This window comes from Pseudomonas sp., assembly GCF_041601375.1.
Classification (GTDB): Bacteria; Pseudomonadota; Gammaproteobacteria; order Pseudomonadales; family Pseudomonadaceae; genus Aquipseudomonas.
In genome coordinates, this window is the sequence record NZ_JBFIIG010000012.1 from 1 (window position 1) to 44,518 (window position 44,518).

Genomic DNA, 44,518 nt, shown 5'->3' on the forward strand with positions numbered 1-44,518 from the left:
AAGCGTGGCAACCCGCTGGACACCGAGACCATGGTCGGTGCCCAGGCCTCCGAGCAGCAGTACGACAAGATCCTCAGCTACCTGCAGATCGCCCAGGAGGAAGGGGCCGAGCTGCTCACCGGCGGCGCCGCCGAGCGTCTGCAAGGCGATCTGGCCAGCGGTTACTACATCCAGCCGACCCTGCTCAAGGGCAACAACCAGATGCGCGTGTTCCAGGAAGAGATCTTCGGCCCGGTGGTGGGGATCACCACCTTCAAGGACGAAGCCGAAGCCCTGGCGATCGCCAACGACACCGAGTTCGGCCTGGGTGCCGGCCTGTGGACCCGCGACATCAACCGCGCCTACCGCATGGGCCGGGCGATCAAGGCCGGTCGCGTGTGGACCAACTGCTACCACCTGTACCCGGCGCACGCCGCCTTCGGTGGCTACAAGAAGTCCGGCGTCGGCCGCGAAACCCACAAGATGATGCTCGACCACTACCAGCAGACCAAGAACCTCTTGATCAGCTACGACATCAACCCTCTTGGATTTTTCTAGCTCAAGCAGGCGCTGCTAAGCCCCTGCGCAACCGCAGCCGACGCCGCAAAGCAATATCGGCCTGCCATCCCGCTCCACAGGTCTAGACCAGTGGCGCAAATGGCATAGCGGTTGCTGATCCACTGGGTAACTCTCTTCCCACCGATACCTACAAGCTTGGCCGGGCCTACGCTGCGGCCAGTTTGTTGAAAAGGAAACCCCCATGGCAGCAGAACAAATAAGTGCGACAGGTCTAGGGCAAGGCACCGATTTAGAGCAGGTCGATGCCGATTATTTCCAAAGCAGGCAGTTGAAGAAGGGCGCGGCAGGCTGGGTATTGCTGGTCGGTCTGGGCGTTGCCTACGTGATTTCCGGCGACTACGCCGGCTGGAACTTCGGCCTGGCCCAGGGCGGCTGGGGCGGCATGTTTCTCGCCACCCTGTTGATGGCGCTGATGTATCTGTGCATGTGCTTCTCCCTGGCTGAACTGTCCTCGATGATCCCCACCGCAGGTGGCGGCTACGGCTTTGCCCGCAGCGCCTTCGGGCCACTGGGCGGCTTTCTCACCGGCACGGCGATCCTGATCGAGTACGCCATTGCGCCCGCCGCGATTGCGGTGTTTATCGGCGCTTACTGTGAATCGCTGTTCGGCATTGGCGGCTGGGCGATCTACCTGGCCTTCTATGTGCTGTTTATCGGCATCCACATCTTCGGCGTCGGTGAAGCGCTGAAGCTGATGTTTATCATCACCGCCGTGGCGGCAATTGCCCTGGGCGTGTTTATCGTCGCCATGGTGCCGCACTTCTCGGTCGCCAACTTGCTCGACATCCCCGTCACCGAGGCCGCAGGTGCCAGCAGTTTCCTGCCATTCGGCTATGTAGGCGTGTGGGCCGCAATTCCTTATGCGATCTGGTTCTTCCTTGCCGTCGAAGGGGTACCACTGGCCGCTGAAGAAACCCGCAATCCACAGCGCGACATGCCCCGCGGGCTGATCGGCGCCATGCTGGTATTGCTGGTCTTCGCCCTGTCGATCCTCCTGATCGGCCCAGGTGGAGCGGGTGCCAACGCGCTGATGGCCTCGGGCAACCCACTGGTGGAAGCGCTGACCATTGCCTACGGCGAATCGACCTGGATGAGCAGCTTCGTCAACCTGATCGGCCTGGCCGGTCTGATCGCCAGTTTCTTCTCGATCATCTACGCCTACTCCCGGCAGATCTTCGCCCTGTCGCGTGCTGGTTATCTGCCGCGTTCACTGTCGCTGACCAACAAGAACAAGGCGCCGGTATTGGCCTTGATCGTGCCCGGGCTGATCGGTTTCGCCCTATCGTTGAGCGGCCAGGGTGACCTGCTGATTCTGGTCGCGGTGTTCGGCGCCACCATCTCCTACGTGCTGATGATGGCCGCGCACATCACCCTGCGCGTACGTCGCCCCGAGATGCATCGCCCATACCGCACCCCTGGTGGCATCGTCACCTCAGGCATCGCTCTGGTGCTGGCCTGCGTTGCCGTGGTCGCCGGTTTCCTCGTCGACCCCCGGGTGGTGATTGGCGCTGCGGTTATCTACGCCGTGCTGATAGCCTACTTCGCCCTGTACAGCCGCCATCACCTGGTGGCCGGTACGCCGGAAGAAGAATTCGTCGCCATCGGCAAAGCCGAGGCCGCGCTCAAGTAACACCCGCCACGCTGGCGCAGCTTGTTCAGGCTGCGCCAGCGTGGCGTTTTGGAGGCACGCGATGTCCAGTTTTCAGCATTCCGCAGGCGGCGAAACCTACCGTTTCGACAGCCTCAAAGAGGTCATGGCCAAAGCCAGCCCGGCGCGTTCCGGCGACGTTCTCGCCGGCGTGTCGGCCAGCAATGCCGGCGAGCGGATCGCGGCGCAGATGGCCCTGGCCGATATTCCGCTCAAGCACTTTCTCGATGAAGCGCTGATCCCCTATGAAGACGATGAAGTCACTCGACTGATCATCGACAGCCACGACCAGGCCGCCTTCGCCCCAGTTAGCCATCTGACCGTCGGCGGCTTTCGCGACTGGCTGCTCGGCGACAGTGCCGACGAAACCAGCCTGCGTGCCCTCGCTCCGGGCCTGACCCCGGAAATGGCTGCCGCCGTATCGAAGATCATGCGCGTGCAGGATCTGGTACTGGTCGCGCAGAAAATCCGCGTGGTCAGCCGTTTTCGCAACACCGTCGGCCTGCGCGGCCGCATGTCCACCCGTCTGCAGCCTAATCATCCGACCGACGAGCCATCGGGCATCGCCGCGAGCATCCTCGACGGCCTGCTGTACGGCAACGGCGACGCCATGATCGGCATCAACCCGGCCACCGACAGCATCGCGAGCATCTGCGAGATGCTGCGCATGCTCGACGGAATCATCGGGCGCTATGAAATCCCCACTCAGGCCTGCGTGCTGACCCACGTCACCAGCTCGATCGAGGCGATCAACCGCGGCGTGCCGCTGGATCTGGTGTTCCAGTCGATCGCCGGCAGCGAAGCGGCCAACGCCAGCTTCGGCATCAACCTGAAGATTCTCCAGGAAGGCTACGAGGCCGGGTTGTCGATCAAGCGCGGCACCCTCGGCAATAACCTGATGTATTTCGAAACCGGCCAGGGCAGCGCCCTGTCGGCCAACGCCCATCACGGCCTCGACCAGCAGACCTGCGAGACCCGCGCCTATGCGGTGGCCCGCCACTTCAAGCCATTCCTGGTCAACACCGTGGTCGGTTTTATCGGCCCGGAATACCTCTATAACGGCAAGCAGATCATCCGCGCCGGCCTGGAGGATCACTTCTGCGGCAAGCTGCTGGGCCTGCCGATGGGCTGTGACATCTGCTACACCAATCACGCCGAAGCCGACCAGGACGACATGGACGTGCTCCTGACCCTGCTCGGCGTGGCCGGCATCAACTTCATCATGGGCATCCCCGGCTCAGACGACGTGATGCTCAACTACCAGACCACCTCCTTCCACGACGCGCTGTATGCACGCCAAAGTCTGGGGCTGAAACCGGCGCCCGAGTTCGAAGCCTGGCTGCAACGCATGGGCATCTTCACCCAGGCCGATGGTCGACCGCGCATGGGCAATAGCCTGCCGCCGGCGTTCCGCCAGGCGCTGGCGCAGTTGGGTTAATCAAGGAATAGTCGCTTATGTACGATGACAGCCCGCTCAGCACGGCCAGTGAAAACCCCTGGCAGCAACTGCGTAACCTGACCCCAGCCCGTATCGCCTTAGGCCGCGCCGGGACCAGCATGCCGACCCGCGCGCAGCTGGATTTCCAGTTCGCTCACGCCCAGGCCCGCGATGCCGTGCACTTGCCGTTCGACCACGCCGCACTGGCCACCGGCCTGGCCAGCCGGCAGCGCCAGAGCCTGCTGCTGCACAGCGCCGCCAAAGATCGCGACACCTACCTGCAACGCCCGGATCTGGGCCGCCGCCTAAGTAACGAGTCCGCCGACCTGCTGCGCCAGCACCGCGCCTCCAACCCCTCGGGTTACGACCTGGCCATCGTGGTGGCGGACGGCCTCTCCGCCCTGGCGGTACATCGCAATGCCTTGCCCATGCTGGAGCGCATCGAAGAACAGGCCCTGGCCGAAGGCTGGAGCCTGTCGCCCGTCGCCCTGGTCAGCCAAGGCCGGGTAGCGGTCGCCGATGAGGTGGCCCAACTGCTCGGTGCGCGCATGGTGGTGATCCTGATCGGTGAGCGCCCCGGCCTCAGCTCACCGGATAGCCTGGGTCTGTACTTCACCTGGGCGCCGCGTGTCGGTCTCAACGACTCCTACCGCAACTGCATCTCCAACGTGCGCTTGGAAGGACTGAGCTACGGCATGGCCGCCTTCCGCCTGATGTACCTGATGCGCGAAGCCTGCAAGCGCCAGTTGTCGGGGGTCGAGCTCAAGGACGAAGCCCAGGTGCCCAACCTGGCAGGCGCCGGGCCGGGCAACTTCCTGCTCGGCGACGGTCTCTGAGCGGGGCGCGCCTATAAATGCGCCTCGATGCGAAAGCCCATACGCGAGAAATGCACATGCACAACCCCGGCACACGGGTCTTCGCGGCGCAGGACCGGCAGGACGCGGACCAGAGCCACCTCGCGCCCATCAAAAAATTATATAACTTGTTGTTTTATATTTAGAAATCAAATAAGAACCGAGCCTTTCAGGCACCGGTTTCAGCCGCGAAGAATTCGCGGCTGAAACGGTTCGCGGGCATGGCCCGCTCCTACAGGTGCCCGCGGAGCAGCAAGCGCAATCAGCCCCAGTTTGATGCGCGACAGGGCGGCGTCGAAGACGGGGTGGACCCTCCCACACGCTCAACCCCAAGCCCATCAGGCTGCTAGAGTCAGAGGTAAAGGTTCTAGCGTCTGCCGCGAGGAGCCGGGGATGAAACCGCCCTGCAGCCAACCCAGCCTGGCGACTCTGGGTCGCCGCCTGGTTGTGCGCGCCACGCTCTGCCTGGCACTGCTCCTGACCGGCGCGGCGAGCAGGGCCTCTGAAGAACCGCCACCGGAAGCACTGCGCAGCGACAGCGCACGCTTCGTCGCGGTGAATGCCGAGTTCACCCTGGCGCACGAAATCGGTCACCTGCTGATCGCCGAGCTGAATCTTCCGGTGCTCGGTCGTGAGGAGGATGCCGCCGATCAACTCGGTTTCATCAGCCTGTTCCTCGCCTCCGGGCGTCAGCGCGACGCCGACTTCTACGCCAAACTGCTGGACATCGCCGATTACTGGCGGCTGGAATGGCAACGGGCGAAGCCGGAGCATGAGCAAGTGTATGCCTGGGCCAGCCATGGACTCGACGCCCAGCGCTTCTACAATCTGGCCTGCCTGATCTACGGCAGCGATCCGGATCGGCTGGAATGGGTGCCCAAGATCACCGGCTTGCCGGTGGAACGCGCCCTCTACTGCGACCAGGAATACGCCCAGGTGCGCAAGGCTCTGGCCTGGGTCGAGCAACAGCACGGCCGCCGTCCGGGCGAGCCGATTGACCATCGTATCCAGGTGATCTACGAGCCGCCGAGCCTGCGCCTGGAAGAGAGCCAGCGCCTGCTCGAACAGATCCGCCGCTCGGGCGAAGTGGAGGCCATCGCCGCCCGCGCCAGCCAGACGTACCGCCTGCCCCGCGATCTGGTGCTGCGCCTGGCCAACTGCGGCGCGCCAGACGCCTGGTACAGCCGCACCGGCGGCGAACTGATGCTGTGCTACGAACGCCTGGCGCATTTTCAGCTGCTTGCCGTGCAGTTACCGCGCCTGCGCCAGGCGGCCTTGCAAGCCTGCGACAGCTGTCGCAGACCCTAAGCTAGCGCGCCTCAGCGCGCCTCGATGCGGAAACCCATGCGCGGGAAGTGCACATGCACAACCCCGGCCCGCGGGTCTTCACGGCGCAGGATCAGCTCTTCGCTGCCACTGAACAGCAACTCGCCCTCGACCGGATCGACACCGTAATCGATGGCCGCAATGGCCACCCGCTGGCCGAGCGTGAAACCATTGGGGTCAGTCAAGGCCTCAGCGGGCAGCTCTGCCGGGGTAGCCTCGCGCGCGATCGCCACGGCCTCTTCACCGCTCATCTCGCTGTGCGAACCATGGCCGAACCCCAGCACCCGGCCGAGCCAGGCCGCCACTGCCGGATACTCGTCGACCAGCGGCGCGGTCACCGGGGTGCCGCGCAGGAACCACAGCGGGTGGGCCATCGCGAAGTCGGCCAGCGACGGCTCGCCGAACAGGAAGTCGCCCTGCTCGCGCTCGAGTTGCTGCTGCAAACGGCTCATCAGCACCGGCCATTGGTGCTTGGCCTGCTCCAGCGGCAGGCGGCTGGCATTGCCGCCACTGAACAGCCCGGCGCGGTCGGCCAGGAAGCCCTTGATCGCGTCAGGCGGCAGCTTGCCGAAGCGCACGGCCACCGACTCCGGCTGGAATACCAGGCTCACTGCATGCTGGAACACCAGCGCGTCGGCCCACTGGGCGAAGCTGGCGACATTGAACTCCTGGCCTTCGGGGAACAGCGCCGGCGTGGCTTTTTCCGCCTCCAGACGCCGAGCGATCAACGCGGTATCGCAATAGATGTCGGCTCCGACCTGCAGCACCGGGGTCTTGCGGTAGCCGCCGGTCAGGGCGGTCAGATCCGGCTTGGGCATCACCGCGGGGATCAGCACCGAGCGCCAGGACAATTGCTTGAAGCCCAGCATCAGACGCGCCTTCTCGGCAAACGGCGAAGTGGGGTAATGGTGCAGGATCAACTCGTGCATGACAGGCTCCGCAACTATTCAGAAAGCAGCCAGCTTACCTGTGCCCACCCCCGTGGCATACCTGCTCAGCCTGATAGCGCGTCATCAGCCACAGCGATAAGACTTCCAGCGGCCACCAGCACTTCCTTGGCGGGCTTGCCCAGGCGCTTGATCGCCCGTTCCCGGCGCAACGCATCGCCCTTGCCCGCGCAGGGTTCGATGTAGACCAACGCCGTCGCCGGGCTGGAATGGAAGAAGCGGGCGCCTTTGCCGCTCTGATGCTGGGCGAAACGCCGCTGCGGATTATCGCTGATACCGCAATACAGCGCGCCGTTCTGCGCCCGCACCAGATACACGAACCAGGCTTTGTCCATAGCTTCAGTCATCGCCGACAGCGCCCACCCACCGAGTCAGGCGAACCATTCGCGGGCCGTGCGCCACAGACAGACAGCGACGAAATAGACAGTAGTCAGCCCCCAGACCAGCAGCAGCCAGGTCTGGTTGAGCGGGTACTGCACGATCAGCAAGACACAGGCCGCCATCCACAGCAGGGTCACGCCGATATTCAGCGGCATGAATTGCTTGACCCGAAACGGGTGGAGAAATTTCATCTTGGTCAGGGTCAGGCCCGCCAGCACCAGGATGGTGACGAGGCTCAGCCAGGGCGCGAAGTCCAGCAGGTAGAGGTAGACAATCACCACGTTCCAGGCCGCCGGAAAGCCGATGAAGTAGTTGTCCTTGCTCTTCATGTTGAGGTTGCAGAAGCAGAACAACGACGACAACAGGATCATCCCGACCGACAGCAGCAGGGTGTATTCGGGCAAAGGAATGAAGCGATAGACGAAGATCGCCGGGATGAACACATAGGTGAGGTAGTCGATCACCAGGTCCAGGGTCGAGCCATCGAAGTGCGGCAACACCACCTTGACCTCGAACTTGCGGGCCAGGGTGCCATCCAGGCCGTCCACCAACAGCGCCGCCCCCAACCAGAGCAGGCAAACCTGCGGTCGACCGTCGAGCACGGCCAGCAAGGCCAGCAACCCCAGAATCACCCCACTGGCGGTGACGGCATGCACGCTCCAGGCCTTGGCTTTGCTGGCGGACAGCGGCAGTACAGTCATGATCGGGCTTCCTGGCGCATGGGCTCTCGTCTGGCAGCTAAAGGGCAACTGCACTCGGTTCGGCCGCGTTCAGCAACGGTCGGTTATTCAACGAACAGTCCAGGCTTACCACCTGCGCCTGAAGTCGCTGAGGGTTCAGACCCAAAGCCTACCATTGCGTTCGCTGTTGCGGCGAAAAGCCCTGCACCCAGGATTATCGAGACGCCCGGAACTGCGCCAAGCCCTTGACCGCCTGACGACGAATGGCGTTCTGCACCGGCGCTGCCCAGCCCAGCAACAGCCCCTTGCCGCCCAAGGCCTGACGCGCCCAGCGCCACAGATCGAAATGGTCGCGATGCTCGGCGATCTTGCCGTCGCGAAAGACGAAGCGGGCCTCGACCCGGTTGACCACCGTCCTGCCGGTCTGGCTGAACAGGTAGGTCGCCACCCACTGGGCGCTGCCCTGCCGCTCGTCGGCCTGGACATTGCCGAAGGTCAGCGAGAAATGCTGCGCCCGCGCCGTCAGCATCCGCCACATGTCCGCCGCTTCGCTGCCCCGCAAATCCTCGAAAACCGGATCGCTGAAGTGCACATCCTCGGCATAACAGGTCGCCATGGCCTCGGCGTCACGCTGCTGGAAGGCCTGGTAGAAACGCTTGATGAGTTCGGCATTGGGGTGATTCATGGGCATGGCTCCGGAGGTGAGAGGGCCCTTAGTATTGTCGGCAAAGGGGATGATGGCGATTGGCGCACACGCCAACTTTGTGTCAATAATCGCCACAACCTCGCAACCGACTCACTCGCCATGCTCACCATTGCACTCTACGTCTGCCGGCAAACCGTCTGCTCCAGCCTGAGCATGGCCTGCGATGCCTTTGCCCTGGCCAACCACCTGGCCGCCGAGCCGCTGTTCGAGCTGCAGCGCTTCAGCCTGGATGCCCAGCCGGTCGACCTCGACTTCGCGCGCATCCAGGTCGACGGCGGCCTGGCGCTGGCCGAGCAGGCCGATCTGCTGATGCTGCCCGCCACCGGCAGCGCCATCGAGCTGAGCCTTGCCGCCAATGCCGCCCTGTTGCCCTGGCTGGCGCAGCGCCCGGCCAGTCAAGCAATCGCCAGCCTGTGCAGCAGCGCGTTTCTGCTCGGCGCCGCCGGCCTGCTCGATGGCCGGCGGGCCACCACCCACTGGGCATTGGCCAGCCAGTTCCGCCAGCGCTTCGCGCAGGTAAACCTGGAAATCGACGAACTGCTCTGCCATGACGGCAACCTGCTCAGCTCCGGCGGTGCCCACGCCGGACTGGACCTGTGCCTGTACCTGATCGCGCAGTATGCCGGCGAGCGGCTGGCACAGCGAGTCGCGGACACGCTGGTGTTCGACACCCAGCGCGGCCAGCAGTCGAGGTTTGCCCCGCTGCTGCCGGCAAGCAGCGCCGTTGACAGTCCGCTCGCCCCGTTACTGCGGTGGATGCAGCGCCACCACGCCGAGCCGATCGACCTCAAGTGCCTGGCCGAACGGGCCAATTGCTCGCCTCGGACCCTGTTGCGCCGCTTCAAGAGCAGTACCGGGCTGACGCCCAGCGACTACCTGCAGCGCCTGCGCATCGGCGCCGCGCAAAACGCCCTGCGCCAGCCCGCGCGTTCGCTGGAGCAGGTGGCCGAACAGGTCGGTTATGCCGATCGGGCAACCTTCGCCAAACGCTTCAAGCAACTCTGCGGCGAAACCCCGGGGGCGTTCCGCCGGCGCATGCGCCAGACGCCCTGAGCGCCAGAACCGACAGGCCAGACGCCTTGCGCGTTAGCCCGCGCGATGGCCGGTAACGCCCCAAGCACACGGCCCTGACCCGCACGGATCAGCGCGCGTCAATTTGTTGCTGCAGGTTCTGGATCTGGCCTTGCAGGGTGCTGATGCTGCGGGTCATCTGCGCGCGGAAGGCATCGAACTCGGCGGTGTTGCTGCTGCTCGGTGCCGGGCGGCTGTCCAGCTGGCTGCGCAGCACCAGCAGGTCCTGCTCCAGACGGCCGATGGCCTGATTCGGATTGCCGAGCCGTTTCAGCGCCTCGACCTCGGCGCTCAGGCTTTCCAGCTGGCCTTCGAGTTTGGTCGACCCGGCTTGCGCGGTTTTCAGGGAAGTCAGCTCGGCTTGCAACGAAGCCTGCGCTTTCTTCAGCGTCGCCTGTTCGCTGCCCAGGCTCTTCAGGCTGCCGTCGACTGTGCTGGTCGCGCCCTGCTGAGCTTTCAGCTCGGCCGTCAACTGCTCGATGCGCTTGTCCTGGCCGCTCTGCTGACCGGCCACGCTCTGCTGCTGCTTGCTCAGCTCGGCCAGCTTGCTTTCCAGCTGTTTGACTTGCAGCTTGAGCGCTTCACTGTCGCTGGTGACCGTGGACTCGGTCGCCACCACCTTGCCGCTGATGTCCTGGATACGCCCGGCAGCATCCTCGCTGATCCGCGCGAAGCTTTCCTGGGTGGCCACCAATTGCTGTTCCATCAGGCCGATCTGCTGAAAACTCCACCAGCCCAGCCCGCCGAGGGCGATCGTCAGGGCGCCGACCAGCGCCCACAGCGCGCCGGTGCTGGCCACCTTGGGTGCCGCCGCAGCGGCGCGCGATGGCGTCCCCCTGGCGGGTTCATGGTGATCCGTCTCGAAATCATCACGATCGAGCATATCGGTGGTCAGGCTGGGCATATGATCGAGTTCATCGTGGGCATCGTTACGCATGGGTAAACCTTTAAAAAACGCTGAAGAAGCGAAATGCCGGCCAGTATAACGGTTAGCGCGCGACGCTTCAGTGTCGCGCCAAGCCGGTGCAAGTTGCACCGAGGCGGAGCAGGGCACTGACACAGTGACCGGCTGCAGGGCGCACAGTTCCGCACCCGGCGAACTGGTACGCGCCTTGCACTCATCCATACGCCACCGACTCACGGCGCCAGGCTCAGATAGCGGCGGCGACCTCGCCGTTTTTCTACCGACAGAACGGGCGTGGTGTCCTGCAGGATGAGCGACACCCAGCCCACTGCAAGAACAGGGGAAGGCATATGGAACTGAACAGAGAAGTGCTGGATTGCATGAAGCGTTTGCGCCGCAGGCTGCGCGAGGAACTGGCGGTGGATATCCGCATGAGCCAGCCGGATGCGATCAACTCGATGCTCAGCGCCTGCCTGACGTCGACCAGCGAAGAGACCCGCCAGCTCGGCCAGCTCCTCGCCCAGTACAGCGAGCGACCGTTCAACCCCGCCGGCGACCGCGCGGCCCCGCGCCTGCAGGCCGGCCATCCAGTGCTGGTCGAGGACACGCAAGCCAGGCCGGCTAGCGGCTCGCTGCGCATCTATCGCGGCCAGCGGGTCTACGCCTGAGAGCCCTCAGAGGGTGTGAAAATATCGAGCGCCGTAGCGAGAGCGTCGCTCGGTGTTCGCCGCAAGACGCGTTACGCCAGCGGCGGGCGCCAGAGGGGCGGTCGCAGTAGGCGAGCGTTTTTCACAAACTCTCAGCCTGGGTGAGCGCCTTCAGCCGGGATGATGGGCCTTCCACCACAGGCAGAACTCATCCAGCGCCGTCCACAGGCTGACCTGCGGCTCATAGTCGAGGAACTCGCGCGCGCGGCTGATATCCAGTGAAAAATCCTTGGCCATCAGCGCCACCCCCAGACGAAACAGGGTTGGCTCGGGGCGACCGGGCAGCAGCTTGCACAGCCCTTCGTTGAGCGCAGCGGTGCCATAAGCCAGGGCGTAGGGCAGGTGCCGGGTCACCGGCGGCAGCTCGAGCCGGCGCAATACATAGTTGACCGCATCCCACAGCGGCACCGGGGCGCCGTTGCTGATGTTGTAGGCCTTGCCCAGCGCCGGCCCGGCAGCCAGCAAGCAGCTGAACAAGGCATCGTTGAGGTTGTGCATGCTGGTAAAGTCGACCCGGTTCAGGCCGTTGCCGATGATCGCCAGGCGCCCCTTGCGCTGCATATTGATCAGGCGCGGAAAGAGGCTGGTATCGCCGGCGCCGGTGACCGAGCGCGGGCGCAGGGCCAACACCTCCAGACCGAACTCCTGGGCGCCGAACACCTGCTGTTCGGCCAGGTACTTGGTCTTGCCGTAATGATCGAAGAAGCGCTTGGGCACCTGCTCTTCCTTGATCGCCACATGCGACTGGCCATCGAAATAGATCGACGGCGAGGACAGGTGCACCAGCCGCCGCACCTGCTGCTTCAAACAGCCTTCGATCACGTTCTCGGTCACCAGCACATTGGCCCGATGGAAGTGCTGATAGCTGCCCCACACGCCCACGGCGCCGGCGCAGTGCACCACCGCCTCGACGTCATGACAGAGCCGCTGCACCAGCTCGGGGTCGGACAGGTCGCCCTGGATGAACTCGGCGCCGCGCTTGACCAGGTGCTCCACCCCTTCCGCCCGGCGGCCATTGACCCGCACAGCCAAGCCCTGCTCCAAGGCAAAGCGGGCGAAGCGTCCGCCGATAAAACCACTTGCACCGGTAACCAGAATCTTCATCGCCACTCCCCGCCGTTCCTGACCCTCTGCGCACTCTAGCAGTGCCGGTGTCGGCGCGCCGTGTCGCAACTCGCCAGAACAGCGACCGGGCGAACCAGGCGGCCGCCGGGATAAACGACAGCCGGCATATAGCGACTACGCTGTTATCCAACGCTTCCTTACAAGAGTCAGGCATGAACAGGAGTCAGGCATGACCACGAACAACTGGATGATCTACGGCGCCAACGGTTACACCGGCCACCTGCTGGCCGCCGAGGCGCAACGCCAGGGACTGACACCGATTCTGGCCGGACGCAATCCGGCGGCGGTGCATGCCCTCGGCAGCCTGCTCGGCCTGGAATGCCGGATATTCGATATTCACCAGCCCGAGCGCGCTCGCGCAGCACTGGCCGACGTGGCGCTGGTCGCCCACTGCGCCGGGCCCTTTTCCGCCACCAGCGCGCCGATGCTCGATGCCTGCCTGGCCAGCGCCACCCATTATGTCGATATCAGCGGCGAGATCGGCGTGTTCGAGGCGGCCCACGCGCGTGACCGGCAAACCCGGGAGGCCGGGCTGGTGGTCTGTCCCGGCGTTGGCTTCGACGTCATCCCCAGCGATTGCCTGGCCGTCTGCCTGCACCAGGCGCTGCCCGATGCCAGCCAGCTGGCCCTGGGTTTCGACAGCGCCAGCGGGCTATCGCCGGGCACCGCAAAAACCGCGCTGGAAGGCCTCAAGCTCGGCGGCAAGGTGCGCCGCGCAGGCATCATCAGCGAGGTGCCGCTGGGCCATAAGCGCCGCCGGATCGACTTCGGCCGTGGCGAAAAATCCGCGGTCAGCATCGCCTGGGGCGACGTGGCCACCGCCTACTATTCCACCGGCATCGGCAACATCGAAGTCTACCTGCCGGCGCCGATGGCCCTGGCCATCGGCATGCGCCTGCTCGACCCGCTACGCCCACTGCTCGGCCTGGATGCGGTCCAGCGCGGGCTCAAGCACCTGGTCGAAAAAGGTCTACGGGGTCCCGACCCGGCCAGCCGCGAGCACCAGCGCAGCTGGCTGTGGGGCGAAGTCCGCAACGCCGCCGGCGAAATCAAGACCGCCCACCTGGAAACGGCCAACGCCTACGAGGTGACCGTGCATGGTGCGCTGCTGGCGGTCCGTCATCTACTCGCCTACAGCGGCCCCGGCGGCTACTTCACGCCCGCGCAACTGCTCGGCCCGCGCTGCGTGGAGCAACTGCCAGGCTCGGGCAAGATCATCATTGCCTGAGTACCCGGCTGGGTGGATTGCGCCCAGCCGGAGAGCAATCCGCCGTCCAACAGCGCCTAGCACCCCATCGGTGCGAAGCGCGCTCACCCCGCCCTGAGCCATCGAGCCCCCACCCCTCTGTTCCGCCGACGCTGCGCAGCCAGGCAGGACGGCGACTGCACGAGCGCACGCTGATTATTTTTTACATTCGTCAAGTAATTCGCACAAATCTTGCAGAATATTCAACAGCCCCCTCTCTGTGTAACCCTTCTACCCGCGGAGCCCCGAACATGCCATTACGCCTCAGACTCGCCCTCAGCTACCTGGCAATTGGCCTGATTCCGGTGCTAGCCATGGCTTTCACAGCCTATCACCAGGCCAGCCAGGCGCTCGAGGAGCAGACCCTCAACGCCCTGGAGGCTGTCGCGAATATCAAACAGCGGCAATTGCTGGACAACTGGCAGTCACGGCACAACCAGCTCAGCACCCTGGCCAGCAATCTGGCCACCAGCTACCAAGGACTGAACGATGCGGCGCTGGTCAGCGCGGCCAACTACGACCGGCCGATCTTCGAGAACTTCATCAAGACCTTCGGTTTCAGCGAGCTGAAACTGATCGACAGCGACGCCCGCGTGATCTTCAGCGTGCAGCGCGGCACCGACTACCAGCAGAACCTCAACGATGGTGCATGGCGCGACCTGCCCATGGCCCGGCTGGCCAAGGCCGCCCTGAGCAGCCAGCAGATCCAGATCGGCGACCTGGTGGTCAACCCGCAGAGCGGCGAACCCAGCCAGTTCCTGGCCGCGCCAATCGTCGCCGACGGCGAGCTACTGGCCCTGCTGATGCTGGAACTGCCGATCACCCCGCTCAATCAGGTGATGCAGACCCGCCAGGGTCTCGGTGAAGCCGGTGAGACCTATCTGGTTGGGGCCGACGGCCTGCTGCGCTCCGACTCGGCACGTTTCGCCGAGCAACGGGTCAGCCGCGGCGAGCAGCCGGGCACTGCACTCGCCGGCGCTGCAATCGCCCAGGCCCTGCAGGGCCAGCAGGGGCGCCTGGCCGAACCGGGCCTTGACGGCCAGGCGGCCCTCAAGGCGTTCGTACCGCTCGAGTTTGGCGGCCAGCACTGGGCGTTGATCGCCGAGATGGACCAGGCCCAGGCTTTTGCCGCGGTGCGCCAGCTGATGTGGCAGATGCTGGCGCTCGGTCTGCTGACCATTGGCGCGGTGGCCCTGGCGACCTGGCTGGTCAGCCGGAGCGTGATGCGCCCCCTGGGCGGCGAACCGAGCAGCATGGCGGCCCTGGCCCGCAGTCTGGCCGCGGGCGAACTGCGCCTGCCTGCACAGGCGGCCGGTCACAGTGGTCTGATGCAAGCCCTGCATGAAATGGCCGAGGCCTGGCGCACGGTGATCGAACAGCTGCGCCACGCCAGCCAAGCGGTCGGCGATGCCAGTGGCGATATCCTCGGCGCTGCTGGCCAGACCAGCAGCCGCCTCGACCAGCAGCAGGAAGCGCTGGAGATGGTGGTCAGCGCGGTCGACCAGATGGCCGCCACCGTGCAGGAGATCGCCGCCAATGCCAGCCAGAGCGCCGATGGCAGCGCCGCGGCGCGCGAGGCCTTCACCACCATGCAGGACACCCTGCAGTGCATGATCGGCCGCCAGGACCAGTTGCTCGCCGGCCTGCGCCAGGCCGACGGCGTGGTGCACACCCTGGCCGCCAGCAGCCAGCAGGTCGGTTCGGTGCTGGCGGTGATTCGCGGCATCGCCGAGCAGACCAATCTGCTCGCCCTCAATGCTGCCATCGAAGCGGCCCGCGCTGGCGAACAGGGTCGCGGCTTTGCCGTGGTCGCCGACGAGGTGCGCAGCCTGGCCCTGCGCACCCGTACCGCCACCGAAGAAATCGAGCAGACCATCGCCAGCATCGGTGCCTCCTCCAACGAGGCGCAGAGCTGCATGCAGGGCTCGACCGCACAGGCCCACGCCCTCGAGCAGGAGACCCAGGCCGTGCTCGGCTCGCTCGCCCACCTCGACGACTCGCTGCAGGGCGTGCATGCCCTGGCCTTCCAGATCGCCGCGGCCGCGGAGCAGCAGGCGGCGACCACCCAGGAGGTCAATCAGCACATGCATCGCCTGCACCAGATGACCGGGGAAAACCGCCAGACGGCGGCCCATACCCGCGAATGCGGCGAGCACCTGGAGAAAGTCGCCGGCAGCCAGCAGCAGCTGGTGGCGCACTTCCAGCTCTAAATCGCGGGCGTCACCAGCCAGGCCTTCGCCGCCTGCTGCAGGTGGCGGGTCAGCGTCGCCATCAGTTCGCCGCCGTTGCGCCAGTGGTGCCAGTACAGCGGCACGTCCAGCGGCCGTCCCGGGAGAATTTCCTGCAGGGCACCGCTGACCAGCGCCGGCTCGACCTGCAGTTCGGGCACCAGCCCCCAACCCAGGCCGGCACTGATCAAGCGCACGAAACCCTCGGAGGACGGGCACAGGTGATGGGCGAAGCCACCCGCCACGCCCACCCCGGCCAGGTAGCGATGCTGCAGCTGGTCGTCCGGGCCGAACACGATCGCCGGCACCCTCCCCAACTGCTGGGCCATCACGCCGTCCGGGAAGTGCCGGGCGATGAAGACCGGACTGGCCAGCGCCCGATAGCGCATGGCGCCCAACGCCAACGAACGGGCGCCGGCCAACGGACGTTCGGCGGCGCAGACGCAGCCGGCCACCTCGCCGGCGCGCATGCGTTTGAGACCGACCTCCTGATCCTCCACCACCAGGTCCAGCAGGACCCGCTGCTCGGCGCAGAACTCGCCCAGCGCCGGCGCCCACCAGGTCGCCAGGCTGTCGGCATTGAGGGCGAGGCGCAGGCGCTCGGGCAGGCCGCCCTCGTCCAGCGCCGGCACCTGGTCCTGCAGGTCGCGCTCGAGCAGGCGCACCTGCTGCACGTGGTTGAGCAGGCGGCGACCGATCTCGGTCGCCGTTGGCGGGGTCGCGCGCACCAGCACCGGCTGGCCGACCCGTGCCTCGAGCAGCTTGATCCGCTGCGACACCGCCGACTGCGACAGGCCGAGCACCTGGGCGGCGCGCTCGAAACCGGCCTGTTCCACCACGGCAGCCAGGGCCGCCAGCAGCTTGTAGTCGAACAAATCAATTCTCCTAATGTGCGATTAGCAATATTGCTTTTTCTTATACAGGCGAACCCCGCAGACTGGCCACACCCAAACCACTGACCAGGGACCTCACCATGACCGGGGAAACCTCGTTACCCACCCTGCTACGCAGCATGCAACCGGTGCTGAACTCCGGCGACTACGTGTTCTGCTGCCTGAAGGATCACTCCCAGTTACTGGGTCTTCAGCCGCTCGGCAGCTTCCATGAACGCGAGGGGCTGACCGTCATCCTGCCGCGCCAGCAGGCCGAGCAACTGGGCCTGAACTTCGACTACGTGGCCGCCTGGCTGACCCTAGAGGTGCATTCGGCGCTCAGCGCGGTGGGCCTCACCGCTACGGTAGCCAGCGCCCTGGCCGAGGCCGGAATCAGCTGCAATGTGATCGCCGGCTATTACCACGACCACCTGTTCGTGGCCGCCGTCGATGGCCCCCGTGCACAAGCACTGCTACGCCAGTTGACCGAACAAGGGGAGTGAGCACCATGTGGCAGAGCTACAGCAATGGCTTGTTGGTCGCCGCCGGGCTGATCATCGCCCTCGGCGCACAGAACGCCTTCGTCCTGGCGCAAAGCCTGCGCCGCGAACATCACCTGCCGGTGGCCCTGCTCTGCGTGGCCTGCGATGCCCTGCTGGTGACTGCCGGGGTATTCGGGCTGGCCGCGCTGCTGGCGCAGAGCCCACTGCTACTGGGCGTCGCCCGCTGGGGCGGCGCGGCCTTCCTGCTCTGGTACGGCGCCCAGGCCCTGCTGCGCGCCTGCCGGCCGCATGGGCTCGAACAAACCGCAGAAGCCACCCCGCGTTCGTTGCGTGCCGTGCTGCTCGCGGCACTGGCGGTGACCCTGCTCAACCCCCACGTGTACCTCGATACCGTGCTGTTGATTGGCGCGCTCGGTGCCCAGCAAGCGGTGCCCGGGGCCTATGCCATGGGCGCTGCCAGTGCCTCGCTGATCTGGTTCCTCAGCCTCGCGCTTGGCGCCGCCTGGCTGGCCCCGCAACTGGCACGACCGCTAACCTGGCGGCTGATCGACCTGGCCGTGGCCTTGATGATGTTCGCCATCGCCTGGCAGTTGCTCAGCGATTCGGTCCCGCGTTGAGAGGCTGAGAAAAATCGCTTGCCTGCTGAGCCCGTTGCCACACCTCTCGACCGCCTGGGCAGACGCCCTGGCACCGGCTTTTCCACACAGTTGCTGCGTGGTTATGTCGCAGACCCGGTGCTATGCTTGCGGGCTTGCGGCGCAAAGAAATAACGCCCGCCGCTGAATATGGCCGCCCGTGATCGGCTTCGCGAATACCGCACCAGACCTGATGAGGAGATCAACCATGGCTTTCGAATTGCCGCCACTGCCGTACGCTTATGATGCCCTGCAACCGCATATTTCCCAGGAAACCCTGGAATACCACCACGACAAGCACCACAACACCTATGTCGTGAACCTGAACAACCTGGTGCCTGGCACCGAGTTCGAAGGCAAGACCCTGGAAGAGATCGTCAAGACCTCTTCGGGCGGCATCTTCAACAACGCCGCTCAAGTCTGGAACCACACCTTCTACTGGAACTGCATGAAGCCCAACGGCGGCGGTCAACCGACTGGCGCCCTGGCCGACGCGATCAACGCGGCCTTCGGTTCCTTCGACAAGTTCAAGGAAGAGTTCAGCAAGGTTTCCATCGGCACCTTCGGTTCCGGCTGGGGCTGGCTGGTGAAGAAGGCCGACGGCTCCCTGGCCCTGGCCAGCACCATCGGCGCCGGCAACCCGCTGACCAGTGGCGACACCCCGCTGCTGACCTGCGACGTCTGGGAACACGCCTACTACATCGACTACCGCAACCTGCGTCCGAAGTACGTCGAAGCGTTTTGGAACCTGGTCAACTGGGACTTCGTAGCGAACAACTACGCGGCCTGAGACCCGCTACTGCGCAAGCCCCAGGGCCTGCGCAGTAGCGAGAAGCCCGGCTGATCAGCCGGGCTTTTTGTTTTTCCGTCGCGCCGCACAGCCGCGTCACGGCTTCGCCCCAGCGTCGAGACCTAGAGTGCCTTCCGCACCTGGCCGTGATACCTGGCAACAGAGTAGGATCAATGCCCGACTCGACAGGCCGAGCATGCCGGGCGAGGATTCGCGAAACAGACCGCGCCCATGTGGTCAGTGAAATAAATCAGCAGATACGCTCAAGTACCCAGCCCTTCACACCGACATAGGGGAAAGGCTGCAAACGCCTTGCCGCAGCAGCGCAAGAGCGGCTCACCCGCTAGACTACTGCGCACTGATGTAATGGCCCTTTGACGACAACCGCGAGTTTGCTAATACTCACAGCGGTCTGACGCCTCTGGCATCGAACAAGGAACCGCCATTTGAAGCTGGAACTCAAGAACAGCCTGTCTCTGAAGCTGCTACGTGTAGTGTTGCTTTCGGCGCTTGCCGTTGGGGTGGTATTGAGCTGTGCGCAAATTGTCTTCGATGCCTACAAGACCCGCCAGGCCGTGACCAGCGACGCCCAGCGCATTCTCGGCATGTTCCGCGACCCCTCGACCCAGGCGGTCTACAGCCTGGATCGCGAAATGGGCATGCAGGTCATCGAAGGCCTGTTCCAGCACGAATCGGTGCGGGTGGCCGCCATCGGCCACCCCAACGAGCCGATGCTCGCGGAAAAATCCCGTGACGCGGCCAAGCTGCCCACCCGCTGGCTGACCGACCCGATTCTCGGCCAGGAACAGAGCTTCACCACCCAATTGGTGGGCCGCGGCCCCTACAGCGAGTACTACGGCGACCTCAGCATCACCCTCGACACCGCGCGCTACGGCGAGAGCTTCGTCACCAGCTCGGTGGTCATCTTCATCGCCGGCGTGCTCCGTGCCCTGGCCATGGGGCTGGTGCTGTACCTGGTCTACCACTGGCTATTGACCAAACCCCTGTCGAAAATCATCGAGCACCTCAGCCAGATCAACCCGGACCGGCCCAGCGCCCACAAGTTGCCGATGCTCAAAGGCAACGAGAAAAACGAGCTGGGCCTGTGGATCAACACCGCCAACCAGTTGCTCTCCTCCATCGAACGCAACACTCACCTGCGCCGCGAGGCGGAAAACAGCCTGCTGCGCATGGCCCAGTACGACTTCCTCACCGGCCTGCCGAACCGCCAGCAACTGCAACAGCAGCTCGACCAGATCCTCGATGATGCCGGGCGCCTGCAGCGCCGGGTTGCCGTGCTCTGCGTCGGCCTGGACGATTTCAAGGGCATCAACGAGCAGTTCAGCTACCAGACCGGCGACCAGTTACTCCTGGCCCTGTCCGACCGCTTGCGCAGCCACAGCGGTCGCCTCGGCGCCCTGGCCCGCCTGGGTGGTGACCAGTTCGCCCTGGTTCAAGCCGACATCGAGCAGCCCTACGAGGCCGCCGAACTGGCGCAAAACGTGCTGGACGACCTCGAACTGCCCTTTATGCTCGACCAGCAGGAAGTGCGCCTGCGCGCCACCATCGGCATCACCCTGTTCCCGGAAGACGGCGACAGCACCGAGAAGCTGCTGCAGAAAGCCGAACAGACCATGACCCTGGCCAAGAGCCGCTCGCGCAATCGCTACCAGTTCTATATCGCCAGCGTCGACAGCGAGATGCGCCGCCGCCGCGAGCTGGAGAAGGATCTGCGCGAAGCCCTGGCCCTCAACCAGCTGTTCCTGGTGTATCAACCACAAGTGGACTACCGCGACCACCGGATAGTCGGGGTCGAGGCGCTGCTGCGCTGGCAACATCCGGAACACGGCCTGGTACCGCCGGACCTGTTCATCCCGCTGGCCGAACAGAATGGCACCATCATCGCGATCGGCGAGTGGGTCCTCGACCAGGCCTGCAGGCAGCTGCGCGAATGGCACGATCAGGGCTTCGGCGAGCTGCGCATGGCGATCAACCTGTCCACCGTGCAGCTGCACCACGCCGAACTGCCGCGGGTGGTCAACAACCTGATGCAGGTCTATCGCCTGCCGCCGCGCAGCCTGGAACTGGAGGTCACCGAAACCGGCCTGATGGAAGACATCACCACCGCCGCCCAGCACCTGCTCAGCCTGCGCCGCTCCGGCGCGCTGATCGCCATCGACGACTTCGGCACCGGCTACTCTTCGCTGAGCTACCTGAAGAGCCTGCCGCTGGACAAGATCAAGATCGACAAGAGCTTCGTCCAGGACCTGCTCGACGACGAAGATGACGCCACCATCGTGCGGGCCATCATTCAGCTCGGCAAGAGCCTGGGCATGCAGGTGATCGCCGAGGGTGTGGAAACGCTCGAGCAAGAGACCTACATCATTGCCCAGGGCTGCAACGAAGGTCAGGGCTACTTCTACAGCAAGCCGCTGCCGGCCCGCGAGCTGACGCTCTTTCTCAAGCAGGCCCGACGCCTCAATCAGGCCGTCATCAACCCCGCCACCCTGTAATAGTCGGGTTAGCCGCGCATGCGGCGGCCCGTTCAAGCAGCCGGAGCGGGCGCACAACCCGGCCCGACCAGGAGCAACCTGCGCTCCGCCCTATAACACCCTCACCCCGAGCAACCAGGCCGTCGCCATGGCCCCGGCCAGACACAGCAGGGCGCTGGCGGCCGCCTGCCAATGGAAATGCCGCGCCAGTTCGTCTTCGCCGGCATTGGCCAGAATGAACGGCCGCGACTCGCCAGGTTTGCCCAGGTGGTGCTGCGCCGGCTGCGCACTCTGCTGGCGGTGACGATCTTCGGCCTCCAGTTGCGCGGCCAGGCGCACACGCGCCCACTCCTGCTCATCCAGCTGACCGTTGCGATCGCTGTCGAAACGCTGCAGCAGACCGCTGAAATCGCCCTTCCACTCACGGATCACGGTGCTCTGCGCCGCTTCCGCGTCGCGGGCCTGGCGACCGCCGCCACTGCTGCGAAAATCGCCGATGGCATACAGCGGCTGACCGACCTGCAAGCGTTCCTCGCGGTAGCGATAGCGCTTGCCGCCGCCCAACCAGCCGAGCACTCCGCTCTTCGCCGACCCCAGGGGGTGGCGCTGGTGGCCTTGCCAGACTTCGCGGATCGCCGGACGCACCTCGGCGCCACGCGGATCGATCAAGCACTCGCCGGTACCATCGCTCAAGCGCAGCCAGGCTTCGCTGCTGCCGCTCTCGACCACTCGCCAGCTGCGTTTCTTGCCGTTGGACTGGTACTCCTCGATCCTGAAGCGCCACCACAGGCACGGCTTGCCGGTCAGAGGCGCACGCAGCTGCCCATCGGCCAGCGCGGCCAGCACGCCATAGAACTCGGCATAGCCCTGGGCCGCCGAGCGGATCTTCGAAGTCGGCGTATCCAGCAGATGGCGCGCCTGGGACCAGCGTTTCAGGCTCCACCAGGCGCCACCGAGAGTCGCGCCGCAGCTGAACAGCAGGCTGAACAACTGCCCGTCGAGCGCCACGACTTAACTGAACAGCGACTTGAGATCGACGTCGGCCTTCTCCCCGTCGCTGAACTCGAGCAATTCGCCGGCCTTGAAGGCGCAGGCCCGGGCGATCAACACATCGGGGAACTGCTCGATGCGCACGTTGTTCAGGTTGACCGCCTCGTTGTACAGCTCGCGCCGGTCGGCAATGCCGTTCTCCAGGCCGCTGATGCGCAGCTGCAGGTGCTGAAAACTGTCGTTGGCCTTCAGCTCCGGGTAGTTCTCGGCCAGGGCGAACAACTGCCCCAGGCCGACCCGCAGGCCGCTCTCGGCCTTGCCCAGGGCACCGAGATCATGCTGCTCGCGGGCACTTGCGACGGCATTGCGCGCGGCAATCACCCGCTCCAGGGTGCGCCCCTCGTACTGCATGTACTGCTTGCAGGTCTCCACCAGCTTGGGCAGCTCTTCGTGACGCTGCTTGAGCAGCACATCGATATTCGCCCAGGCCTTGCTCAGCCCGTGCTTCAAACGCACCAGGGCGTTGTAGAGGATCACCGCGTAGGCGGCGAGCAGAAGCACGATCACGAGGACGGCGACACTGGTAAGACTCATGCGGTTAGCTCCGTAACGGTGGGCCATGGCTGCTGGCAGCCGGTCGGACTTGGCGGAAAGCCGGATGCTGGCATTCTAGCGGCATCGACCTGCCAGGATGGAGACCGGGCGCACGGCTTTATGCGATTTATTCCTAATGACCCTTTGCGCAAAATGCAAATCTTTCGCATTATGTTCCAGCTTAGCGTACGCAGCCGCGTGCACCTCTCACCTTCATGTAAAGGATTTCGTCATGATTCGTATGCCCCTGGCTTCCGCCAGCCTGCTGGCCATCGCTATCTCCCTCGCCGGCTGCGGCGAAGACAAGGCAGCTGTCAGCCCAACTCCGGCACCTGCCGCCAGCAGCGCCAGCGCCCCGGCAGCCGCGACCAGTCAGATCGACGAAGCCGCCGCAACTGCCGTGGTCGGCCACTATGCCGACCTGGCTCTGGCCGTCTTCAGCGACGCCGCCAGCACCGGCAAGGCGCTGCAGGGCGCCATCGACGCACTGCTCGCCAACCCGAACGACGCCACCCTGCATGCCGCCCGCGAAGCCTGGCTGGCGGCGCGCGCGCCCTACATGCAGTCCGAGGTGTTCCGCTTCGGCAACGCCGTGGTCGACGACTGGGAAGGCCAGCTCAATGCCTGGCCACTGGATGAAGGCCTGATCGATTACGTCGCCACCGACTACCAGCACGCCCTGGGCAACCCGGGTGCCACGGCCAACATCATCGCCAACACGCAGATCCAGGTCGGCGAAGACCAGCTCGACGTGACCACAATCACCCCGCAACTGCTCGCCAGCCTGAACGAGCTGGGCGGTTCCGAAGCCAACGTCGCCACCGGCTACCACGCCATCGAATTCATGCTCTGGGGCCAGGATCTCAATGGCACAAGCCCCGGTGCCGGCGAACGCCCGGTCAGCGACTTCGTGGTCGGCGAAGGCGCCACTGGCGGTAACAACGAGCGCCGCCGCGCCTTCCTCAAGGCCGCCAGCGATCTGCTGGTCAGCGACCTCGATGCGATGGTCGGCCAATGGCAGGCCGGCGTAGCGGACAACTACCGCGCCAGCCTGCAAGCCGAATCGGCCGAGAACGGCCTGCGCAAGATGCTCTTCGGCATGGGCAGCCTGTCCCTCGGCGAACTGGCGGGCGAGCGCATGAAGGTCGCGCTGGAAGCCAACTCCACCGAAGACGAGCACGACTGCTTCAGCGACAACACCCACAACTCGCACTTCTATAACGGCAAAGGCATTCGCAACGTCTACCTGGGCGAGTACAAGAAGGTCGACGGCACCACCCTGACCGGCCCGAGCCTGTCGTCCCTGGTGGCCAAGGTCGACGCCGCAGCCGATAGCACCCTGCAAGCCGACCTCGCAGCGACAGAGGCCAAGTTGCAGGCCCTGGTCGACAGCGCCGATAACGACCAGCACTTCGACCAGCTGATCGCCGCCGACAACGCCGCCGGCCAGCAGATCGTGCGCGACGCCATCGCCGCCCTGGTCAAGCAGACCGGTGCCATCGAACAGGCCGCCGGCAAGCTGAACATAGGCGACCTCAACCCGGACACTGCCGACCACACGTTCTAGATCGACGCGCAACAGCAGCCGGTGCGATCGCCCGATCGCATCGGCTTTTTTCTGCCTGCGACTTTTCGCCACCAACGCTAACGCAAATCGGTCTTATTTAAATTAAGCCGGCCTGCTAAGCTTGCCCGCCTGACTTTCTGCTGTGGACTCCTGTCGATGCTCGCCCCGCTTCCTCGCCTGCTGCTGTGTCTGCTCCTGGGCCTGGCCGGCTGCGATCCGTCACCCCGCTTTCGCCAGGCCGAACCGGGCGAAGCGCTGTCCGCCGGCAGCGCCACCGTGTTCAAGTTCGACCACAACGCCTTCTCCCTGCCCTCGGCCAATCTGGCGCCCTCGCGCCGCCTGGATTTCAGCGTCGGCAACAGCTTCTTCCGCAATCCCTGGGTGATCGCCCCGGCCACCACCACCGCGCGTGACGGCCTGGGCCCGCTGTTCAACACCAACGCCTGCCAGAACTGCCATATCAAGGACGGCCGCGGCCATCCGCCCGCTCCGGATGCGCTCAGCGCCGCCTCGATGCTGGTGCGCCTGTCGCTGCCGGCGGCCAGCGAGCACGCGGCAATCATCGAGCGCCTGGGCGTGCTTGCCGAACCGACCTACGGCGGCCAGCTGCAAGACATGGCCAACCCCGGCACAGCCCCCGAAGGCAAGGTGCGGGTCAGCTACAGCCTGCACAGCGTGCGCTTCGCCGATGGCAGTGCGCTCGAGTTGCGCCGACCGACACTGGAGATCAGCCAACTCGGCTATGGCCCGCTGCATGCCGACACCCAATTCTCCGCCCGCATCGCCCCGCCGATGATCGGCCTGGGCCTGCTCGAAGCCATCCCCGAAGCGGCGATCCTGGCCAATGCCGACCCGGACGACAGCGATGGCGACGGCATTTCCGGGCGCGCCAACCGGGTCTGGGACGATGCCCTGGAGCAAACCGTGCTCGGCCGCTTCGGCTGGAAGGCCGGACAACCGACGCTCAACCAGCAGAATGCCCACGCCTTCGCCGGCGACATGGGCCTGACCAGTTCCTTGATGGCCGCGGACGACTGCACGCCAGGGCAAAGCGACTGCCGTAGCGCCAACAACGGCGGCGAACCGGAAGTCAGCGACAGCATTCTCGCCAGCGTGCTGTTCTACAGCCGCAACCTGGGCGTGCCGGCGCGTCGCGATGTCGATGCGCCCGAGGTGCTCGAGGGCAAGGGACTGTTCCATCAGGCCGGTTGTCAGCGCTGCCATACCCCGCAATTCACCACCGCCGGCGATGCCGCCGAGCCGGAGCTGGCCAACCAGGCGATTCGCCCCTATAGCGACCTGCTGTTGCACGACATGGGCGACGGTTTGGCGGATCACCGCGCCGAATTTCTCGCCTCTGGCCGCGAGTGGCGCACCCCGCCACTATGGGGCATCGGCCTCACCGAGGCGGTCAACGGCCACACCCAGTTTCTCCACGACGGCCGAGCGCGCAACCTGCTGGAGGCGATTGCCTGGCACGGCGGCGAAGCCGAGACGTCCAAGCAGAAGGTACTGACATTCACAGCCAAGCAGCGCAGCGCGCTGCTGGCCTTTCTGAATTCGCTGTAAGGAGCTGCCCATGATCCGCTCGCCCTTCACCCTCGCCCTGCTGAGCCTGGCACTGAGCGCCTGCTCCCCTGCCGACCCGCAACAGGCAGTCAGCAGCGCCCTGGTCGACGGCGTGCTGCTGCCGGCCTATAGCAGCTGGGTCGAGGCCAACAGCCAGTTGGCCAACAGCGCCCAGGCCTTCTGCGCCGACGAGCAGACACTGAGCGACGCCCGCCAGGCCTTTCTCACCGCGCAAAGCGCCTGGGCCAGCCTGCAGCCGCTGCAGATCGGCCCGCTGGCCGAAGGCAATCGCGCCTGGCAGGTACAATTCTGGCCGGACAAGAAGAACCTGGTGGCGCGTCAGGTCGCCGCCTTGCTCAAGAACAAACCCGAGCTGACCCCCGCCGATCTGGATAAGTCCAGCGTGGTAGTGCAAGGCCTGACCGCTTACGAATACCTGGTGTATGACCCGGCCATCGACCTCGACAATGCCGAGCAGAAGGCCCGCTATTGCTCGCTGATGGTCGCCATCGGTCAGCACCAGCAGGCCCTGGCAACCGACGTCCTCGAGCGCTGGCAGGCCAAGGACGGCATGGCCGCCCAACTGCAAGACTTCCCCAACCAACGCTACGCCGAAGCCGGCGAAGCCGTGGCCGAACTGCTGCGTACCCAGGTCAGTGCCCTCGATGGCCTGAAGAAAAAGCTCGGCACCCCACTCGGCCGGCAGAGCAAAGGCCAGCCGCAGCCCTATCAGGCCGAGGCCTGGCGCAGCAAGGCCAGCCTGGCCAACCTGGCGGCCGGGCTGGCCAGCGCCGAACGCCTCTGGCGCGGCGCCGAGCAGGATGGAATCCAGGCACTGCTTGGCAGTGAGCGGAACGAACTGAAAGAGCGCATCGACGCCGCCTACAGCGCCACCCGCCAGCGCCTCGCGGCCCTGCAACGCCCGCTCGGCGAGCTGCTCGGCGACGACACCGGGCGCGGCGAACTGAACGCGCTGTACGACAGCCTCAATGCCTTGCACCGCCTGCACGAAACCGAGCTGGCGAACAGCCTGGGCATCCAGATGGGCTTCAATGCCCACGATGGGGACTAGCTTGATCAAACGCAGAGATTTTCTCGGCCTGACCGGCGCCACCCTGGCCGCCGGCGCAGTGGCTGCCGGCGCTTTCGCCGGCTGGACCCTGAGCGACGACGGCGTGCGCCCCCTGCTGCTGTCCGCGCGCGACGATGCGGCCGGCAAGCACTATGCGGTGGGTTATCGCCTGGATGGCAGCCGGGTGTTCGCCACCCCGGTCGGCGAGCGCTGCCACGACGTGGTGGCGCACCCCAGCCTGCCGCTGGCGCTGTTCGTCGGCCGCCGGCCGAGCACCCGCAGTTATCTGCTCGATAGCCGCAACGGCCGTCTGCTGCAAACCCTGCACACCCCAATACAACGGCACTTCTACGGCCACGCGGTATTCCACAAAGATGGCGAATGGCTGTACACCACCGAGAACGACACCAGTGATTCCGGCCGCGGTGTAGTCGGCGTCTATCGCCTGCAAGGCGGGCAGCTGCAACGCAGCGGCGAACTGTCGAGCCACGGCCTGGGCCCGCACCAACTGCTCTGGCTGCCCGACGGCGAGACCCTGGTGGTGGCCAACGGCGGCATCCGCACCGAAGCCGACAGCCGGGTGGAGATGAACCTCGACAGCATGGATTCCAGCCTGGTGCTGCTCGACCGCGACGGCGGCCTGCTGAGCCAGGAACGCCTGCCCGAGCGGATGAACAGCGTGCGCCACCTTGCGGTCGCCAGCGACGGCACTATCGTCAGCGCCCAGCAATACATGGGCGAGCCCAGCGATCGAGTACCGTTGCTGGCGATCAAACGGCCGGGCCAGGCGTTCCAGCACTTTGCCCTGGGCGAAGCGCAGCGCCAGGCGATGAACCAGTACAGCGCCAGCGTGGCCATCCACAGCGAGCTGCGCCTGCTGGCGCTGACCGCGCCGCGCGGCAACCGGGTGTTCATCTGGGACCTGGACAGCGCCGCCCTGCGCCTGGATGCGCCGCTGGCCGATTGCGCCGGGGTCGGCGCGGTGGCCGAGGGCTTCGTGGTCAGCACCGGCGTGGGCCGTTGCCGGCTGTACGATTGCCGCCGCAAGGCAATCACCAACCAGCCGCTGCAACTGCCGGCGGGACTGTGGGACAACCACCTGCGCCTGGCCTAGCCGGCTATCGGGCTGTCCCTCGCGCCGGACATTCAACGCCTGATGCAGGCGTTGTTCGCGCCGGAGCCGGGCCAGACAGCCGGCAAAAAACCCGCACGCAGGCACCCAAAAAGTGTAAGAGCTGATCACTCAGTCAGGCCATGAGCGCCCCGCCTCCGGGCGCACTGCTAATCTTTGACAGGCCCAGGTGCTCGGTCTAAGGTGCCTTCTTTGCCTATTCCCAGGCCCAGTTTGCCTCGCCAAGGAACCGGAATATGTTGCTCCGCCGCATGCTGATCATGCTGGGCGTGGTTGCCCTCGTGGTACTCGCCCTCGCCGCCTATAAAGGCCTAACCATCTACCGGGAAATCCAGCAGTTCTCTGCGCCGCAGCCACCGATCAGCGTCAACGCCGCAGAAGCCGTCGAACGGCCCTGGCAGAGCCGACTGCCGGCCATAGGCACGCTGAAGGCCTTCCAGGGCATCGACCTGACCGTCGAGGTCGCCGGCACCGCACGCGATGTGCTGTTCCAGTCCGGCGAGAAGGTCAACCTCGACCAGCCGCTGATCCAGATGGACAGCCAGGTGGAACAGGCCAGCCTGGGCACCGCCCAGGCCGAGCTGGGCCTGGCCCGAGTCGAGTACCAGCGCGGGCGCAACCTGGTCGACCGCCAGGCCATCTCCAGGAGCGAGTTCGACCGGCTCTCCGCCGAACTGCAGAAAGCCAGCGCCAGCGTCGCTCAACTGCAAGCCACCCTGGCGAAGAAGCGCATCCTCGCGCCCTTCGCCGGCACCATCGGCATCCGCCAGGTCGACGTCGGCGACTACCTGGCCTCCGGCACCACCATCGCCACCCTGCAGGACCTGTCGACCCTGTTCGTCGACTTCTTCCTGCCGGAGCAGAATGTGCCGCAACTGGCCACCGGCCAACGCGTACGCGTCCAGGTGGCGGCCTATCCCGACGAGGTATTCGAGGGGCAGATCGACGCGATCAACCCCAAGGTCGAGGCGACCACCCGCAACCTGCTGGTGCGCGCCAGGCTGGCCAACCCGGACGAGAAACTGCTGCCCGGTATGTTCGCCAACCTGCAGGTGCTGCTCGCCGGCGAGACGCCGCAGGTGCTGGTGCCGGAAACCGCGATCACCTACACCCTGTACGGCAACTCGGTGTACGTGATCGAGGAACAGGCCGCCGAGGGCGACCAGCCGGCGCAGTTGCAGGTACAGCGCCGCTTCGTCGAGACCGGCGAGCGCCGCGCCGGCCAGGTGGTGATCCTCAAGGGCCTGCAGGCCGGGGAACGGGTGGTCAGTGCCGGCCAGCTCAAGCTGGATAACGGCGCCCATGTGACGATAGTCGCCGATCCCGTCGAAACTGCCGAATAGCCCAAACCGGCCAGCTGCGCGCAGAGCGCGACTGGCGTAAAGGAACTGCCCATGGCTTTTACCGACCCCTTTATCCGTCGTCCGGTGCTGGCGACCGTGGTCAGCCTGCTGATCGTCCTGCTCGGCCTGCAGGCCTTCGACAAACTGACCATCCGCCAGTACCCGCAGCTGGAGAACGCCCTGATCACGGTCACCACCGCCTACCCGGGCGCCAATGCCGAGACCATCCAGGGTTACATCACCCAGCCCCTGCAGCAGAGCCTGGCCAGCGCCGAAGGCATCGACTACATGACCTCGGTGAGCCGGCAGAACGTCTCGACCGTGTCCATCTATGCGCGCATCGGCGCCGACAGCGACCGCCTGTTCACCGAGCTGCTGGCCAAGGCCAACGAGGTGAAGAACCAGCTGCCGCAGGACGCCGAAGACCCGGTGCTGAGCAAGGAAGCGGCCGACGCCTCGGCGCTGATGTACATCAGCTTCTACAGTGACCAGCTGTCCAACCCGCAGATCACCGATTACCTGTCCCGGGTGATCCAGCCCAAGCTGGCCACCCTGCCGGGCATGGCCGAAGCGCAAATCCTCGGCAATCAGGTGTTCGCCATGCGCCTGTGGCTGGACCCGCTGAAGATGGCCGCCTATGAGCTGAGCGCCAGCGACATCAACGACGCCGTGCGCCAGTACAACTTCCTCGCCGCCGCCGGCGAAGTGAAGGGCGAGTATGTGCTCACCAGCATCAATGCCGGCACCGACCTCAAGTCGCCACAGGACTTTGCCGCCATCCCGCTGAAAACCATCGGCGACAGCCGCGTGCTGCTCGGCGATGTGGCGCGGGTGGAAATGGGCGCGCAGAGCTACGACTCGATCAGCTCCTTCGACGGCACGCCCTCGGTCTACATCGCCATCAAGGGCACGCCGAGCGCCAACCCGCTGGACGTGATCAAGGAAGTGCGGCAGATCATGCCCGAGATCGAGGCGCAGCTGCCGCCCGACCTCAAGGTGTCCATCGCCTACGACGCCACCCTGTTCATCCAGGTGTCGATCGACGAGGTGCTGAAGACCCTGCTCGAGGCGGTGCTGATCGTCATCGTCGTGGTCTTCCTGTTCCTCGGCGCGCTGCGCTCGGTGCTGATCCCGGTGGTCACCATTCCGCTGTCGATGATTGGCGTGCTGTTCTTCATGCAGCTGATGGGCTATTCGATCAACCTGCTGACCCTGCTGGCCATGGTCCTGGCCATCGGCCTGGTGGTCGACGACGCCATCGTCGTGGTGGAGAACATCCACCGCCATATCGAGGAGGGCAAGACGCCCTTCGATGCCGCCATCGAGGGCACCCGCGAGATCGCCGTGCCGGTGGTGTCGATGACCATCACCCTGGCCGCGGTCTACGCCCCGATCGGCTTTCTCGAGGGCCTGACCGGGGCGCTGTTCAAGGAATTCGCCCTGACCCTGGCCGGTGCGGTGATCATCTCCGGCATCGTCGCCCTGACCCTGTCGCCGATGATGTGCGCCAAGCTACTGCGCCACGAGGAAAACCCCAGCGGCCTGGCCCATCGCCTGGACCAGTTGTTCGATACCCTCAAGCGGCGCTACCAGCGCGCCCTGCACGGCACCCTGGAGACCCGTCCGGTGGTGCTGGTGTTCGCCCTGATCGTGCTGTGCCTGATCCCGCTGCTGCTGATGTTCACCGAGAGCGAACTGGCGCCCGAGGAGGACCAGGGCATCGTCTTCCTCATGGCCAACGCGCCGCAGCCGACCAACCTGGAGTACCTGAACCGCTATACCGACCAGTTCGTCGAGATTTTCAAGGAGTTCCCCGAGTACTACTCCTCGTTCCAGATCAACGGTTTCAATGGCGTGCAATCGGGCATCGGCGGTTTTCTGCTGACCCCCTGGAACGAGCGCGAGCGCACCCAGATGGAGATCCTGCCGCAGGTGCAGGCGCGCCTGGACCGGATCGCCGGCCTGCAGATCTTCGGCTTCAACCTGCCCTCGCTGCCCGGCACCGGCGAAGGCCTGCCGTTCCAGTTCGTGATCAATACGCCGAACGATTACGAGTCGCTGCTGCAGGTCGCCGAACGGGTCAAGCAGCGCGCCCTGGACTCCGGCAAGTTCGCCTTCCTCGACATCGACCTGGCCTTCGACAAGCCCGAAGTGGTGGTCGACATCGACCGCGCCAAGGCGGCGCAGATGGGCGTGTCCATGGAGGATATCGGCCTGACCCTGGCGACCTTGCTCGGCGAGGGCGAGATCAACCGCTTCACCATCGACGGGCGCAGCTACAAGGTGATCGCCCAGGTCGAGCGCGCCTACCGCGACAACCCGGGCTGGCTCGGCCACTATCAGGTGAAGAGCGAAAGCGGCGAGATGCTGCCGCTGTCGAGCCTGATCACACTCAGCGATCGCGCGCGGCCGACCCAGCTAAACCAGTTCCAGCAACTCAACTCGGCGATCATCCAGGGCGTGCCTATCGTCAGCATGGGCGAGGCGCTCGAGACCGTGCAGCAGATCATGGCCGAGGAGGCCCCGGCCGGTTTCGCCGCCGACTATGCCGGCGCGGCGCGCCAGTTCATCCAGGAAGGCAGCGCCCTGTACGTCACCTTCGGCCTGGCCCTGGCCCTGATCTTCCTGGTGCTGGCGGCGCAGTTCGAGAGTTTCCGCGACCCGCTGGTGATCCTGGTGACGGTGCCGCTGTCGATCTGCGGCGCGTTGATCCCGCTGTTCCTCGGCTTCTCCAGCATGAACATCTACACCCAGGTGGGCCTGGTGACCCTGATCGGCCTGATCACCAAGCACGGCATCCTGATCGTCGCATTCGCCAACCAGCTGCGCCGCCGCGACGGCTTGTCGCGCCGCGCGGCGGTCGAGGAAGCCGCGGCGATTCGCCTGCGGCCGGTGCTGATGACCACCGCAGCCATGGTCTTCGCCATGATCCCGCTGATCCTCGCCAGCGGCGCCGGCGCGGTCAGCCGTTTCGACATCGGCCTGGTGATCGCCACCGGCATGGCGGTCGGCACCTTGTTCACCCTGTTCGTCCTGCCCAGCGTCTACACCCTGCTGGCCAAGCCGGACGCAGAGCCTGCCGCGGTGTCGACAGCCGTAAGCGGGGACGCGAGTCGGGGCTGATGCCCGGACTATTGGCGCTCGTGCGACTGGCGGTGTCAGCGCCGCAATGACGCCAGGCCGATTGAAGCGCCAGATAACTTGGTCAGCAGAAAAACAAATGCCGTGCCCTCGAGTCGAGGGCACGGCAGCAGGATCTGTCAGGCAGACCGCTCGCTCATTTCTGTCCGATCAGGCTCTGCGACAGGCTGAACATGAACAGCAGCAAATCCTTGTCCGGAGCGAGCTGTTGCGTCGCCATGCCGGCGTTGCGTGGCAGTGGACAGTGCTCCGGGCCATCGGCACTACCCAGCATGAGCGGGCCCGGCTCATGCCAGGCGGCCGCGGCCAATGAGGCCACGCCCAGCGCCGCAACCAGAAACAAACCTCTAGCAATTTCTAACTTCATAACTGCAACCCCTTGATAGCGCTGCCAAACGCTTGCCGGTAAAGGTAGACCAAGCGCTCCCAATCACCAGCCCCCCACGACGAATGGCGCTTTAATTGCTGCATGTCATGGCGCGCAGCCCGCCGCGGACTGAAACGCCGCCGGCTTTTTTCCAGGTCCAACAGGGCCGTTTCGACCTCGATGCGCTCGCCCACCTGCTCGACTCGCACGAACAGATGCTTCTGATACAGGCAGCCATGCTGCCAGCCCGCCCGGTGCAAGCGCGCCAGCATGGCGGCCACTTGCGCCAGCAGTTGCTCGTTGACCGCCACGCCGAAACGCTCACGGCCCCCCTCGGCATACCAGTGGCTGAGCTCCTGAAAGCCCTTGAGCTCCTCCGACACCAGCAAACCGCGCCAGAGCCCGGCGGCATCGCGCTGCACGTCGCAATAGAGCAGGCTAGGCGCCTTGACCCCGAGCAGCGGCAGGGCCAGCAAGGCATCGCGCTCACGCAGCACCGTGGGTCGACCTAAGGGGTAGCGCAGGCTGCGGTAGAAGTGCCCGACCTGGCGCTTGGCATAGAGCACCCGGCCATCGTCCTGGTACAGACGCTGTACGCCGCTCTCGCCACCGCGCCGATGATTCGGTTCTTCGACCCATTCCCCCTGCAGTTGCCACCACTGCTCGAACGCCAACGCTGCTGTCATTTCATCCGCCTGTAAGCCTAATCTCAACCTGACCGCACATGGCCGGCAGTCCTGGCCGGTCACCGTCAGTAACCAATCACAGGGTATGTAGGTAACCCTCCCCCCTCTGCGCGCCAGCGCCCATAGCCGACATGGCCCTACCTGCATGGCTGCGACGACCAGTGGCGCGCCTGGTTTACACCCAGACCGAAACTTGCAGCAATTTCCGCACCATAACAAGACCTGATGCGCGCCAGGCGTGCAGGCGTACCGCTCGGACGCGCGCGCGTGCGGATGGCAGCGATAGGCATCCAGACGATGACCCCCGGTAAGAAACCGACCGCACCAGCGCAAATCGGCGTGCACGGATAACCGGGGGCATCGGCACTAAATCATGTGCCGCGAACCCGCCAGACCAGCACAACCGGCCTCATCCGACGCATAAAAAAACCCGCGCCGAGGCGCGGGTTTTTTCAAGGACTGCCGGGAAGCAGGCTGGCTTACATCATGCCGCCCATGCCACCCATACCGCCCATGCCGCCCATGTCCGGCATGCCGCCGGCGCCCTTCTCTTCAGCCACTTCGGCGATCATCGCTTCGGTGGTGATCATCAGGCTGGCGATCGAGGAAGCCGCCTGCAACGCCGAACGGGTCACCTTGGCCGGATCGAGAATACCCATCTCGATCATGTCGCCGTACTCGCCGGTGGCTGCGTTGTAACCGAAGTTACCCGAACCTTGCTTGACCTTGTCGACCACTACGCTCGGCTCGTCGCCGGAGTTGGCCACGATCTGGCGCAGCGGCGCTTCGACGGCGCGACGCAGCAGAGCGATACCGACGTTCTGGTCGGCATTCTCGCCTTTCAGCTCGCTGATGGCCTGCAGGGCACGCACCAGGGCCACACCGCCGCCAGGTACCACGCCTTCTTCAACGGCTGCACGGGTGGCGTGCAGGGCGTCTTCGACGCGGGCCTTCTTCTCTTTCATTTCGACTTCGGAACCGGCGCCGACCTTGATCACGGCAACACCGCCAGCCAGCTTGGCCAGACGCTCTTGCAGCTTCTCTTTGTCGTAGTCGGACGAAGTGTCTTCGACCTGCTTGCGGATCTGCGCCACGCGGGCTTCGATGTCGACCTGCTGGCCGGCACCGTCGATGATGGTGGTGTTTTCCTTGCTCAGGATCACGCGCTTGGCGTTACCCAGGTGCTCCAGGGTGGCGCCTTCCAGGCTCAGACCAACTTCTTCGCTGATCACGGTACCGCCGGTGAGGATGGCGATGTCCTGCAGCATGGCCTTGCGACGATCGCCGAAGCCCGGCGCCTTGACGGCAGCGACCTTGACGATACCGCGCATGTTGTTCACCACCAGAGTGGCCAGGGCTTCGCCCTCGACGTCTTCGGCGACGATCAGCAGCGGACGGCCGGCCTTGGCAACGGCTTCCAGCACCGGCAGCATTTCGCGGATGTTGGAGATCTTCTTGTCGACCAGCAGGATCATCGGGGTTTCAAGCTCGGCGACCATGGTGTCCGGCTTGTTGATGAAGTACGGCGACAGGTAGCCACGGTCGAACTGCATGCCTTCTACGACCGACAGTTCGTTTTCCAGGCCCGAGCCTTCTTCAACGGTGATCACGCCTTCTTTACCGACTTTTTCCATGGCTTCGGCAATGATGTCGCCGATGGAGGTGTCGGAGTTGGCGGAAATGGTACCGACCTGGGCGATCGCCTTGAAGTCGGCGCACGGCTTGGACTGGGCCTTCAGCTGAGCAACGATGGCGATGGTCGCCTTGTCGATGCCGCGCTTGAGGTCCATCGGGTTCATGCCGGCAGCGACGGCTTTCAGGCCTTCGTTGACGATCGACTGAGCCAGCACGGTGGCCGTGGTGGTACCGTCACCAGCGTCATCGTTGGCACGCGAGGCGACGTCTTTGACCAGTTGGGCGCCCATGTTTTCGAAGCGATCTTTCAGCTCGATTTCTTTGGCGACGGAAACGCCGTCCTTGGTGATGGTCGGAGCGCCGAAGCTCTTCTCGATGATCACGTTACGGCCTTTCGGGCCGAGGGTCGCTTTAACGGCATCAGCCAGGACGTTGACACCGGCGAGCATTTTCTTACGGGCGGAGTCGCCGAACTTAACTTCTTTAGCAGCCATGATGTTTATTCCTCAAATTCGTTTTGGTGGAACGCAATACGGGTGTGGCGCAGACGGAAATCAGGCTTCAAGCACGGCCAGGATTTCGTTCTCGCTCATGACCAACAGCTCTTCACCGTCGATCTTGATGGCGTTGCTGCCGGAGTAAGGACCAAACACCACTTTGTCACCAACCGTCACGGCCAGCGGGCGTACTTCGCCGTTGTCCAGCACGCGACCGGTGCCGACAGCGACGATTTCGCCCTGGTTCGGCTTCTCGGCAGCGGAGCCCGGCAGCACGATGCCACCTGCGGTTTTGGTTTCTTCTTCGCTGCGACGGATCACGACGCGGTCATGCAGAGGACGAAGCTTCATTGTCGATCTCTCCCAAATAGGTTGGTTACATCGGCCGGTGTTCACACCGGCGGGTTAGCAAAGTCCGGCGGGGCCGGTTGCGCTGCACCGAAGTACAACGCGGAAGTCTGTTCTGCCGAAACCGGCAGAAAACCTTGCGGTGACCGCTACATAAGGGCGCACAAGGGGATTTCAAGGGTCGCCGATGATTTTTTTTGCTGGCGCCGAGTGCCCGCCGCGGCGAATCGATGCCCGCCAGGCGTGCCAATTCCCCGGAGCGGGACTGGCGCCTGCAGGACTGCCGGGGCCTGCATACAAGCGTCAATCCTGACGTTTGAACTCACCTTCCAGCACATTCGGTTTGCTCGCACCCGGCCGGGTCTGTCCGGAACGCGCCGCCAGATCATCGGCAAACGCCCGCTGGCGCATGGCTTGCTCGGCCGCACGCAGGCGGATCTTGTTGACCAGCCGCCGCCGGACGAAGGGGATCAGGCACAGCACGCCGAAGATGTCGCTGATGAAACCCGGCAGCAGCAACAGCCCGCCGCCGACTGCAATCAGCAGGCCTTCGAGCATTTCCTGCTCGGGCAACTCGCCACGCGCCAGTTTCTCGCGGGCACGCCAGGCGGTGGCGACCCCGGCGATACGCAGCAGGATGCCGCCGAGGATCGCCGAGCCTATGACCAGCAGCAGGGTCGGCAGGACACCGATCGCGCTGCCGACCTGGATCAGCAGCGCCAGTTCGACGATCGGGAACAACAAGAACAGAAACAGAAAAACACGCATCAAGAATTCCTTAGCGGAAGAACGGCTTCCAATAAGAGTGAAATATGGGAGATTGCGCTTAATTCAAGCTGAAACGGCGCCGTCGGTCGGCCAGGCTTGCGCACGGGCCAGCGAAACGAAGGCCTGGCGCACCTCGACGGGGGTGTTACAGGGTGCGGCAAAGGCCAGCCAATACACGCTTTGGCCGATGCGCAGGTGAAAACCCTCGCTGTCGATACCCACCAGTTCGGCCGGCAGCTGGGTCGGCAAACCGGCCAGCGCGACATAATGGGCGATGGCACTGGCATGGTCAGCGTTCATGTGTTCCAGCATGCCCTGCTCGCTGCCACCGGCATCGACTGCCGCAGCACCGGCTGCCGTAGCGAACGGATTGGCCAGCGCCACCTGAGCCAGCCAGTGGATCGCGCCGAAACCGCCGATATAGCGCCAGCGCACCGGCTCCAGCAGCCAGAAATCGAAATCATGGGCGCGGTGATAATCCTCCGCTTCGGGGAAATAGCGATAATAGCGCGCCGCCGCCGCATCGATTGCGGCCTGGTCACACAATTGTCGTGCTTCGGCGAGTAGCGTGAGACGACCGACCGCCTGCACATCCTCGGCGCCGCGCTCGCCGACAAACAGCGAACACTTGGCGTCCTGCTTGAGGTTATGGGTGTGCTGGGCGATGCGGCTGATCAGGATCAGCGGCCAGCCCTGAGCATCCAGGCAGTAGGGCACCACCGATCCGAAAGGAAAGCCCGGCATGGCCTTCGAATGAGTCGAGAGCACCCCGCGGTATTCCTTGAGCAGCAGTTCTCGGGCATGCTTAGCGGCTTTCACGCTCACCTTATGACTCCTTGCAAAGAATCCGTCACTAACGGACAGGCGCCCTAGAATAGCTGTTACGGCGCGCCAGCGGGGCCACACGACGTACATTGAGGGGATACGCGATGCAACTCAAAGACAAAGTTATCATCATCACCGGCGGTTGCCAGGGGCTGGGCCGCGCCATGGGCGAATACCTGGCGGGCCAAGGCGTGAAACTGGCGCTGGTCGACCTCAATCAGGAAAAGCTCGACGAAGCCGTGGCGGCCTGCAAGGCCCATGGCGTGGACGCACGCGCCTACCTGTGCAACGTGGCCAACGAAGAGCAGGTGACCCACATGGTCGCCCAGGTTGCCGAAGATTTCGGGGCGATCAACGGCCTGGTCAACAACGCCGGCATCCTGCGTGACGGCCTGACCATCAGGGTCAAGGATGGCGAAATGAGCAAGATGAGCCTGGCCCAGTGGCAGTCGGTGATCGACGTCAACCTGACCGGCGTGTTCCTCTGCACCCGCGAAGTGGCGGCGAAGATGATCGAGCTGCAAAATCAGGGCGCGATCGTCAACATCTCCTCCATCTCCCGCGCCGGCAATATCGGCCAGGCCAACTACTCGGCGGCCAAGGCCGGCGTCGCCGCCGACACCGTGGTCTGGGCCAGGGAGCTGGCGCGATACGGCATTCGTGTGGCCGGCGTGGCCCCGGGCTTCATCGAAACCGAGATGACCCTGAGCATGAAACCGGAAGCGCTGGAAAAGATGACCTCGGGTATTCCGCTGCGGCGCATGGGCAAACCGACGGAAATCGCTCACTCGGTCGCCTACATCCTCGAGAACGACTACTACACCGGGCGCATCCTCGAGCTGGACGGCGGCCTGCGCCTGTAAACTTGACGCCCGGCACACCGTGTCGGATGGGCCGCACGGCTTGCCGCTGCAGTTGCCGCGGTAAGCCGCAGACCGCGGGGCAACCCTGGGGCCGGCCCCAGAAAAATGCCGCTTTCCCCTAGCAGGGAAAGCGGCATTTTCATAAGCGGGCCGTGCGCAGCGGTTTAGCTGGCCTGGACCAGATGCACCACCCGCTGCGGGAACGGAATACCGATACCGGCCTCGGTCAGGCGCTCCTTGGCCAGCTCGGTAAATTCGAAGGTCACCGGCCAGAAATCCGCCGTCGCCACCCACACCCGCAGTGACAGGTTGACCGCACTGTCGCCGAGCCCCGTGACGAACACCACAGGCGCCGGATCGAGACGAATGCGCGGATCCTCGGCGATCTTCAGCAGCACATCGCGGGCCTTCTTGATGTCGCTGGAGTAGTCGATGCCCAGATTGATGTCGGCACGACGCGTGGCTTCGCGCGAATAGTTGGTGATATGGCCGTTGGACAGGCTGCCGTTGGGCACTATCACCACCTTGTTGTCGGCGGTTTTCAGGGTGGTGTGAAAAATATGGATGCTGTCGACGCTGCCCGATACGCCCTGCCCCTCGATCCAGTCACCGGCGCGAAACGGCCGAAACAGCAAGATCAGCACGCCACCGGCGAAGTTCGCCAGGCTGCCTTGCAGGGCCAGGCCGATGGCCAGGCCGGCGGCACCGATCACCGCGATAAAGGAGGTGGTTGCCACGCCGATCATCGAAGCCACGCTGACCAGCAGCAGCACCTTGAGGACGATGCTGACCAGGCTGCCGATAAAGCTGTGCAAGGCACGGTCGACGTTACCCCGCGCCAGTATGGCTGCGACCTTGCGGGTCAAGGTATTGATCAGCCACCAACCGACCAGCAGGGTGATGATCGCCAGGGTCAGCTGACCACTGTATTGCAACACCACCGGCAACCAGCTCTCGGAGAGCTTCACCAGTTGCTCGACATTCATCTCCATTTGACGCTCCTTTTCGACGCTTAAAAAGCAACCGCCATGGCAAGCCATGGCGGTTGCTTGACGATCACTGCTGCCGCGCCACCCAGGCCCAGCAGGCTGGCCGCATCAATCGCGGAAGTTGTTGAATTGCAGTGGCATACCGAAGTCCTTGGCGCGCAGGGCGGCGATCGCCTCCTGCAGGTCATCGCGCTTCTTGCCGGTAATGCGCACCTGCTCGCCCTGGATGGCGGCCTGCACCTTGAGCTTGCTGTCCTTGATGTGGGCGACGATCTTCTTCGCCAGTTCCTTGTCGATGCCTTCACGCAGGGTCATTTCCTGCTTGACGCTCTTGCCCGAGGGATAGGCGTCCTTGAACTCCAGGCACTGCACATCGATCTTGCGCTTGACCAGGCAGAGCTTGAGAATCTCGACCATCTGCTCCAGCTGAAAATCCGCATCGGCCGTCAGATTGACGGTCAGGTCTTTGAGCTCGAAGCTGCCTTTACCGCGCAGGTCATAACGACGCTCGAGCTCCTTGATCGCGTTGTCGACAGCATTGGTGACTTCGTGTTTGTCCAGTTCGGACACCACGTCGAACGAGGGCATGGTATTCCTCCAGATAGACGGCGCGACCCAGATCACGGACGGGACACGCGTGGCTTGTTGCCGGTTGAAAAACCCGGCCATTATATAGCCATAGAGACAACCACTGCCCAGCGATGTAGCGGGCCCATGCGACTTCCCCTGCGAGCCTGCCATGCCCAACCCCCATCTCAGCATCCTGGTGGTGGACGACGCCAAGTTTTCCAGCGCCATGATCGGTCGCGCCCTGAGCCAGGCCGGCTACCAGGATGTACGCTTCGCCTACAGCGCCGCAGAAGCCATCAGGGAGCTCGAACTGCGCCCAGCCAGCGTGCTCCTGGCGGACTGGCTGATGCCGGAAATGGATGGACTGGAACTGACCGGACGGGTTCGCCAGCTGGATGAAATGGCCGATCACTACACCTACGTCATGCTGCTGACCGGCAAGGAAGGTGAAAACGTGCTGGGCGAAGCCTTCGACCGTGGGGTCGACGACTTCATCAACAAGGCGCAGATGAACGAACAACTGGTGCCACGGGTCTACGCCGCCGACCGCCTGTGCAACACCCTGCAACGCCTGCTGCAGGAAAACCGCCTGTTGACGGAAAACATCGCCAGCATGGAACAGCGCAACCTGGTCGATACCCTTACCGGCCTGGGCAACGCACGCTACCTGCGGCAGAAGCTGCTCGACAGCCTGCGCCAGATCGAGTCACGCGGCGGCGCGCTGTGTTACCTGTTGATCGGCCTGCAGGAGGCCAGCGAACTGCGCCTGCGTCATGGCAACGGCTTCTACAATGAACTGCTGCACGGCGTCGCCCGCCGCCTGCAGCAACTGGTGCGCCCGCTGGACGTGCTGGTGCGCCTGGACGACAACCATTTCGCCCTGATCACCCTGCTCGAAGACCTGCACGAGTGCTCGCCGAGCAGCTTCAAGCGCCTGCACGAAGGACTCAACCTCAAGGCGTTCAAGACCAGCGAAGGCTTCGTCAGCCTCAAGGCCGGGATCTGCCTGGTCGGCCTCGACGCCAAAGCCTTGCCCATCGCCCCGGAGAGCCTGATCGCCCATGCGAGCTCGCTGCTGGCGGAGTCTTACGCCAGCGGCCGGGTCGCCGCCATGCGCCTGCCGCAGGCGACCTAGCAAGTGCCGAGAATGAGCTGGCATGTCCTCGGCGCCGGCAGCCTGGGCTGCCTCTGGGCCGCACGCCTGGCGCGTGCCGGCGTGCCGGTGCAGCTGATCCTGCGCAACCCGGCCCGCCTCGCGGCGTATCAACGCGCGGGCGGCCTGAGCCTGGTCGAACAGGGGCTGGCCCGGCGCTACCCCGTGCCGGGGCAGACTGTCGACGATCCCCAGCCAATTCGGCGCCTGCTGCTGGCGTGCAAGGCCTACGACGCCGAAAGCGCCATTACCGGCCTCGCCCCGCGCCTGGCGCCGGGTGCCGAGCTGATTCTCCTGCAAAACGGCCTGGGCAGCCAGGAGGCCGTGGCCGCTCGAGTCCCCCAGGCGCGCTGCATTTTCGCCTCCAGTACCGAAGGCGCCTTTCGCGATGGCACCGCTCCTGAAGGAGAATGGCGCGTGGTATTCGCCGGCCAGGGCCACACCTGGCTCGGCGATCCGCTCGACGACCACCCACCGCTCTGGCTGAGCGACCTCGAGCGCAGCGGCATCCCCCACCAGTGGAGCCCGGATATTCTCAGCCGGCTATGGCGCAAGCTGGCGCTGAACTGCGCGATCAATCCGCTGACCGTGCTCTACGCTTGCCGCAACGGCGGCCTCAGCGAGCACTCGGCCGAAGTCGCCACGCTCTGCGCCGAACTCGGCCAGCTGCTGCGCAGCTGTGGCCAGCCCGCCGCCGCACTGGACCTGCATGCCGAGGTGCAGCGAGTGATCCAGGCCACCGCGGCGAACTACTCCTCGATGCACCAGGATGTCGCCCAGGGCCGGCGCACCGAAATCGCCTACCTGCTTGGCCATGCCTGCGCCACCGCGCAGCGCCATCACCTGGACTTGCCGCACTTGGCGGCGCTGCAGGAGCGCCTGCTGCAGTACCTTGATGCACGCGGATTGCCCAGCCATTAAGTCGCGCGTTACCCTGCTCGAACGTCCCCGCCACTGCGACCCATCAACCCATGCGATTGCGTCAGCGCCTCGAAAATCTGTCCGTCGGCCGCAAACTGCTCGCCGCGCTGCTGGTGTTGCTCGCCGCCGTGTTGCTGATGGCCAACCTGGCGTTCATCAGCGCGGCCTACTGGATTTCCCAGCAGAGTGTCGCCCCCCAGGCCTTGCACACCCTCAGTCGACTGATCGCCAGCCCCGCCCTCGCCCAGGAGGCGCTGAGCTCGGCGAGCGCCGCCCAAGCCCTGCTGCAACGCCTGGATGACTATTCGCCACTGCGCGCCGCCGTGATCTACGACAGCAATGGCGCGAGCCTGGCGCAACTGCAGCGCGGCGATTCCCTGAAGCTGCCACAGCGCGTCGAACAACTGGACAGCTGGCGCCTTGGCGAATTGCGCACCAACCTGCTGGTCGAACTGCCGCAGCCCGACGCACAGCCCGGCCACCTGCTGCTGGTCGCCTCCGGCGAACTGCCCGGCGCCTTCTATACCGGCACCCTCACCGCCAGCCTGGCTATTCTTGCGTTCAGCGTGTTGCTCTGGCTGCTGGTGGCGCGGCAGATCCGCCGCCTGGTGACCAAGCCGATCCGCCGGCTGGAAGAACTGTCGCGCCAGGTCACCCGCGAGGAGAATTACGCGTTGCGCGCCAGGCGCGGCAACCAGGACGAAATCGGCAGCCTGGCCGACGCCTTCAACACCATGCTGATGCGCATCGAAGGTCGCGAACAACAGCTCAAGCGCGCCCGCGACGACGCCCAGGCCGCATTCGATCAGGCCCAGAGCCTGGCCGAGGAGACCCGCCACTCCAACCGCAAGCTGGAAATGGAAGTGCAGGTACGCAGCAAGATCGAGAAGAAGCTCACCGGTTTCCAGAAGTACCTCAACAGCATCATCAACTCCATGCCCTCAGCCCTGATCGCCCTCGACGAACAGCTCTACGTCACCCAGTGGAACCAGGAGGCCAGCGCCCTCTCCGGCACGCGCCTGACGGACGCACTGAACCAGCCGGTGTTCCTCGCCTTCCCGCCGCTGAAACCCTTCCTGCCGATACTCAGACGCACCGTCGAGCAGCACAAGGTGGAGAAGATCGAACGGGTGACCTGGAGCAAGGACGAAGATCCGCATCACTACGCCCTGACCTTCTACCCGCTGATGGGCGGGGCCGGCCGCGGCGTGGTGATCCGCATCGACGACATCACCCAGCGCCTGAACCTGGAAGAGATGATGGTGCAATCGGAGAAGATGCTCTCGGTCGGCGGCCTGGCCGCCGGCATGGCCCACGAGATCAACAACCCGCTCGGCGCCATCCTGCATAACGTGCAGAACATTCGCCGACGCTTGTCGCCGGAGCTGGAGAAGAACCGCGAACAGGCCGAGCAGATCGGTGTATGCCTGCAGGCCATCGACCGCTACCTGCAGGCGCGGGAAATCCCCCGGCTGCTCGACGACATCCAGCAGGCCGGCACCCGCGCGGCGAAAATCGTCAGCCACATGCTCAGCTTCAGCCGCCGCAGCAACCGCCAACTGGCCCCCTGCATGCTGCCCGCGGTGATCGACCAGGCCCTGGAAATCGCCGGCAACGACTTCGACCTGACCGAAAGTTTCGACTTCAAGAGCCTGCTCATCCACCGCGAGTTCGACCCGGCGCTGGGCCCGGTGCCCGGCACCGCTAACGAACTGGAGCAGGTGCTGCTCAACCTGCTGAAGAACGCCGCCCAGGCGATTCATCAGCGCGAAGACGCCAGCACGCCCGGGCAGATCATCCTGCGCACCCGGCTGGCACCGCCCTGGGCGGAGATCCAGGTGGAAGACAACGGCGTCGGCATGGCCGAGTCGGTGCGCAAGCGCATCTTCGAGCCGTTCTACACCACCAAGGAAGTCGGCCAAGGCACCGGACTGGGCCTGTCGGTGTCCTACTTCATCATCACCAACAACCACAAAGGGCAGATGAAAGTGCAGTCCAAGGAAGGCCAGGGCACCTGCTTCACCCTGCGCCTGCCTCTGATTGCAGCCATCCCCCACACAGGTCATTGAACATGGGTTATCGACTGTCGAAGATTTACACACGCACCGGCGATGCCGGCGAAACCGGGCTGGCCGACGGCCGCCGGGTGGCCAAGGATCACCCGCGGGTGGAGGCCATGGGCGAGGTGGATACGCTCAACAGCCAGCTCGGCCTGCTGCTGGCCGAGCTGGCCGACCAGGCGGTCATGTGGCCGGGGCTGAGCGAGCTCATCGAGGTGCTCACGCCCTGCCAGCACCGCCTGTTCGACCTCGGCGGCGAACTGGCCATGCCCGAGTACCAGGCCCTGCAACAGACCGAAGTCGAACGCCTGGAGGCG

40 protein-coding genes and 2 pseudogenes are annotated in these 44,518 nt (G+C 64.8%); 24 read left to right on the forward strand and 18 right to left on the reverse strand.

Annotation, left to right across the window (positions count from 1 at the left end):
• From ABZE94_RS03320 to eutC, 4 genes are all read left to right on the forward strand, one after another.
• On the forward strand, nt 1–537 hold a 537-nt coding region (locus ABZE94_RS03320), incomplete at its 5' end, for an aldehyde dehydrogenase family protein (protein ID WP_372874104.1).
• A 202-nt stretch (nt 538–739) separates the two neighbouring features.
• Nucleotides 740–2,188: an ethanolamine permease gene (eat, locus tag ABZE94_RS03325; protein WP_372874105.1), complete on the forward strand. Its 1,449-nt coding sequence runs from the start codon at nt 740–742 to the stop codon at nt 2,186–2,188.
• A 61-nt stretch (nt 2,189–2,249) separates the two neighbouring features.
• On the forward strand, nt 2,250–3,644 hold the full coding sequence (locus ABZE94_RS03330; protein WP_372874106.1) for an ethanolamine ammonia-lyase subunit EutB: 1,395 nt from the start codon (nt 2,250–2,252) through the stop codon (nt 3,642–3,644).
• A gap of 17 nt (nt 3,645–3,661) precedes the next feature.
• Nucleotides 3,662–4,480 (forward strand): ethanolamine ammonia-lyase subunit EutC, encoded by an 819-nt coding sequence (eutC, locus tag ABZE94_RS03335; RefSeq protein WP_372874107.1) that lies wholly within the window; start codon nt 3,662–3,664, stop codon nt 4,478–4,480.
• A gap of 11 nt (nt 4,481–4,491) precedes the next feature.
• Here the strand turns inward: eutC and ABZE94_RS03340 are convergent.
• Nucleotides 4,492–4,575 (reverse strand): annotated as a pseudogene (locus ABZE94_RS03340) (hypothetical protein); the annotation flags it as partial.
• A 316-nt stretch (nt 4,576–4,891) separates the two neighbouring features.
• Between ABZE94_RS03340 and ABZE94_RS03345 the strand changes: the two are divergent.
• A complete protein-coding gene (locus ABZE94_RS03345; protein WP_372874108.1) occupies nt 4,892–5,806 on the forward strand; it encodes a DUF4344 domain-containing metallopeptidase in 915 nt (304 codons plus the stop codon).
• Nucleotides 5,807–5,817: 11 nt separating this feature from the next.
• Here the strand turns inward: ABZE94_RS03345 and ABZE94_RS03350 are convergent, their stop codons facing one another.
• The 4 genes from ABZE94_RS03350 to ABZE94_RS03365 form a co-directional block, all read right to left on the reverse strand.
• The gene (locus ABZE94_RS03350; protein ID WP_372874109.1) at nt 5,818–6,753 is read right to left on the reverse strand and encodes a glutathione S-transferase family protein; all 936 of its coding nucleotides are present in this window, start codon (nt 6,751–6,753) and stop codon (nt 5,818–5,820) included.
• A gap of 65 nt (nt 6,754–6,818) precedes the next feature.
• On the reverse strand, nt 6,819–7,118 hold the full coding sequence (locus tag ABZE94_RS03355; RefSeq protein WP_372874110.1) for a GIY-YIG nuclease family protein: 300 nt from the start codon (nt 7,116–7,118) through the stop codon (nt 6,819–6,821).
• A gap of 24 nt (nt 7,119–7,142) precedes the next feature.
• Nucleotides 7,143–7,853: a phosphatidylcholine synthase gene (gene pcsA, locus ABZE94_RS03360; RefSeq protein ID WP_372874111.1), complete on the reverse strand. Its 711-nt coding sequence runs from the start codon at nt 7,851–7,853 to the stop codon at nt 7,143–7,145.
• Nucleotides 7,854–8,046: 193 nt separating this feature from the next.
• The gene (locus ABZE94_RS03365; protein ID WP_372874112.1) at nt 8,047–8,517 is read right to left on the reverse strand and encodes a nuclear transport factor 2 family protein; all 471 of its coding nucleotides are present in this window, start codon (nt 8,515–8,517) and stop codon (nt 8,047–8,049) included.
• 120 nt (nt 8,518–8,637) lie between these two features.
• Here ABZE94_RS03365 and ABZE94_RS03370 point away from each other — a divergent pair, with 120 nt between their 5' ends.
• A complete protein-coding gene (locus ABZE94_RS03370) occupies nt 8,638–9,591 on the forward strand; it encodes a GlxA family transcriptional regulator (protein WP_372874113.1) in 954 nt (317 codons plus the stop codon).
• Nucleotides 9,592–9,679: 88 nt separating this feature from the next.
• Here ABZE94_RS03370 and ABZE94_RS03375 read toward each other — a convergent pair whose 3' ends face one another.
• On the reverse strand, nt 9,680–10,546 hold the full coding sequence (locus tag ABZE94_RS03375; RefSeq protein ID WP_372874114.1) for an ATPase: 867 nt from the start codon (nt 10,544–10,546) through the stop codon (nt 9,680–9,682).
• A 317-nt stretch (nt 10,547–10,863) separates the two neighbouring features.
• Here ABZE94_RS03375 and ABZE94_RS03380 point away from each other — a divergent pair, with 317 nt between their 5' ends.
• Nucleotides 10,864–11,181 carry a hypothetical protein gene (locus ABZE94_RS03380; protein WP_372874115.1) on the forward strand — a complete coding sequence of 106 codons (318 nt, stop codon included), beginning with the start codon at nt 10,864–10,866 and terminating at the stop codon, nt 11,179–11,181.
• Between the two features lie 150 nt (nt 11,182–11,331).
• Here ABZE94_RS03380 and ABZE94_RS03385 read toward each other — a convergent pair whose 3' ends face one another.
• Nucleotides 11,332–12,324: an NAD-dependent epimerase/dehydratase family protein gene (locus tag ABZE94_RS03385; protein WP_372874116.1), complete on the reverse strand. Its 993-nt coding sequence runs from the start codon at nt 12,322–12,324 to the stop codon at nt 11,332–11,334.
• A 190-nt stretch (nt 12,325–12,514) separates the two neighbouring features.
• Between ABZE94_RS03385 and ABZE94_RS03390 the strand changes: the two genes are divergently transcribed.
• Together ABZE94_RS03390 and ABZE94_RS03395 are read left to right on the forward strand one after the other, a co-directional pair.
• On the forward strand, nt 12,515–13,573 hold the full coding sequence (locus ABZE94_RS03390; RefSeq protein WP_372874117.1) for a trans-acting enoyl reductase family protein: 1,059 nt from the start codon (nt 12,515–12,517) through the stop codon (nt 13,571–13,573).
• A 269-nt stretch (nt 13,574–13,842) separates the two neighbouring features.
• Entirely contained in the window at nt 13,843–15,801 is a 1,959-nt protein-coding gene (locus ABZE94_RS03395; RefSeq protein ID WP_372874118.1) for a methyl-accepting chemotaxis protein, read from the forward strand.
• On the opposite strand, the gene ABZE94_RS03400 is transcribed toward ABZE94_RS03395, so the two are convergent.
• Nucleotides 15,798–16,700 carry a LysR family transcriptional regulator ArgP gene (locus tag ABZE94_RS03400; RefSeq protein WP_372874142.1) on the reverse strand — a complete coding sequence of 301 codons (903 nt, stop codon included), beginning with the start codon at nt 16,698–16,700 and terminating at the stop codon, nt 15,798–15,800. The two genes, ABZE94_RS03395 and ABZE94_RS03400, sit on opposite strands and share 4 nt — an antisense overlap.
• Before the next feature lie 92 nt (nt 16,701–16,792).
• On the opposite strand from ABZE94_RS03400, the gene ABZE94_RS03405 reads away from it, so the two are divergent.
• The 4 genes from ABZE94_RS03405 to ABZE94_RS03420 all read left to right on the forward strand — a co-directional run bounded on the left by ABZE94_RS03405 (nt 16,793) and on the right by ABZE94_RS03420 (nt 21,132).
• Nucleotides 16,793–17,194, forward strand: a complete 402-nt coding sequence (locus ABZE94_RS03405) for an ACT domain-containing protein (protein ID WP_372874119.1) — start codon at nt 16,793–16,795, stop codon at nt 17,192–17,194.
• Between the two features lie 5 nt (nt 17,195–17,199).
• Nucleotides 17,200–17,811 carry a LysE/ArgO family amino acid transporter gene (locus tag ABZE94_RS03410; protein WP_372874120.1) on the forward strand — a complete coding sequence of 204 codons (612 nt, stop codon included), beginning with the start codon at nt 17,200–17,202 and terminating at the stop codon, nt 17,809–17,811.
• Between the two features lie 226 nt (nt 17,812–18,037).
• Nucleotides 18,038–18,619, forward strand: coding sequence for a superoxide dismutase (locus ABZE94_RS03415; protein WP_372874121.1), 582 nt, complete (start codon nt 18,038–18,040; stop codon nt 18,617–18,619).
• A gap of 446 nt (nt 18,620–19,065) precedes the next feature.
• Complete coding sequence (locus ABZE94_RS03420; protein ID WP_372874122.1) at nt 19,066–21,132, forward strand: putative bifunctional diguanylate cyclase/phosphodiesterase; 2,067 nt, start codon at nt 19,066–19,068, stop codon at nt 21,130–21,132.
• Between the two features lie 90 nt (nt 21,133–21,222).
• Here the strand turns inward: ABZE94_RS03420 and ABZE94_RS03425 are convergent, their stop codons facing one another.
• Both ABZE94_RS03425 and ABZE94_RS03430 read right to left on the reverse strand, forming a co-directional pair.
• Nucleotides 21,223–22,119, reverse strand: coding sequence for a GIDE domain-containing protein (locus ABZE94_RS03425; RefSeq protein ID WP_372874123.1), 897 nt, complete (start codon nt 22,117–22,119; stop codon nt 21,223–21,225).
• Nucleotides 22,120–22,122: 3 nt separating this feature from the next.
• Complete coding sequence (locus ABZE94_RS03430; protein ID WP_372874124.1) at nt 22,123–22,695, reverse strand: LemA family protein; 573 nt, start codon at nt 22,693–22,695, stop codon at nt 22,123–22,125.
• Between the two features lie 232 nt (nt 22,696–22,927).
• Here ABZE94_RS03430 and ABZE94_RS03435 point away from each other — a divergent pair, with 232 nt between their 5' ends.
• The 6 genes from ABZE94_RS03435 (at nt 22,928) to ABZE94_RS03460 (ending at nt 32,501) form a co-directional block, all read left to right on the forward strand.
• Entirely contained in the window at nt 22,928–24,262 is a 1,335-nt protein-coding gene (locus ABZE94_RS03435; RefSeq protein ID WP_372874125.1) for an imelysin family protein, read from the forward strand.
• 156 nt (nt 24,263–24,418) lie between these two features.
• Nucleotides 24,419–25,831, forward strand: a complete 1,413-nt coding sequence (locus ABZE94_RS03440) for a di-heme oxidoredictase family protein (RefSeq protein ID WP_372874126.1) — start codon at nt 24,419–24,421, stop codon at nt 25,829–25,831.
• A 10-nt stretch (nt 25,832–25,841) separates the two neighbouring features.
• Nucleotides 25,842–26,903 carry an imelysin family protein gene (locus ABZE94_RS03445; protein ID WP_372874127.1) on the forward strand — a complete coding sequence of 354 codons (1,062 nt, stop codon included), beginning with the start codon at nt 25,842–25,844 and terminating at the stop codon, nt 26,901–26,903.
• A 4-nt stretch (nt 26,904–26,907) separates the two neighbouring features.
• Complete coding sequence (locus ABZE94_RS03450; protein WP_372874143.1) at nt 26,908–28,017, forward strand: DUF1513 domain-containing protein; 1,110 nt, start codon at nt 26,908–26,910, stop codon at nt 28,015–28,017.
• A gap of 254 nt (nt 28,018–28,271) precedes the next feature.
• Entirely contained in the window at nt 28,272–29,378 is a 1,107-nt protein-coding gene (locus ABZE94_RS03455; protein ID WP_372874128.1) for an efflux RND transporter periplasmic adaptor subunit, read from the forward strand.
• Between the two features lie 51 nt (nt 29,379–29,429).
• Nucleotides 29,430–32,501 (forward strand): multidrug efflux RND transporter permease subunit, encoded by a 3,072-nt coding sequence (locus ABZE94_RS03460; RefSeq protein ID WP_372874129.1) that lies wholly within the window; start codon nt 29,430–29,432, stop codon nt 32,499–32,501.
• 154 nt (nt 32,502–32,655) lie between these two features.
• Here the strand turns inward: ABZE94_RS03460 and ABZE94_RS03465 are convergent, their stop codons facing one another.
• From ABZE94_RS03465 to ABZE94_RS03490, 6 genes are all read right to left on the reverse strand, one after another.
• Nucleotides 32,656–32,886 (reverse strand): hypothetical protein, encoded by a 231-nt coding sequence (locus ABZE94_RS03465; protein WP_372874130.1) that lies wholly within the window; start codon nt 32,884–32,886, stop codon nt 32,656–32,658.
• On the reverse strand, nt 32,883–33,572 hold the full coding sequence (locus tag ABZE94_RS03470; RefSeq protein WP_372874131.1) for a lipopolysaccharide kinase InaA family protein: 690 nt from the start codon (nt 33,570–33,572) through the stop codon (nt 32,883–32,885). Before ABZE94_RS03470 ends, ABZE94_RS03465 begins: the two co-directional genes overlap by 4 nt.
• A 479-nt stretch (nt 33,573–34,051) precedes the next feature.
• The gene (gene groL / locus ABZE94_RS03475) at nt 34,052–35,701 is read right to left on the reverse strand and encodes a chaperonin GroEL (RefSeq protein ID WP_372874132.1); all 1,650 of its coding nucleotides are present in this window, start codon (nt 35,699–35,701) and stop codon (nt 34,052–34,054) included.
• Nucleotides 35,702–35,761: 60 nt separating this feature from the next.
• On the reverse strand, nt 35,762–36,055 hold the full coding sequence (locus tag ABZE94_RS03480) for a co-chaperone GroES (protein WP_372874133.1): 294 nt from the start codon (nt 36,053–36,055) through the stop codon (nt 35,762–35,764).
• A 300-nt stretch (nt 36,056–36,355) separates the two neighbouring features.
• Complete coding sequence (locus ABZE94_RS03485) at nt 36,356–36,820, reverse strand: FxsA family protein (RefSeq protein WP_372874134.1); 465 nt, start codon at nt 36,818–36,820, stop codon at nt 36,356–36,358.
• A 63-nt stretch (nt 36,821–36,883) separates the two neighbouring features.
• Nucleotides 36,884–37,645 carry a HugZ family protein gene (locus ABZE94_RS03490; RefSeq protein WP_372874135.1) on the reverse strand — a complete coding sequence of 254 codons (762 nt, stop codon included), beginning with the start codon at nt 37,643–37,645 and terminating at the stop codon, nt 36,884–36,886.
• Between the two features lie 104 nt (nt 37,646–37,749).
• On the opposite strand from ABZE94_RS03490, the gene ABZE94_RS03495 reads away from it, so the two are divergent.
• A complete protein-coding gene (locus ABZE94_RS03495) occupies nt 37,750–38,508 on the forward strand; it encodes an SDR family oxidoreductase (protein ID WP_372874136.1) in 759 nt (252 codons plus the stop codon).
• A gap of 164 nt (nt 38,509–38,672) precedes the next feature.
• Here the strand turns inward: ABZE94_RS03495 and ABZE94_RS03500 are convergent, their stop codons facing one another.
• Both ABZE94_RS03500 and ABZE94_RS03505 read right to left on the reverse strand, forming a co-directional pair.
• The gene (locus ABZE94_RS03500) at nt 38,673–39,500 is read right to left on the reverse strand and encodes a mechanosensitive ion channel family protein (protein ID WP_372874137.1); all 828 of its coding nucleotides are present in this window, start codon (nt 39,498–39,500) and stop codon (nt 38,673–38,675) included.
• 105 nt (nt 39,501–39,605) lie between these two features.
• A complete protein-coding gene (locus ABZE94_RS03505) occupies nt 39,606–40,085 on the reverse strand; it encodes a YajQ family cyclic di-GMP-binding protein (RefSeq protein WP_372874138.1) in 480 nt (159 codons plus the stop codon).
• Nucleotides 40,086–40,227: 142 nt separating this feature from the next.
• Here ABZE94_RS03505 and ABZE94_RS03510 point away from each other — a divergent pair.
• The 4 genes and pseudogenes from ABZE94_RS03510 to ABZE94_RS03525 form a co-directional block, all read left to right on the forward strand.
• A pseudogene (locus ABZE94_RS03510) lies at nt 40,228–41,202 on the forward strand (response regulator); the annotation flags it as partial.
• Nucleotides 41,203–41,214: 12 nt separating this feature from the next.
• Complete coding sequence (locus ABZE94_RS03515; RefSeq protein WP_372874139.1) at nt 41,215–42,141, forward strand: putative 2-dehydropantoate 2-reductase; 927 nt, start codon at nt 41,215–41,217, stop codon at nt 42,139–42,141.
• 50 nt (nt 42,142–42,191) lie between these two features.
• On the forward strand, nt 42,192–44,210 hold the full coding sequence (locus ABZE94_RS03520; RefSeq protein WP_372874140.1) for an ATP-binding protein: 2,019 nt from the start codon (nt 42,192–42,194) through the stop codon (nt 44,208–44,210).
• Nucleotides 44,211–44,212: 2 nt separating this feature from the next.
• The coding region (locus tag ABZE94_RS03525) for an ATP:cob(I)alamin adenosyltransferase (RefSeq protein WP_372874141.1) at nt 44,213–44,518 on the forward strand (306 nt) is incomplete at its 3' end.

Excerpts from the sequence above, each read along its gene's own strand:
- pcsA (WP_372874111.1), bottom strand. The coding sequence starts at position 7,853 with ATGACTGTACTGCCGCTGTCCGCCAGCAAAGCCAAGGCCTGGAGCGTG.
- ABZE94_RS03465 (WP_372874130.1), bottom strand. The coding sequence starts at position 32,886 with ATGAAGTTAGAAATTGCTAGAGGTTTGTTTCTGGTTGCGGCGCTGGGC.
- ABZE94_RS03395 (WP_372874118.1), top strand. The coding sequence starts at position 13,843 with ATGCCATTACGCCTCAGACTCGCCCTCAGCTACCTGGCAATTGGCCTG.
- ABZE94_RS03430 (WP_372874124.1), bottom strand. The coding sequence starts at position 22,695 with ATGAGTCTTACCAGTGTCGCCGTCCTCGTGATCGTGCTTCTGCTCGCC.
- ABZE94_RS03385 (WP_372874116.1), bottom strand. The coding sequence starts at position 12,324 with ATGAAGATTCTGGTTACCGGTGCAAGTGGTTTTATCGGCGGACGCTTC.
- ABZE94_RS03405 (WP_372874119.1), top strand. The coding sequence starts at position 16,793 with ATGACCGGGGAAACCTCGTTACCCACCCTGCTACGCAGCATGCAACCG.
- eat (WP_372874105.1), top strand. The coding sequence starts at position 740 with ATGGCAGCAGAACAAATAAGTGCGACAGGTCTAGGGCAAGGCACCGAT.
- ABZE94_RS03435 (WP_372874125.1), top strand. The coding sequence starts at position 22,928 with ATGATTCGTATGCCCCTGGCTTCCGCCAGCCTGCTGGCCATCGCTATC.
- ABZE94_RS03345 (WP_372874108.1), top strand. The coding sequence starts at position 4,892 with ATGAAACCGCCCTGCAGCCAACCCAGCCTGGCGACTCTGGGTCGCCGC.
- ABZE94_RS03410 (WP_372874120.1), top strand. The coding sequence starts at position 17,200 with ATGTGGCAGAGCTACAGCAATGGCTTGTTGGTCGCCGCCGGGCTGATC.
- ABZE94_RS03515 (WP_372874139.1), top strand. The coding sequence starts at position 41,215 with ATGAGCTGGCATGTCCTCGGCGCCGGCAGCCTGGGCTGCCTCTGGGCC.
- ABZE94_RS03355 (WP_372874110.1), bottom strand. The coding sequence starts at position 7,118 with ATGACTGAAGCTATGGACAAAGCCTGGTTCGTGTATCTGGTGCGGGCG.
- ABZE94_RS03480 (WP_372874133.1), bottom strand. The coding sequence starts at position 36,055 with ATGAAGCTTCGTCCTCTGCATGACCGCGTCGTGATCCGTCGCAGCGAA.
- ABZE94_RS03470 (WP_372874131.1), bottom strand. The coding sequence starts at position 33,572 with ATGACAGCAGCGTTGGCGTTCGAGCAGTGGTGGCAACTGCAGGGGGAA.
- ABZE94_RS03350 (WP_372874109.1), bottom strand. The coding sequence starts at position 6,753 with ATGCACGAGTTGATCCTGCACCATTACCCCACTTCGCCGTTTGCCGAG.
- groL (WP_372874132.1), bottom strand. The coding sequence starts at position 35,701 with ATGGCTGCTAAAGAAGTTAAGTTCGGCGACTCCGCCCGTAAGAAAATG.
- ABZE94_RS03375 (WP_372874114.1), bottom strand. The coding sequence starts at position 10,546 with ATGCGTAACGATGCCCACGATGAACTCGATCATATGCCCAGCCTGACC.
- ABZE94_RS03505 (WP_372874138.1), bottom strand. The coding sequence starts at position 40,085 with ATGCCCTCGTTCGACGTGGTGTCCGAACTGGACAAACACGAAGTCACC.
- ABZE94_RS03440 (WP_372874126.1), top strand. The coding sequence starts at position 24,419 with ATGCTCGCCCCGCTTCCTCGCCTGCTGCTGTGTCTGCTCCTGGGCCTG.
- ABZE94_RS03445 (WP_372874127.1), top strand. The coding sequence starts at position 25,842 with ATGATCCGCTCGCCCTTCACCCTCGCCCTGCTGAGCCTGGCACTGAGC.
- eutC (WP_372874107.1), top strand. The coding sequence starts at position 3,662 with ATGTACGATGACAGCCCGCTCAGCACGGCCAGTGAAAACCCCTGGCAG.
- ABZE94_RS03495 (WP_372874136.1), top strand. The coding sequence starts at position 37,750 with ATGCAACTCAAAGACAAAGTTATCATCATCACCGGCGGTTGCCAGGGG.
- ABZE94_RS03390 (WP_372874117.1), top strand. The coding sequence starts at position 12,515 with ATGACCACGAACAACTGGATGATCTACGGCGCCAACGGTTACACCGGC.
- ABZE94_RS03380 (WP_372874115.1), top strand. The coding sequence starts at position 10,864 with ATGGAACTGAACAGAGAAGTGCTGGATTGCATGAAGCGTTTGCGCCGC.
- ABZE94_RS03460 (WP_372874129.1), top strand. The coding sequence starts at position 29,430 with ATGGCTTTTACCGACCCCTTTATCCGTCGTCCGGTGCTGGCGACCGTG.
- ABZE94_RS03520 (WP_372874140.1), top strand. The coding sequence starts at position 42,192 with ATGCGATTGCGTCAGCGCCTCGAAAATCTGTCCGTCGGCCGCAAACTG.
- ABZE94_RS03455 (WP_372874128.1), top strand. The coding sequence starts at position 28,272 with ATGTTGCTCCGCCGCATGCTGATCATGCTGGGCGTGGTTGCCCTCGTG.
- ABZE94_RS03415 (WP_372874121.1), top strand. The coding sequence starts at position 18,038 with ATGGCTTTCGAATTGCCGCCACTGCCGTACGCTTATGATGCCCTGCAA.
- ABZE94_RS03370 (WP_372874113.1), top strand. The coding sequence starts at position 8,638 with ATGCTCACCATTGCACTCTACGTCTGCCGGCAAACCGTCTGCTCCAGC.
- ABZE94_RS03500 (WP_372874137.1), bottom strand. The coding sequence starts at position 39,500 with ATGGAGATGAATGTCGAGCAACTGGTGAAGCTCTCCGAGAGCTGGTTG.
- ABZE94_RS03485 (WP_372874134.1), bottom strand. The coding sequence starts at position 36,820 with ATGCGTGTTTTTCTGTTTCTGTTCTTGTTGTTCCCGATCGTCGAACTG.
- ABZE94_RS03330 (WP_372874106.1), top strand. The coding sequence starts at position 2,250 with ATGTCCAGTTTTCAGCATTCCGCAGGCGGCGAAACCTACCGTTTCGAC.
- ABZE94_RS03365 (WP_372874112.1), bottom strand. The coding sequence starts at position 8,517 with ATGAATCACCCCAATGCCGAACTCATCAAGCGTTTCTACCAGGCCTTC.